Raw genomic sequence first — 57,671 nt, 5'->3', positions numbered from 1 at the left:
AGTGTTCGCAGAAATAATCCAGCAAGCGTTCATGCGCCTCACCGGGCAAACGCAGGGTGTTGTCGTTCAACTGCTGCGCCTGCAAACCCGCCGCCGCCAACGCCGGTTCGACGGCCATGCCCAGTTGTTCGGCGTGGCGCAGGTATTTGAGCAGGGGCGGAACTGAGGTGAAGCCGAGCGATTGCATGATCCCTTCCTTTGATCGACGGCCGCGTGGGCGGATGAATGCCTGAAAGGTAATTTGAAACCCCGACTAAAGTAAATGGCTGATGCTTGCGCGACGTTTGACTCAATTGGCTACACGAACTGGCCGGATGCGACCGTGACACTTTGCGGCCGCTGGCTAGTATGGGGGCCTGAAATATCACTGATCTGACGGCAAAAAAGGACACACGCATGCGACGCTGGAACGGCTGGGGAGATGCAACCACGGTGGTCGAACTGCCGGCCCAGGGCGCGGAGTTTCTTCATGAGCGACTGGGCGAGGGACGCGCGCTGCCCGATGCCACGCTTGAAGCGGCATTGGCCCGTGTACCGGCCTCGCGATTGCCGGCGCACACGTTGTACAGCATTGATGCCCACGACCGTTTGCTGCATGCGCGGGGCCAGAGCCTGCCGGACTGGCTGGCATTGCGCGAAGGTGTGCTGGGCAATTATCCCGATGCAGTGGCGTTTCCCGAGACCGCTGAGCACATTCGCCAATTGCTGGCCCTCGCCCACGAACAGGACTTGTGCCTGATCCCTTATGGCGGCGGTACTTCGGTGGCCGGGCACATCAATCCGCCGGAATCTGCGCGGCCAATGGTGACGGTTTCGCTGGCGCGGATGAATCGCCTGATCGACCTCGACGAGCAGAGCCTGCTGGCGACGTTCGGCCCCGGTGCGAGTGGGCCGCAGGTGGAAAGTCAGTTGCGTGCGCGGGGCTACACGCTGGGGCATTTTCCGCAGTCGTGGGAGTTGTCGACGTTGGGCGGATGGGTTGCCAGTCGTTCCAGCGGTCAGCAGTCGTTGCGCTATGGCCGGATCGAGCAGTTGTTTGCTGGCGGCACTTTGGAAACGTTCGCCGGGCCTTTGGAAATTCCGACGTTTCCTGCTTCGGCTGCCGGACCCGATTTGCGCGAAGTGGTGCTCGGTTGCGAGGGCCGTTTCGGGATCATTTCCGAGGTCAAAGTGCGGGTCAGCGCGCTGCCTGCCGATGAACGTTTCTACGGCGTTTTTCTCCCCGACTGGCCGCAGGCTCTCAGAGCCATTCGCCAATTGGCCCAGGCACGCGTGCCGCTGTCGATGCTGCGTTTATCCAACGCCGTGGAAACCGAAACGCAACTGGCACTGGCCGGTCATCCGCAACAAATCGCCTGGCTGGAAAAGTATCTGAAGCTAAGGGGGGCAGCAGAGGGCAAATGCCTGCTGACCTTCGGCGTCACCGGCAATCGCCGACAAAACGCACTGTCGCTGACACAGGCGCGGCAACATCTGAAGGCGTTCGGCGGCGTGTTCACCGGCACCTTGCTCGGCAAGAAATGGGCGCAGAACCGCTTCCGATTCCCTTACCTGCGCGAGAACCTGTGGAACGCCGGTTACGTCGTCGACACCCTCGAAACCGCCACCGACTGGAGCAACGTCGACAATCTGCTCAACCTCATCGAAAACAGCCTGCGCGAGGCCTTGGCCGCCGAGGGCGAGCGCGTGCATGTGTTCACCCACTTGTCCCACGTCTACGGCGAAGGCTCGAGCATCTACACCACTTACGTGTTTCGCCCGGCGGCTGACTATCCGGCGACGCTCGCGCGCTGGAAAGCGCTCAAACACGCGGCCAGCCAGACCATTGTCGACAACCACGGCACCATCAGCCATCAGCACGGCGTCGGCAAAGATCACGCGCCGTACCTGTTGCGTGAGAAGGGCGCACTGGCGATGGATACCTTGCAGGCGCTGAGCAAACACTTCGATCCGGCCGGGCGCCTCAACCCCGGCACGCTGTTGCCGGAGTGACGGCCATGAGTCATGACTGGAACGCCGCATGGCGCCAGCAGACTCTGCCAACACTGGCGGATGAAACCTGGGATCTGATCGTCATCGGCGGCGGTATCAGCGGCGCCGGCATCCTGCGTGAAGCGGCGCGTCGCGGCTGGCGCTGCCTGTTGCTGGAACAGCGCGACTTTGCCTGGGGCACCTCCAGCCGATCGTCGAAAATCGGTCCATGGCGGTTTGCGTTACATCGCCAAGGGCCAGTGGCGTCTGACCCGCGATTCGGTGCGCGAACGTCAGCGCTTGCTCGACGAAGCGCCGGGGCTGGTCGAGCCGATGAGTTTCATGATGCCGCACTATCGCGGCAGCTTTCCCGGGCCTCGGGTGTTGGGTGGTTTGTTGAGTATTTACGATGCTTTGGCCGGACGGCGCAGCCATCGTTTTCATGATGCACAACAGCTTCGATATCTGGCGCCGGGCGTGAAGGAAAGTGACTTGCTCGGCGGCACCAGTTTTGTCGATGCGCTGACCGACGATGCACGGCTGGTGATGCGCGTGTTGAGCGAGGCGCGAGCGGATGGCGCGGTCGTGGTCAATGGCGTTCGCGTCGAGCATTTGCTGCGAGAAAACGGCCGAGTGTGCGGCGTTCAGATCGAAGACTGCGAGACCGGGGCGACCCTGCAATTACGCTGTGGCGTGATCGCCGTGGCCACCGGCGCCTGGGCTGAACGCTTGCGGCCGACTGAGGCACCACGGCAATTGCGGCCGTTGCGTGGCAGTCATTTATTGCTGCCGGGTTGGCGTTTGCCGGTGGCGCAGGCGTTCACGTTTCTGCATGAGCGGGATCGCCGACCGGTGTTTGTTTTCCCTTGGGAAGGCGCGACTGTGGTCGGCACCACGGATCTCGATCATCGCGAAGATCTTGATCAGAGCGCTAGCATCAGCATTGAGGAACTCGACTATCTGCTGGCGGCCTGCACACAACAATTTCCCGGTGCTGAAGTGACGGCCAATGACGTGCTGTCGACCTGGTCGGGCGTACGTCCGGTCGTCGGCAGTGCGGCGGGCAATCATCAAGACCAACCGTCGAACGAAACCCGTGAACATGTGCTGTGGCAGGAGCCCGGATGCGTGACGCTGGCCGGCGGCAAACTGACCACGTTTCGCCCGCAAGCCATCGAAGTGCTCAAGGCCTGCGCGGACATGCTCGAACGTCCCTTCGTCGATGACGCCGCGCCGGTGTTTGCCGCCGTACCTGCGCTGGCGATTGCAGAATTGAGCAACCAGCAATGGCAACGACTGGCCGGAAGGCATGGCCGAAACCTGCCGAGGCTGGCGCAACTGATCAACGATATCGGCCACGAAACGGTCGGCGCCACGGACACCTTGTGGGCGGAACTGGCCTTCGCTTGCGAAGCGGAAATGGTTCTGCACCTCGACGATCTACTGTTGCGCCGCACGCGTCTCGGCCTTTTGCTGCCTCACGGTGGCGAAGACTATTTCACCGCCATCCGCCAAATCTGCCAGCCACGACTCGGCTGGAGCGACGCATACTGGCAGCAGGAAATTCAGCGTTATCGGGCGTTGTGGCAACGCCATCACGGTCTGCCGGATGCCACGCCTTGATGCCCCTTGAAGAGAGCTCCATGGATAACCACCCGAACAAGCGTTACTTGCTGGCGATCGACAACGGCACCCAGAGCGTGCGCGCGTTGCTCTTCGATTTGCAGGGCAATTTGCTCGGCAAAGGCAAGGTTGAATTGCAGGCGTATTACTCGACGCAACCGGGTTGGGCCGAGCAGGATCCTGAGTATTACTGGGCGAAACTCGGCGAGGCGTGTCAGCAAGTCTGGGCGCAAACCGGCATTGATCGTTCGCAGATTGCTGGCGTTTCCCTGACCACTCAGCGCGGCACGGTGATCAATGTCGATGCCGAGGGCAAACCGCTGCGCCCGGCGATTTTGTGGCTCGATCAGCGCCAGAGTGAAGTCGAGGGCGGGATCAAAGGGCCGTGGGGCTGGTTGTTCAAACTGGTCGGCGCGCAGGGCACGGTGGATTATTTTCGTGCCCAGGCTGAGGCGAACTGGATTGCGCAGCATCAGCCAGAGGTGTGGGCGGCGACGGACAAGTTTCTGTTGCTGTCCGGGTTTCTCACTCATCGACTGTGCGGGCGTTTCGTCGACTCAGTGGGTTGCTGCGTTGGCTACCTGCCGTTTGACTTCAAACGCCTGAAATGGGCCGCGCCGAGTGACTGGAAATGGCAGGCGCTGGCGGTACGTCCCGAGCAATTGCCGACCCTGCACAAACCCGGTGAAACCCTCGGCTACATCACCGCTGAAGCGGCTCGCCACACCGGCATTCCCGAAGGCTTGCCGCTGATTGCGGCGGGTGCCGACAAGGCGTGTGAAGTGGTCGGTGCCGGCGTGGTCGACGCGGGCACGGTGTGCCTGTCCTATGGCACCACGGCGACGATCACCAGCACCCGTTCGCGCTATCTGGAAATCGTCCCGTTGATTCCGCCGTACCCCTCGGCGGTGCCGGATCAGTTCAACTGCGAGGTGATGATTTATCGCGGTTACTGGATGGTCAGTTGGTTCAAGAACGAGTTCGGCTTGCGCGAGATGCAGCAGGCCAAAGAGCAGGGCATCGAGCCGGAGCAGTTGTTCGATGCGCTGGTCGATGCGGTGCCGCCGGGGTCGATGGGCCTGATGCTGCAACCGTACTGGTCGCCGGGGATTCGCGAGCCCGGCGTGGAAGCGAAAGGCGCGATGATCGGCTTCGGCGATGTGCACACCCGCGCGCATATTTACCGGGCGATTCTTGAGGGGCTGGCGTATGCCCTGCGCCAGGGCATGGAGAATATCGAGCGGCGTTCAAAGGTTACGGTGAAGCGCCTGCGCGTGGCCGGTGGCGGTTCGCAGAGTGATGCGGCGATGCAGCTTACGGCGAATATTTTCGGCCTGCCGGCGGAGCGACCGCATGTGTACGAAGCATCTGGCTTGGGGGCGGCGATCTGCTGTGCGGTGGGGCTCGGATTGCACGCAGATTTCCCAACTGCAATCGCCGCGATGACCCGCGTGGGTGCGGTCTTCACCCCACAACCCGAGGCGCAGAAAATCTACGAGCAACTGTACAAAGAGGTTTACCTGCGCATGTACCGACAGCTCAAACCGCTCTACCAAAGCATCCGCAAAATCACCGGCTACCCCGCCTAAAAAACACACCACAATCCCCCTGTAGGAGCTGCCGAAGGCTGCGATCTTTTGATCTTTTTTTCAGGATCAACATCAAAAGATCGCAGCCTTCGGCAGCTCCTACAGGGATCGTGTTGAGATTTGAATTGGCGCCATCGGAGACTTTTTCTGGTGAGATCGGACAGTGTCAGCGGCGGGGGCGGTTGTTAGGCTCATCCCCCACGGCACCTCCAATAAGAACCCGGCAATGAAGCTGACATTCCTCCTGTTGCTGCTTTGTGCAACGGCCCCAAGTGCTTGGGGCTGGTCGAACCATACGGTGGGCAGCTACCTGGCGTTGCAGGATCTGCCGGCGTTGCGTGATGCGCCGCAGGTGGAAGTCGAGCCGTTGGAAACGTTTCTCGCGCAGCAATACCAAGCCGTCAGCGCATTGCTGGAAGAGCAGGAAACCTTCGCCCGCGATCACTTCGCTGAATACCCGCCACGCCCCGATGCGCTGAAATTACCGGCCACGCCGAGTGACAATCTGCGCCACGACTTTTTCACCGCGCTGCGCATCAACCCGCAGATTCATCTGGCGATGGTCATCCAGCCATTGCCCGGCAAAGACCTGCCCGAGCGCGAGCATTTGCAGGCCAATCAAGTCATGGTCGAACAAACCCTGTCACCGTGGAATCGCCAGCGCTTTATCGTCGTCGCCAACCACGAAAAAGTCGCGCCACTGGCCGTGCTCGCCAGCGCCGCCGACGAACCGGATTACGGCCACGACATCAACCTGTTCAGCGACAACCCCGGCGACGCTGGCGCGCGCTACGGCTTCGGCCCGCAACCCTTTGGTGACGAGCGTTTCCAGTACAGCTCGCAAGCGCCGTTCCACATGGGCTTCTTCCACGAAAGCCCGGTGGTCTATGCCGCTGCCGGATTCCTCGAACGCAGTTGGCCGGACTGGCGCGCGTATCAATACATGGGCCTGGCGCGACTGGCATTTGCCAGCGGCCATCCGTATTGGGGTTATCGCTTTCTCGGCTGGGGCCTGCACCACGTTCAGGATCTGACTCAGCCGTATCACGCCAAGCCATTGCCCGGCGTCGACCTCGCCAATCTCCTCCTGCTGGAAGGTAAGGCCATCGCCGGATTCGCGGAGGACAAACAGGCCTCCATCGAACGCGTTGCGACCCGGCATATGGAAGTCGAAAAGTATCAATCGACCTGGCTGCGGCGTTTGCTGCGTGCCGGCAATCCGCATCCGATGCTCGACGCTTACACCGATGTCGCCCAAGACAAAAGCTATCCGCCGTACTCGGTCGACTACCTGCGCGAAGTGGTCAGCGCCGAGTCGGTCGATGATTCCGCCGCCTTCGACGAAGCGATCGGCCAATGGCTGGAAACGGCGCCAGCGACCAGCGATTTCAGCAGCGGCAATCAGCTGCAACGCGAAGATTTCGACCATCCGGCACTCAATCAACAGCTGTTCAAATTGCTCGGCCATTTCGGCGCGCACAGCCGGATTTACGTCAGCGCGGGATTGGCGCCCTAGCCACCGCGACAGGACAAAAAACAATAAAAAACAGGGAAGGAGGAACACATGATCAACACTCGATTGCGCCTGACGGGCGCGGCGCTCCCCGGTGTCGGCCTGGCAGGGCTGCTGCAACTGTGCGCAGTCGATGCGGCGCACGCGGTGGAGTTCAGCTTCATGGACAAACAAGTCACCGGTTCGATCGACACGACGTTGTCGTACGGTCGTATGTGGCGGGTGCAGGGGCGCGACAAATCCAACGATGACGTCAACACCAACGACGGCAATCGCAACTTCGACACCGGGCTGGTTTCCGAGGTGTACAAGATCACTTCCGAGCTTGAAGCCAACTATCAGAACTACGGTTTGTTCATGCGCGGCACGGGGTTTTACGACACGCAGCTGATGGACAAGCGCAACAACTATTACGACAACAACAGCCCCTCGCAACCGAGCCAGAGCTACCCGCAGGACGACCGTTTCACCAGCCAGACCCGCGATATTGCCGGCAGCCGCATCGAGATGCTCGACGCGTATGTGCACGGCAGTTGGGACGTCGCGCAGATGCCGGTGACCGCCCGAGTCGGGCGACAAGTGTTCAACTGGGGCGAGGGGATTTTCTATCGCGGCGGGATCAACACCACCAACCCGGTGGACGCGGCCAAGTACCGTTTGCCCGGCGCCGAAGTGAAGGAAGTGCTGGTGCCGGTGGAGGCGCTGAGCTTCAACGTCGGCCTCACCGATTCGCTGACCATGGAGAGTTTCTACCAGACCAACTGGAAAGAAACCCGCATCGATCCGGTCGGCACTTTCTACTCGCAAACCGACCTGTTCGCCGATGGCGGCAACACCGGTTACAACAACTTCAGCGGCACCGCGCTCGATACGCCGGTGCCGGGGTTTGGCAACGTGATTGGCTTGTACAGCGCGCTGGGTAACAACCCGTTGCTGAGTTCAGCCCTGCAAACCACCGGGCTGTACGCCAACGGTGTGACGCCGGCTTACGGCAACACGTTGAAAGTGGCGTCGATCGGCAAGGACTACAACGCGCGCAACGACGGGCAGTTCGGCTTCGCTTTCCGCTACATCGCCGAGCAGCTCAACAGCACCGAGTTCGGTTTGTACATGGTCAACTACCACGCCAAGGAACCGACCATCGCGGCGGATCTGGGCGGGTACAAGGGCATCGACATGGATGCGCTGACCAATCTGTTGTCCGGCGTTGCAGGCGATCAGGCCGGGGCGCTTGCCGGTGGTCTGGCCACGGCCGATGTGATGGGCAACATTCAGGCGCATCGTCGTTATGCCGAAGACATCCGCATGTACGGTTTCAGCTTCAACACCACGCTGGGCGAGGCCTCGGTGTTTGGCGAAATCGCTTATCGGCCGAACCTGCCGATTGGCGTCGCGGCCACCAACGATTTGATCGGCGACCTGGCCAACGGTGCGGCGGTGGCGGTGACGGGCCGGTCGATCAACGTCGGCGGGCAGATGGTCAATCTCAACAGCGAGATCAATAACGCCGAGCGCGTCGAAGCGTTCAACACCTCGCTGGGCACCATCTACAACTTCGGCCCGACGGCCTCGTTCGACTCGCTGTTCGGCATCTTCGAACTGGCCTCGGAACATCTGCGTGGCAGCAGTTTGCAATACACCGCTTATGACGGCAGCACGCGTTATTACGCGGGGACTGGTAACTATTCCTATGTGTCCGGTGGTGATCGCGACGATCAGGTCAACCGTGATTCCTACAGCTACACGGCGATGCTCAACGGCACGTGGAACGACGTGTACGCCGGGGTCAACGTCTCGCCTTACATCGTTTACAAAGACGACTTTCAGGGCAACAGCTACCAGGCCGGCAACACCATCGAAGGTCGCAAGGCTTACACGCTGGGGGTCAAGGCCAACTACCAGAACAAGCTCGAAGCCGAACTGCAATACACCGAGTTCTACGGCGGCGGACAAAACAACGGCATCCGCGACCGCGACAACGTCGGGTTCAACCTCAAGTATTTCCTTTAAAGACCAGAACACAGGCGCACCCCTTGTAGGAGTGAGCCTGCTCGCGATGGCGGACTTTCAGTCGCAGTAGTTTTTGCCTGATACACCGCTATCGCGAGCAGGCTCACTCCTACAGGGGATCTGCGGTGATTTGCAGACCTCACTCCCATTTCGGAGATTGATTATGTTTCACAACTCACGATTGACTAAGGCTTCGCTCGGGCTTGTTCTAGGTCTGGCGGCCAGCAGCGTTTTCGCAGCCATCACCCCACAACAAGCCGAACAACTGAAAACCACCCTGACCCCCATGGGCGCCGAGCGGGCCGGCAACGCCGCCGGCACCATCCCGGCCTGGACGGGCGGCATCACCAAAGCCCCGGCCGGCTACAAACCGGGTCAGCATCACCCTGATCCGTACGCGGCGGACAAACCGTTGTTCACCATCACCAAAGCCAATCTCGACCAATACAAAGCCCACCTCAGCCCGGGCCAGATCGCGCTGTTCAACAGCTACCCCGACACCTTCCAGATGCCGATCTACCCGTCCCGTCGCTCCGGCTCGGCACCGCAGTGGCTGTACGACAACACCTTGAAAAACGCGACCTCGGCGAAACTGCTCGAAGGCGGCAGCGGCTTCTCCGACGCTTACGGCGGTGTACCGTTTCCAGTGCCGAAAGACGGCGTCGAAGTGCTGTGGAACCACATCACCCGCTATCGCGGCATCTACGTCGTGCGCCGCGCTTCCGAAGCGCCGGTACAGCGCAACGGCAGCTTCGCGTTGGTGACCTCGCAGCAGGAAGCGCTATTCAACTACTACCGCCCGAACGGCCAGTTCGCCGACCTGAAAAACATCCTGTTCTACTACCTCGCCTTCGTAAAAAGTCCGGCGCGACTGGCCGGTGGTGCAGCCCTCGTTCACGAAACCCTCGACCAGCTCAAAGACCCGCGCCAGGCCTGGGTCTACGACGCCGGCCAACGCCGCGTACGTCGCGCGCCAAATCTCGCGTACGACACGCCGATCTCATCCTCCGATGGCCTGCGCACCGCTGACGACACCGACCTGTTCAACGGCTCGCCGGATCGCTACGAGTGGAAGCTCAAGGGCAAACAGGAAATCTACATTCCCTACAACAACTACAAAGTCTCCAGCCCCGACGTGAAGTACGCGCAACTGCTCACCCCGGGCCACCTCAACCCGCAATACACCCGCTACGAACTGCATCGGGTCTGGGTGGTGGAAGGCAACCTGAAACCAGGTTCGCGACACATCTATTCCAAACGCGTGCTGTTCCTCGATGAAGACAGTTGGGGTGCTGCGCTGGTCGATCAATACGACGGGCGAGGGGAGTTGTGGCGCGTGTCGATGGCCTACCTGAAAAACTTCTACGACCTGCCGACCACGTGGAGTGCGCTGGACGTTTTCCATGATTTGCAAGCCCGCCGTTACTACGTGCAGAACCTCGACAACGAAGAAGCCGAGACCGTGGATTTCGCCCAGCCGGTGCCCGAGGATGCGTACTTTATGCCGTCGGCGTTGCGCCAGCGCGGCACGCGATAACCGACTTGGAACCAGGCCATGCCTCGTGCAGGGCATGACCTGGGCCAACTCGATCAAGGCAGAACGCTTAATCAGAACCGCTTGAAGTAGTTCGCGGGGAACATGTTGCCTATGTCATGAGCCAGCCGGGTTTCAATCTCAATCTGGTTGAGATGCCCCACGGGGACTTCAGCGAAATTGAAGAAATTGAAGCCGTCGCTGATGTTGATGTCGCTGGACTGCTGTTGGGAAGTCAGTTGATGCCATATCCAGGTACTTGAAGCCCCGGTTGAATAGGCCTGCACCAACTGGTCGTTAACCAGCGTCGGATTTTGTTGCGGCTGTTGCGCATACAGCGGCGCGAGCGCAGCGACGTCAGCCATGGCAATTTCATACGCCGGATCTTGTGGCATACGCGGTGTGACGTTGAGGCTTGAAGCTACTTGGGGGTAGCGACTCTCCGAAAGCAAGTGCGGCATCGGATAAATCACCCAAGGATCGATGACCAGCGGATCCAGGCCAGGGTCACCCAGTAACGTGAATCTGTGTCCGGGAATTTCCGAGAGGTGAACGGGAAGTAGCTGGCTGTTGCGTGCTGAGGATGAGAGCAGGCTGGAACTGACGACAGCGTATTCATCGCAATTGCCGGTCGCAGCGGCCACTGCGTGTTGTGCCCAGGGCTGCACGGCCGATGGTTGCCCGACGTTGGCGCGCAGGGCATTGGTCATTGTCGAGGACAGCTCCAGACTATTGGAAATGGCGCCGATCTGATTGCCTGGGCCGTTTGAAAGTAATGAGCGTGTCGTCCAGATCGTGTCATAGGCCAGTCTGTAACGCTCAAGATCGCCAGGATCCAGATACGCGCTGGAAGCGCTGTGCGCAACCGAAGCGCGTGTAGCCGCCGGGGCCGGGGCAGTGGGCTGGGTACTGAAAGTGCCGACTTCATACTTGAAGAGGCCGGCGTGATCCTTGTACCGCAGTGGGTTGTTGGCGACGAACGCATACAGATTCAACCCGTCTACCCTCCCGGCCGGATCCGCACTGATCCAGCGTTGGAGCCAGGGCGCGTAGTAACGCGAGCCGTAGTAATACAGCCCGCTGGCATCGCGCTCTTTGCCGGAGTAGCGAACGGTGCGGTAGTTGGCCACGATTTCGCTCCGTGCCGCCCGCCAAGCGGTCGAACCAAAAGGGTAATAACCTTCCTCGCTGATGCGTTGGCCGCCGCCATCGAGTTCCAGTGTGGTGCAGGCGGGATGGTCATTAAAGGTGTATCGCAGAGCACCATTGTTGATGGCGTCGGGGCGGCCTTTTTTCCAGTACAGACACGTGACCTGGCACGCTCCCGCATCGACGGTGATGACATCAAGCGTTGACCTGCTGTCAGTGCGCACTTCCAGTCCCGGCAAATAAAGCGTCTGGCGCAGATGTGTGGTGGCGTGGGCTTTTCGAATTTGACGTTTGCGTACGCGTTGACCATTGGCGTCGTAGAGATAGGTTTCCTGGTCGGCGTCGCCATCGGCCCGTTCGATCACCGCAACACGTTGCAGTTGGTTGCGGTTATTCCACTCCAGCGGTTGGCCCGGTTGCAGGGCGAGTTGGTTGCCATTGGTGTCGAAGCCATTGTCGAGATCGGGTGGGACATCGCCCTTTTTCCTGCGCAGGGCGCGGTTACTGCCGGCGGCGACTTGCAGGGCGCGGGTGTAGTTGTTGCCTTCAGATTGATGCCGCAACGTTATGAGGTTGCCACGCGCGTCGTAGCTGTATCGCTGAATGAAATTGACCAAACGACTGAGGTCGCCGGACGCAGGGAGCCAGGCAGGGAGCGACGCTTGCACGCGCGCGCCTTTTATCTCCCGTCCTGTCGCCTGGATCAGTTGATAAAGGCTGTCGTACTCATAAGTACTGACGGGGAGGATGCGCTGGTTAGTGTGGTGTTGCTCGGCCTTGCTGCTATCCGTAACGCTCACGATATTGCCGACCCGATCGTAGTCGACGTGCATTGATTGCAGGATTCGACCATCGGCCGTGGCCACCTTGCGTTCCTTCACCCAGCCATTGGCGGGCTGGTAAGACGTCTGCTGGGTGATTTTGCCACCGACATTCTGCGAAGTGATCTGCCCCTGCTCGTTGTAGGTCACCTGGTCGAGAATCAGCGTTTGCCCGGTGTCATCGTGCTTTTGCAACGTGATTTTCTTCAGCTGGCCCGCCACATCGAATTCACGACGCTGGATATGCCCGCTGGCGTCTTTTTGCATTCGCAGCTCACCCGTCACAGCGTACTCCCAGGCTGTCGAGAAGCCGGGACCACTTTCCAGCAGGGTTTCCCGCTCTTCAGGGATTTTTGGCCAGCCCCCCGTGAGCGGCTGTTTCAGCAAACGCCGGGTTTCGCCAATCAGGTTGCCATGCAGATCGTACTCCGCCAACGCTCGACTGCCGGCGCTATCGTCATGACGAACCAGACGGCCGCACAGGTTGTAGCGCGCATTGTCGGCCGAGCCGTCGGCGTAGGCCAAGCGCTCCATGACTTGTTGTGGGCCTGCGTTGTGTTGCTCGTGGATCACTACCGGACGCATCAGGCTATCGTGTTCGAACTGCCAGTGACTGCCGCGCGCATCCCACTTTTCCTCAAGTTGCCCAGCCTCCCCGAACAGGCTGACGCACCAGCCGGCATCAGCGCTTCGGGTCAGCAGGATTGCGCCGGACAGGCTGGTGATTTCGCTGAAATCTGTGATGGAGGGACTGGCGTCGACCGTGGGTGAATGGTGCTCGACGGACTGCCGGTAGATGTCGTGCAGGCTTCTGCTGATGCGTGCCTGCGGACGGCTGAAAGGGTCATTGCACAAGTACCTGACCTGGCGGATTTGAACCCCGCGGCTATCGACGACATTCAGGGTCGGCGTATGGCGATGAAGAGCGCTCATGATGCGTCTCCCGGCTCAAGCGAAAGCGTGTTCTCGAAAGGCTTGTCGGCGTGGGTATCGTTTTCGTCCTCGCTCAGGGTGTACCAAGGGTGATAGGCATATCGGCGCTCATCACCGCTGGCATTGATGACCCTGATCAATCGCCCTGCGGGATCGTAGAATTGCTGATCGCAAAAGCCCGATGTACGTTTTATCGCGTCGTGGCTGTAGCGGTAATCGTCACTGAACCATGGCCGGTAGAGGCGGATGACTCGACCCTTGTTGTCGTATTCCACCGGTGCACTGACTCGCCAGCGTGCATCGACTTTCTGTTTGTTTTGCAGAGGCCGGCCAAAGCCGTCCTGACTGGCGATCATGATGCCGATCTGTTGCCCGGCAGCGTCCGGGTAACGATCAGCCTGCAATGCAACACTGTGCACCGGTTCACGCACGGCGTTGCTTGTCTCACGCCGCAAGTAGCGTTGCGCCGGAGTCAGGGTTGCGAGTTGCTGCAAGCGTTTGCGGGTGCTGGCGCGAATGAACCCGCCCGGGAGCAATTCGCCGGACGCGATCGCCTGATTGCGCCATTGCGACTCTTGTTCAGCATCGACAGGTGCCACCGTTCCCATCCAGCTCAGAGGGGCATAGAAGAATGCGCTGGCCGCTTGTTGCAATGCCCGCTGAGGCGACTCGATGGCGGCGACAGTTGACGTGTTCAACGGATGAGCGTCGAGCGGTTTGAAACCTTGTTGCTTGTCGACGGTGTTTTTGTACTGGCTGAGCACGCGCACGTTTCCAAAGCCATCGTAACGCGCTTCTCGGATGATGCCGTTGGGGTCGATCAGTTGGGTGGCGCTCAGGGTTCGATAGTCAATGGCGCGTGTTTGCGTGGTGCATTGATCCGGCAGCGTGATCGAAGTAATCAGGCAATGGTAACGGTCATAGCCGATCGTAGTCCGCCCCTGTTGTCTGCTGGCGCTGAACGTTTTGGGTCTGAAAAAACCGTCCGCGCCCTGGTAAGTGGTGTAATCGCGTCGCACCGACCAGAGGTCTGCGGCAATCGCCCAAGTGTCTTGCAGTGGCGGCGCGATGGTCATATTCCGGTAGCCGCTGGCTTGCAGTTTTTCGCGAATATCAACAGCACGGGGCGCGGTCTGGAGTGTGGCGAAGGCTTTCAGTGCCAAGTCGTTGATCTCGGCAGTTTCGCGATGAGCCACCAGCGCTTCGATACTTGCCTGGCCATCGGCCAATGTTTCATCAGTCTTGCTGTCGCGGTAGCGCAGCACCGACAGAGCGGTCAAAACGCGTAAGGTTTTCCAGCGAGCGGTGGCGCTCAGTTTCAGCATGCTCTCATGGTTGATGCCGGCGGGGTCGAGTCCGTCGGGGAGTGGCGACTTGGGCAATCTCAAGGCATGGGCGCATTGTAGATACGGCAATCCCAGGCGATGGCTCTGCCCTGCATCCAGATGAATGAAGCGTTCTCGGTTTTCCTGCACGTAGTAAAACTGCTGTTGATCGTCATGCGCATCACGCCACCATTGTTGTTGCCACTCATCAGTGAAGGGACTGGCATCAGTGGCCTGTTTGCGTCGGGCATAACGGATCTCCATGGAGTGGGTGGTAAGCCCGTACTGATCCCATTGCAGATTGAGTGTATGGCGGCATTGCGGATCATCGGCGATCCGCTCGTATTCAAGGCGCACCGTTTCGGCAAGTACGGGGTGCACGATGGAACAGGGACTGTGCTTGCCGCGTCCCCGGAGTTCGTTCAGTTGATAACGATACGTCTGCACTGAATAAGGAACTACTGATCGCGCATCGGCATCGCGGGCGTAAGTTTCTTCACGGAGGACGCTGCCCGCTAACGCGATGGCCATCTCACGCTGACGGGATTTCCAGTGGGCTGTCGCCGCCTTGCGTTTGTGGGTGTCGGGAGACCAGCTTTCGCCTGTGTTCTGAATGGCAGGTTTCAAGGCGACCGCGTCTTTGTCACGCCAGTCCGAAACCGGCAACAGTGGATCAATGGTGTCACCGCTGTGGAACCAGGTTTTGCTGAGCATTGGCGGGGTATGAGCGCTGTAGGGGCTGGATCCGCTCTCGAGGCTGTCTGTCTGTTCAAGCAATCCGAAACCGCGGAACTCACGCTCTTTGCTGTCGTAGGCTGCGCGTCGGTAAGTGAAATGGCGGGTCAATCGATTGTCGGTAATTTCGTCGTGCACGGTCTGCTCCTTGACCACGGGTAACGGAAACGGCAATCGACAGAGCGTTTTTTGGTTTTTCTCCAGTAACTGTTTTTTCTCATCCAGCCACTCCTGGGCCGAACTGCGATAGCGGATGCTGTGAATGGCGCCCATGTTGTTGTCGGTTGTACCGAGCAAGTACGGTTTACCGTTCACGAAGTCATAGCGCCAATACCTCGTCGCGCTTCCCGGTATCTCGATCACCAGGCTGGAGCAACCGGTTCCCTGCAGGTCGGCTGCCCTCACCTGACAGAAACGATCCAGGTGCAGGCCATTGGGCCAAGGCAATTTGATCGGTGCCGCCAGTCCGTTGCCAAAGCAGTTCATGAAAATACGGGCACCATCGGCTTGCAGATAGATCAGGTCGGTGGCGCCACTGCCATCCAGGTCAGCCAGCAAAATGCGCGATGCATCGAAAGATTCGTAGGCAAAATCAAGTGGGGCAATGACCCGGCCTGTGCCGAATCGGCCTCGTCCAAGATTCGGCCAGCACTTCATTTCGTTGTGACGAATGCGCACCAGATGTTGCTGGCCGCTGCCCAGCACATCGCTGAAGGCCACCAGTTCGCTGGGGGAGTGGTTGTCACTGGGCAAGTCATCGTCATCAGGCATGCGCAGTATGTCGGTTGCCGTTTTGAACCCTGCCTTGCCCAGGCTGGCATTCAGCCTCACGCTGCGGGGGCCGATGATGGCCAGATCGCCGAGGCCCGTCCCCATCAGATCGACCAACTGTCCGTTGGCCTGGAAAAACTCTGTGGGGAATGCCTCAAAAGGCGTGAATCCCGACCATTTGCCCCCAGCATCCAGGGTGAAAAAGCCGCTGATGCCGGGTTTGAGCATTAGCCAGTCCGGCCGTTCATTGCCGGTGAAATGGCCAAGGATTTGCCGGACAGATTTGTCGGTGTCAGCGACGGGGATGCGTGGCAGTAATTGCGCAGGCAGATAGTCCACGCGATCGCTGCCGTCTTCATGACGTTTGGGGGCTCGGTAATACCATGCTTTTTCAGTCCGCTGAAGAATCCCCGGCAGACCCTCGCCGTACAGGTCGACAAACTGGAACAAGGGCGGATGTTGCAGCGTGTTCAGCACTTCGAAGGGCTGGAACCGGTTTGTCTCGGGTTGCCAGTCAAACGGGGTGTAGGAGAACTCGAGCGGAGGCAGGTAATCGGTATTGCCGTCACTGCCATAGGCCTGATTGAACACGGCGGTCAGCAAACTACAGGACAGGGGCGAGGTCTGGTACTCGAACAAAGTGCGGCGTACCAGTACCGGGCCGCTGGTCATTTTTTCTTCATCGGGGAAATGGTGAAACATCAGCACCTGCCGGCACAGGCGTGTGGTGCGCAGCTCAAAACCATAGCGAAAGTCCGAGAACGGATCTGGACGCTCCTCTACGATGGCTCGCCCGGCGACGTCAGGTTTGTCCTCCAGCGTGGCCGCACGTTCGCCGTAGTCGAAACATAACTCGAAATGGCAGAGTCGATCCGTGGCGGATGGATGGGTGAATGCGTAAAGCTGTGGAGCACCAGTGACGTTGCCATAGCGCACACGGGTCAAGTAACACTGGATGCCTGTAGCGAGGGGCTCGGTGCTGTACTCGTAAACGATGTGTTCGCCGTGGGCATTCATGCTTTCTTCAAGCAACCATTCCGCAACGTGGTCAGGGTGGGCCGGATCAGCGCGGCGTGCCGACGGTGTTTTGCCATAGACGTGCTGGTGGCCATCCGCGCTGCCTACCAGCCAGAACCCGACCGGGTTATCAGCGCTCGCCCAGTGTTCGATGCGGTCGAAGCCGCGCTCGACCCGGGGGCGGTAGCGCACCACGGTATGAACGGGGTTTGTCGTATCGTCAGCGTAGTGTTTCCGGGTGGATTCGATCGCACCGCTGTCCTTGTTCCGGTCGGGCATCCAGACCGTGCCTTCGGGGCCGACGAACAAATCCTCATCGTTGTATGCCGGTACGCCCAGGCTGGTGCGCCGGGATATGGTCGGCACTGGCAGGTACCAACCCAGGCCGAATATCCCATTGCCGTGGCTGGAGCTGTAGCGTAAGGACAGTGCTGGCGCATAACCGCGACCTGCCGAGATCGGCAAGGCGATTTCGCAGGTGGCCGCGCCGCTGGAACCGACCGTGCCGATGTCCGCGCCGAGCGATTGAATCGCACCGCCTCCCTTGGGTAGCGACTGCGGCGTTGCAATGAGTTGAGGGTCTTGGGTCATGGCGTGAGCCCTCCGACCCTGGCGGTGTAGCGCAGGTGAACGATGACATCGGTGAGCGATTCGAGCATGGCTTTTTGCGAGCGGTGATTGGGAAAGGACAACTTCCATTTCGAGACCGCACCGGTGTATTCGAATGGCAAGAAGCGCTCATCCTGAAAGTTCAGCATGAACAGGCCGCTATCATCGACGCCCGTCGACAATGCGATTTGCTGATTCAATCTTGCCTGTTTGAGGACAGTCTTGCCGTCGCCGGGCAAGACCACTTCACTCGCGGTTTGGGTCAGCGTGGCGCGGATATCTTCATAAGGGCCGACGATGGCCGGCAGCGAAACACTGATGCTTTTGATCCGGCGCAGACAGTGTCCGGGATAGTCATGGTCGAAGAGCGATTGGCTCAACTCGAACTCGCAGGATCCATTGTTCACCAGCTCAAATTTGATGCCTTGCATCGCCGGGTTGCCGCCAGCCCCGGGGACGATGTCATCCCAGGGCTTGTTGATGGATTTCGCCCCGCCTGGCAGATCGTCCTCTTTCTGCTTGAGTCGTCGCAGCGACACGGTCTTGCGAATCTCCAGTTCGCGGTCATGGCACAGCAGGTAGGCATCGTTCATCTTCAGCAACCCAAGCTTCATTCGCTCACCCGGGCCCAGACCCCGATAGGTGGTATTCCACGCCAGATGCTCAAAGAAGGGCGGGGTTGAATCGTCGGCCAGCTCATAGCGCCAACACTGTTCCGTCAGTCGGCACAGGGCGAGTGTCGAGTCATACACCTGGTAGTAGAAGCTCGAGAGCTGATTGGTGAACCACTGATAAAGCTGTGAGTTGGTAAAACGCTTGCTGAGAAAGTTGTAGGCGTTGCGGGCTTGGTTCAGTGCTGTCCGGGTTTGTCGTAATAGCAGTTGCGAGGCGGCTTCCTTTTCGGCCTCCAGCGCCAGTTGGGCATCGATCTGGGCAATTTCGAGGGTGACCTGGTCGCGGGCGAATATCCATTCCTGATGGCGGCGACGGTATTGGGCGGCGCGTTCGAGCGCTTCGCCGGTTCCGTGGGCGGCAGTGGCTGCACCCATTGCCGCTGCTGCCACAGCCATAGGGCCGCCTTCCAGACGAAATCCGCCGTCGGCCAGGCCGAAAATATTCGGTACGAGCTTCAATCCATGGCCGACGGCCTGTGCCGCATGCGCGCCAGCCTCGGCAATGCGCCCGGTCAGATGGGCAACGGCGGCGCCGACTTCTTCAGGATTGAGGACTTCATCAACCAGCTTGCTGTAGTAGTCCCGGCGTCCCTCAAGGATGGCTCTACCGGCAAGCAATGCCTCGCGGGACTTGCGGTCGATGGTCAGTGAATGCGTCTGCAGTTCGACGGCCATGTTGGCGATGTCCCAGACATGGTGTTGTTGCAGCTCCAGATAGCTGGCCTGCTCGCTACGTTCGATAAAGGACAGCAGCGTCGCGCCGAACTGGATGACACTTTCCACCGCCGTCATGGCTTGGGCGTGCATTGCGCTGAAGCGGTAGGGTGGAATCACCAGACCGGAGCGCTGGACGTTGCCGGGCTCCGCCGCTTTTGGCGGATTGGTGCTCAATGGATCGCCCGAGTCCGAAGTTGAACCGAACATTGGAGGGTTTAAGGGCCGGCCGACGATATCGAGATTGTGCCGGAGGTTGTGCAAGCGACTTTCCAGTCTGTCCCAGTGCGCGATCAATACGGGATTGAAGGGCAACCGCAGGTGCGGGGTATCGATGGTATGGATCGACGGTGGATGGGCGTAAGGTCGCACGCACACCTCAGGTGCCAGATTTTCCTGTGCCGATATGTCTTTGTTTTCGGTGCTCAGTTTTTTTTCAAAACTGCGCAGATCCGTGTTGATCTCGCTGCTGAAGTCGCCGAGGGTTATCGCGTTCCAGATGTCGGTCTGGCGGATATCCGGGCGCGGCCCGAGCAAATCCGCTGCCCGGACATACCATAGCTTTGCCTGCGATAAACCGTCCGGGGTCAACCGGCGATAGGCGGCATCGGCGCGATTGAGCAAGATGTCGATATGGAGCATGTACAAGGCTTTTCGAAAGTGCACCGGGTGACTCAGTGCGATTTGATGCGGATCCTGCGGGCCCTGAATGGCATGGCTGAGTTGCCCCGGCGCCGGAGTGCTGTAAGTCAGCGGTACTGAATTCCAGTAATCAGGGCTGCCGCCCTCGATTTTTTTACGACCGGGGTTGAACAGGTACTGCAACCAGTTTTCGGCGTGAGCGTATTGCCGCTCCTGATTGAAACGATGGGCGACCAGCCACGGCAAATAGAGAAATAGCTCGAAGAAATAACGACCGTAGGCACCATGGAAATCCATTACCCCGGCATCGCCGCCCGCCTCGAAGGGCGGCTCGGGCAAGTGCTGTGAACTCCAGCTCAGCAACTCATCCATGCTCGCTTCGGCACGTTCGATCAGGTGCCTGGCGAACGTGATATTCATTCGGATGGGCGAGCGTTTTTGCTTTTCAGTGACTGTGCTGCCGGATTCCGTGAACTCGATCTCGGATCCGGCGAAGTCGATGAACTCAGTGGTTCCTGTCTTCCCATCGAAGTGAGTGTTGATGCTGGGGGCGATGCGCTCGTTCTGAAGCGCTTCATGGAGAAATTGCAGTTGCCGTTGCTCACCCGGCGGAAAGTGCTCGGCAAGATTTCTCAGAGGAACGTCTGTGTCAGCCTCTAGCAGACCGCTTGCACGAATGTCGGATCTGGAGATGGCATCCTTGTCGATCTGCGCCGACATCCAGAGTAAATGTTTGGCAGCCTTGTTGACGTACGGCACGTCAGTGACATACAGCACGACCAACAGGCACGCATCATTCTTGTCGTAGACAGCGATAGTCTGTGTGCCCTGCAGTACTTGCTCCACACTCAGCGTGTGCATCTCTGCATGTAGCCCATAGGCTTGCACGCAGCTTGTGGGCGTACTCCAGCTTCCATCGTATTTCTTGAAACACATATTCAGACGGAATAAAGGGTTGGTCTTGGGCTTCGCTGGATCGCTGTTGCCTGAGGCCTTGTCTTGAAAGATGCATTCGGCCCAGATCACATACAGGCGCTTGTTGAACATCACGGGACGGACAGTGTGTTCAATGGCGCTTTCGGAAAAGGGCAGATCGAAGCGGTTCCAGTCCGACCAGGCCTGGGGTTCGGGCGCATCGTATTGGCTGGTCAGTGACTCAGGGACGCTAGGTCTTTTCGTCATGTCCAGTGAGCGCCAGTACCAGGTGTTCGCCGTTCTGGATCTGGCAACAAAGTAATAAGTACTGGCGCTGAAACCGCTGCCGTCGATGTAACCGTTGACGGTTTTCAGGTTTGCCACTTCTTCCAGCCTGCTCAGATAAGCCAGTACCGTGGTTTGTACAGACTCAATGCTTAACTGGTTCTGGTTGAGGTCGTTTTCCAGTTTCTTGAAGCTCTCGGTGCTGTTCTGGCGCAACGTTGGATCAAGATAGGCCGCCGGGAAATAGTGCAGGCGTTCGTTAGTTGCCCAGCCTTGGTATTCATGCATCGCCGTGCGCCAGGTTTCAATCTGGTCGGGTGCAACGATTGCCGTGTGATACCCCTGCTCCATGTTATCCAGAATGCTGTTGATGTATTGCTGCAGGCTGGCGATAGCGCAAGCCACCGGGCTGGTCGGCACGTCCTGGCTGACCAATACGTCCAGCAGCAAGTGGTGGTAGAGGTCATTGGCGGTCTTGAGCTGCGTGTTAATGTCGCCGCTGTTTGAAACGTCCGAATTGATCAAGGACAGATAGAGCCCGAGCAGCGCGTCACGCAGGCTTTCTTCAAGTTGTTTTTCGATCAGTGCTTTCATGTTCGTTCCTTGAGCATGAGATGGGATCAGTTTCCGCTGGCCATTACCGCCACACCGACGGATTTCCAGTGTTCTTCAGGGCTGTCGTTCTGCAGTCTGGTCGCGTCAAGCAAGGCCGCCGCGCCCAGGCCGGTTTTTGCGCAGGTGTCGTGACAGCGCACAAGCCAGTCGATGTCCTCCATGGTGCTGGCCCGTGAGCGGGGTAATCTGGCGGTCAACAGACTGACTTGCGCCGGCGTCCAGTTCAGCAGTCGAGCCAGATGAAGGTTGCTGGCGTCCGCGGATGAGCCGGGCTCGTTGGCCAGCTCCAGATAATTCAGCAGGCTTTCTTCATCATGCTGATGGGTCGTCATGCAATGGACTATCCGGTCGAGCAGGTAGAGGGTCTCGAGTGTCAGCGCCAATGCCGAATTCGAGCGTTGCAGCCAATCGGGATGTTTCTGGAAAACCTGTAATGCCCTGTTGCTCATTTGCAGCTGAACGGCCGCCCGGGCATGGCGCAGAACGGGTTCGAGGGTCGATGCGAGATCGTTCAAGCGTTCCGAGGACAATGCGGCAAGCAGGATTCGGTGGATCGAGGACTTCGCCCAGGTCACTACGCCCTTTGCACACGTCATGGGAAGCCAGCAGGTTTCCTGAAGAAACGTCTCGATCAGATGTTGCTGTCGATCATGGGCTGGCAGGAGCAGGTCTTTGAGTTTTTGTCGGGCGTTTTTCTTTTGTCTCTGGCTTTGCGCGTCGTCGTCGACGTGAATCAACAGCGCGGGTAATTTCTCGAGGGCCGCGTCCATCCTTTCAGAGGCGTCGTCCGTTGCCAGCGGCGCGAAATTTTTCACCAGACCCTTTTCATCGAGCAAGTCGATAGCCAACTCTGCGCGCAAATTCGCACTGTCGGGCAATGACAAGGCTGCCAACTCGGGCGTCGTCACCACGGCTTTTCGGGTCGCAGCCTGCAGACTGGTGAAGTGTTGCAGCAACTTACCCAGCATTTGCTCGCTGCTGCCTGCCGGCGTAAGGAGCTGCTGAAGTCCCGGGATGTCCAAGACGGATTGCTTGATCCAGCGGCTGGTCCAGTCCATTTGCATCAGGACATCAAGCATGTCGAGATCCCGTGGCGGGCTCTCGGCGCTGGTCAGTGTGACCTTTACGTAGGTTTCAAACTCCGCCCGGTTGGCGCCCTGTGCAGTCAGCGTTACGAAAGGGCTTTGCAACTGCAGCAGCTCATCGAGAGTGCCACCGTAGGTGGTCACAGTCCCCGATAAGGGCGTGACGGTATTCGCCGGGACCCATGAGGTATCTTGAAATACAGTTCATGCATCTCCCCGGATAAATTAGGGGGATAGCGGACAGTGATCACGTTGTTGATCGAGTCGGAAAAAAAAGCCGTTCCTATCTCGATGCTGGAGCCTGGAAGCAAGTGCCAGTGCTTCATGTCCGCCGACAACGGGGCGCCGATGCACAGGTTTATCTTGAGCCCTTCAAGATCGGAGCAATCGACCTTGATTTCATGGTCTTTGGTCTGACCTGACACCAGATACGCGGCAATCCTTTCTCCGCCTAACAGATTCGCCAGCGTCGCACTTTCACTGACGGTGAAGCCGAACAGCTGCGCAATGCGAGCCTGTCGGTAAATGGAAGACAACGTGTGCGCGTCGCACTTCAGCGAGCCCAGTTGTTTCTCGGTATTTTTCACAATGTGCAACAGCGCGTTTTCCGACAGGGGAATACCCAGGCTGGCGCTCAAATGCTGCAAAACCGAATGCGAGAGTGGATCTGTCGGGTTTGACGAAAACGCTCGGCCATCAAGTATCAGCGGCTCATCGAACAAGCGCGCCTGATTGAAGATCCGGTCAAAGAGTGCCGGCTCATCACTGGTCGCGGACGTTGATACAAGGTGCAGTAATGCGGCGAATTCCTCAGCCGTGAGTGAATAGTTGCGCTGAAAATATCGATACACACCGAGTGCCCGAATCACATAGCGATCAATTTGCAGGCTGGGTTCCGGTGCGCGCGGCGAGCCCATGGCACTGCAGAGGAGGACATCCAGATCGGCAAAGGGCATCTCCAGCCAGCGTTGCAGGCGAATCATTCGATGCAGGCGCTCTAAACGTTGCGCGGTTGCATGTGTGACGCGCGCAGGTTTCGTGTTTCGGTCGATCGTCATCGCCGGGTAGCGGGCGCTAGTCGCACCGTTGACGTAACGGGCTGTACCGGCACCGAATGAGCTTGCCCCCAGACGATTCTGAGGGGAGTTGTGCAGGGCGTATCGGCCTTGCGCGAGTAATGCCTCCAACTGGTCGGCATTGAGCCCGGTTCGCTCGAGGAAGGTGCTGATGTGACTGAGATCGTCGGTCGTTGCCGGGCCGTAAACAGGTTTCCAGTATTGCGACTGTTGCTCGGCTGTAAACGAATCACTTGCGACGCTCGACAGTGTTCTGGCATCAGGCCAGTCAGTCAGAAGTGCCTGACGCTTGGGTCCCAATCCTGACATCAGGGCCTGTGCCACACGCGGTGAAGATTGCGGCACGCTGCCATAAAGATGGCTTTCATGCTGGCTTAAGGGGAGATGCTGGCTGATGCGATAGTTTAATTCGCCCAGCGCAGTGTTTTTTTCGTTCAGCCCCAGCAGGCATTGGTGATGAAAGAATTCGTAGGGAAGGACGAAAGGGAACTGCCGTTGAGCCAGAAGTTTATAGGTCGATTGAGCTTTGTCGGGGGCCGATAACAACCCTGCGCGAATATTGTTATCCAGCGTCTCGTTGACGATCCTGAGCATCGGTTGAGCAGTGAAGGTGCTTTGATGACTGATCGACAGTAGCGACAGATCCGGGCGTCGTGCAGCCAAAAGAATTCGATCGTTTTTCTCTTCGCTGTTAACTGAGGGACTTGACTCCAGTTGCAGGGCAAACAGGTACAGCGCGCGGAGATAGGCGACCTGCGAATCGATGGCGGCAATCGAATCGACCTTGCAGGCATCGTCCCAGTTTTCCATGAACAGATGGGTATAAGTGGGGGCTTGTTCCTCGGCTTTGCGAATGCTCGACGGATGCCAGTGGTGTTGTGCTTTTCCATCTGAAGTGCGCTGTTCCCGGTAGAGATGCGTGAGCTGCGCCGCGAGGCATCTGACATTGTCGAAAAGCGTTTTTGTATCGATTGAGGACGACAGTTGACTCAGTGATTGTCTGGCTTCAACGCCGGCGCTGACTCTGGCGGCGAATTCGGCCTCGGTCAGTCGGGTGATGTCGAAGATCGAGCCAAACTTCAGATCCTTGTCGAAAAGCTCTTTGAACTCGCTCTCCTGATCTTTCGGACTGTGCGTCTGGATCAACGTCTTGAGCAGTGTTCGATCGGTCATCCCGGTTGTCTCCTTCTCTGTGGAGAATCGACACTACGCGGGACGCTTCGACAGCGCTGTCAGCCATTGCGGCCGTTGGACAGAGGATATTCGCCGCTGCACATCGGAAAGGGATCACGAGGATGTAGGAATTTGAAGGGAGGAGGCGGGACATGCTTCGGGCGCTGTAGATGTCGTTGCACGGCTCCAGCGCCGGAGACGTGCAACGGACAGTTTAGCGGTCGAATCAGACCCGGAAGTGGCTGACCATCTGCTGCAGCTGCCCACCCAACCGCGCCAGCTCAACACTCGACGCCGCCGTTTCATCACTCGCCGCCGCGGTTTGTTCCGAGACGTCGCGCACGTTGATGATGCTGCGGCTGATCTCTTCCGCCACTGCGCTCTGCTGTTCAGCCGCCGCAGCGATCTGCTGGTTCATCGACTGAATATTCGACACCGTGCGGGTGATGCTTTCCAGTGACAGGCCGGCCTTGCGCGTCAGCGCGACGCTGCTGTCGGTCAGTGCGCGGCTGTTGTTCATCACTGCCGAAACCTGCTGGGTGCCGTTCTGCAGACCGGCGACCAGGCCTTCGATTTCTTCGGTGGATTTCTGTGTGCGCTGGGCCAGGCCACGTACTTCGTCGGCAACCACGGCAAACCCGCGACCGGCTTCACCGGCGCGCGCGGCTTCAATCGCAGCGTTGAGGGCGAGCAGGTTGGTCTGTTCGGCGACGGCTTTGATCACGTCCATGACGCTGCCGATCTTGTCGCTTTCCTGTTGCAGCACGCTCATGGCTTCGGTGGAGCGCACCACTTCGCTGGCCAGACGTTCGATCTGCGCGATGGCTTCGTTGACCACTTTGTCGCCTTCGCGGGCTTCGCCGTCAGCGGCGGCAGCGGCTTGCGAGGCTTCCTCGGCGTTGCGCGCAACTTCCTGCACGGTGGCAGTCATTTCGTGCATTGCGGTGGCGACCTGATCGGTCTCGACTTTCTGGCTGTTCACCCCGGCGCTGGTCTGTTCGGTCACGGCCGACAGCTCTTCGGCGGCGCTGGCGATCTGGGTGACGCCGTCGCGGATGCCGCTGATCAAGTCGCGCAGGGTCACGCCCATGCGCGCGATGCCTTGTTGCAGCACACCGAGTTCGTCGCGACGGGTGACGATGACGTTGTGGGTCAGGTCGCCGCTGGCGATGCGGTCGACCACGGCCATGGTTTCGCGCAGCGGACGGGTGATCTGACGGGTGATCAGCACGGCGGCAATCACGCCAACCAGCAACGCCAGCAGGGTGCTGATCAATTGCAGGGTGCGAGCCTGAGCGCTTTCGGCGTCACGACGATCGAGTTGGATCTGATACAGCTGCTCGCTCTGGGTGACGATGGTCGCGCCCTGATCGGTCATTTCCTTGCGCGCCTGCACGGCTTCGCTGTTGGCGTTTTTAAACGCCTGTAATGCGCTGCGGTAATTGACCAGCGCGGTTTCCAGCTGACGCAGGGCATCTGCCTGAGTGTCAGCGAAATGCACGTTCAATTGTTTGAGGCTGGCGATCGCCACGTCGAGTTGGGCGACGGCTTTCTGCTCGGTGTCGGCGTTGGTGGCGGCCATGTAGCTGCGCACTTCGTAGCGGGTGAGGATGAACGCTTCCTTGGCCGTAGTGATGGCCTGGAACTGTTCGAAACGTTGCTCGCTCATGTCCATTTGCTGCACATGTTTGCTGATCGATTCGATCTGACGATACGCGGCCTCGGCATTCACGCTCATGGCGTCGCGCGCACTGTTGGCGGTGCGGTAGGCGTTGCGCATTTTGTTCAGCGAGGTCTGGTATTCAGCGATGGTCGCCGCCTGCGCCTTGAGCAACTTGACGTTTTCCGGGCTCTTGAAGCTGCTGATCAACTTCTGCTGTTGCGCGGCGAAGGCTTCAAGGGTGGTCTGCACGTTTTGCGCGGCGGTTTCATCGCCGTTGGTCAGCATGTATTGCAGGCGCACCACGCGCAGTTTGGTCAGGCCGGAGTTGAGCTGGGTGATGTCGCTCATCCAGTTGCTGCGGTCGATCAGGCCGCCGAGGCCTGGTCCAACCGGTCAGGGCCAGGACGCAGGTCAGGGCCAGCACCAGGCCGAAGCCCAGGCCCAATTTCATGTTCACGCTGATGTTGCCGAACCAGCTATTCATCAAAAATCCTCCAGAAACGTTGGGTTTCTTGGTCGTCGGTTAGGCTGGAAGATTGTTGTTTTTTTGAGCCAGCAAGGGTGTTAGCAGGTCTGTATCGGCCGCAATGCCGAGAGCTGAAAGGATTTTGTCCTACGGAATTTGTAACAAAGGATCCCAAGACTTTTTTCACATGGGTTTCACTGGCTGCCCACGCCCGCCTCTGTACCTTCGCCGCATCGAATGACAAGTGATGCATGCCGGTGAGGCGGCTTTTTGTGGAATTGAGACTGAATCTGTTCGGCGTCAAACGCACGATCGATCTGAGCGGTTTGGCGCGTTTTCGCAACACGTGGGTGGTGTTGGCCGCCTCCGTACTGGTGATTCCGCTGACCTTGTGGTTGCTGGCACCCGCTGCCGTGCCGGATCTGGCCCACGGCAATGTCGCCGGCGCGCAGGCGTTGGCGCAGGGCTGGGCGCAAGGCGACATGATCGTGCTGGTGCGCCACGTCGAACGCTGCGATCACTCCAAGGCACCGTGCCTTAGCGGCAATGACGGCATCACTCAACGTTCGCGCAGTGTCGCGGATGCGGTGGGTTCGCAGTTTGAACAACTGGGCCTGAGTAACGCCGACCTCTACAACAGCCCGATCGAGCGCACCGTGCAGACCGCCGGTTACATGTTCACCAAGACCTCCACCGCCGCCGACTGGTTGATCAGTTGCAAGGGGCGGATGTTGCAGGACGCGCTGGCGCACAAAGTGCCGGGGCGCAATCTGATCCTGGTGACCCACAGCGAATGCATGGCGCAACTGGAGAAAGACCTGAACGTACCGGCCTCCGATCCCGGCTACGGCTCTTCGCTGTTTGTCTCCGCTGCCAATCCGGCGGCCCCACAGATGCTCGGCTTCATTGAAGCCTCCGACTGGCGCACGGTGACCACCCGATGAAACCGCGTTTCTACGCTTACAACTTTGGCATCCCGCTGCTCTGTGCAGCGGTGGTGTTTCTGCTGTTCGACATGACCAAAATCGACATCGCCTTCAGCAACCTGTTGTTCGACCCGCTGACCCAGACTTTCCCACTCGACAAAATCCATCTCTTCGAAAAAATCACGCACAAATGGGCGCGGATCATTCCGAACTGGACAGGCGAGATTGCCTTGATCGGTGCGATGCTCTCGGTGATCTGGCCATTGGTCAATCCGCAGAAGCGGCCACGACTGGGTGCCTTTCTGCAGCGCAGCCGAGTCGCGCCGGTGCTGCGATTTACCGCTGATCATCGTAGGGATTTTTTCTTCGTCGTGGTGGCGTTCGCCGTTTGCACCGGGGTGATCCACTTCCTCAAGGCGCACACCAGCGTTTACTGCCCGATCGAGACCACGCTGTACGGCGGCAAAATGGCTCATGTCGAGTGGTACGAGAATTTTCAGTTGTTCCATGAAGCGGGCGAGGGCCGTTGCTGGCCGGGCGGGCACGCGTCGGGTGGGTTCACCATGCTGGCGCTGTACTTTGTTGCGCGACGCTACCAGTGGCGGTTTTCCAAGGCGATTTTGTGGGGCTCGTTGTTGCTCGGTTTTGTCTACGGCACGACGCGCGTCCTGCAAGGTTGGCACTACATGTCCCACACGTTTTGGGCAGGGATCTTTGTCTGGCTGGCGTGTTTGCTGACAGCGTTGGCGTTTTATGGACGGGCGCGGCTGGAGATGCCGGTGTTGGAGAAGCATGAGCGGACAGTGTCAGTCGCAACGTCGGCAACAGTTGGAATGCCCATCCAGTGAATAACCTGTGGCGAGGGGATTTATCCCCGATGGGGCGCGAAGCGGCCCCTCTCTTGATTCAAAAGAAAGGGCTGCTGCGCAGCCCATCGGGGATAAATCCCCTCACCACAGGGCTTTGTGTTTAGCCCGATCTAGTAGGTGACAAAGTAATAAGCCTGCCGCCCAACCTTCATGGTCTTCAGCACTTTCAGCGGCGCAACAGGCTCAGTATCCCCTGAGATCACCGCCACGTTCGTCGCTGCCGCCCCCAGAAACGCCCGCAACTGCGCCTCCGTATCGAGCCCCTTCAACACACTCTGCGTATAAAACACGCTCGCGCCGCCCACCCGCTCATTCGCCTGAAACAACGCCACCTGATGACCACTGGTCTGTAACGATTGAATGTGTTCCGTCAGCGGCAGGAACGACAGGTGTTTATCCGCATTCGGCAGCGCCCACTGCGCCGCCCCGAGATAACCGGCGATCACCACCGCCAACACGCCGAATCCCAATGCCTGACGCCGACGAGCGATCCAGCCTACAAATCGATTCGCCGATTCGTACGCTTTCAACCGCTCGAACAACACAAATGCGTATTCAGCCGCGATCACCGCGGCCGCCGGCGTCATCGACATCAAGTACACCGTGCGCTTGCTCGACGCCAACGTCAGCATCACAAACTGCGCCACGATCCACAGGCTGAAAAACAGCAAATACCGATTAGCCTTCAACTCTTTACGGAAGTGCCACAGCCCCAGATACACCAGAATATTCCACGGCAAAAACGCTTGCGGCAGCTTGGCGAGGTAGTAATAAAAAGGCTCGTAATGCCCGGCCTCAACGAACGACCCGCTGAAACGTCCGACACTGTTGGTCAGCAAAACCTCTCTCACCGCTTGCGCCCCGCCATGCTGATAAAGCACCACCAGCCAGATCAGCAGCGGAATCAAACCGACGACGGTGAGCAACCCCGGCCGCAACCAATCAGCGATCTTCAAACGCCTGTCGATCAGATTGTCCGCCAGCAGATAAGCAAAAATCACCACGCCGGGCATCGCCAAGCCGAGCACGCCTTTACTCAGCGTCGCGATGGCGATGCCGACGACAAACAGCAGCGAATTGCCCAGCGTCGGCACTCGCTGCGCCTGAAAAAACGCCAACAACGCCGCCGTCACGCCGAGCGCCAGCAGCGCGTCTTCGCCAACGCCACGTACGTTGCTCCAGTAACTGGCCATGGTTGCCAGCAGAATCCCCGCCGTCCACGCGACCCTTTTCGGCCGCTCAAAGCGACGCAACATGCCGTACAGCAACATCACGCTGAGCAGCCCGGCCACCGCCGACGCCAGCCGCACCGCCCACGGCGAAACGCCGAACACGCGCATGGCGCCGGCGTCGAGCCACAAACTCAGTGGGGGTTTTTCCAGAAACGCTTCGCCGAACAGACGCGGCGTCACCCAGTCATTGTCCAGGTGCATTTCCATGGCGATGCCGGCGACGCGGGCCTCGGTGGAGCCTTGCAACTGATGGTTGCCCAGTGCAAAGAAAAACAGCAGGGCGGCAAGCAGAAACAGCGAAGTGACGGCACGCGACATGGCGTTCAGGCTACCGAAAGGGGCGGGAACCCCGAGCATACGTCGGCAATGCTGAACAATTCGTGAAGCTTAAGCGAGTGGTCGCGACCAACGTTTGTCCGGCGTTTCAAAAAGCGGGTTTACCAGCGCCGTCAGCACATGATCCTGCCAGCGCCCGGCAATGTTCAGATACGCCTTGGCGTAGCCCTCACGCTCGAAACCCAAGCGCTCCAGCAACCGCGCACTGCGCTCGTTGCCGGGAATGTAGTTGGCCATGATCCGGTGCAGATTCTGGCCCTCGAACATGTACGCGATGCCAGCCTCCAGCGCTTCCTGCATCAAACCCTGGCCCTGATGGGCTTCATCGATGTGATAACCCAGATAACACGCCTGAAACGCCCCGCGAATAACCCCGCTGAAATTGCACGCGCCGATCATCTGCTGGCCGTCCGGCGACAACAGCGCGAAATGCATCGCCAGCCCGGCCTCGAACGCACTGGACTGAATCTCGAGACGTCGACGGATTTGCGCGGTGGAGAAATATTCAGTGGTACGGATCGGCGACCACGGCGCGAGATGGCGCAGGTTGCGGCGATAAAACTCACTTTCGAGTTCCGCCTGATCCGGGGCAAGAATCGCCAGCGTCAGGCGTTGGCAGGGCAGGGTCAACAGCGGCATCGGACGTTCCGGTCGGCGGGGTTGTCAGACAGCATTGCCCGACACCGCAGAAAATACAAACCGGTTGATGTTCTGTAGGCGCTGCTGAAGGCTGCGATCTTTTGATCCTGCGTTTCAAGATCAAAAGATCGCAGCCTTCGGCAGCTCCTACAGGGGAAACTTGGAATGATGAGGAATTTCAGGCAAAAAAAAGCCCGCAGGAGCGCGGGCGAACCGTAGTTTCTTGAATGAGCGAGCGAACTTTACAGGTTCGGTCGGGCAGGGGCAGTGAAGAAAAATTCATCTCGTTGGCGGCCGCTCTAGCCCGGTTCAAGGCAGGTAATCAGCGGTAAAGTCGGCTTCCGAACGTGCGCGCAATCGACCTTTGCGACAGGCCAATTGAAAGCGTTCGAAGTCGCGTTCATTTTGCGCGGTGTAGCTTTGCGCATACTTCAACAACGCATCGGCCAGCGCATCGCTTTTGCCGATGTAGCCGCTGATTTGCGCGGCTTGTCCGGACGCTTTCGCATGCGCGCGGGCCAGGGCACGACCGCAAACCCGTCCATAAGCGGCGAAGGTTTCAGCGTCGAAGGTTTCCAGTTCGGCGGAGATTTTCATGTCACGCAGTTGCCGCACATAGAAATGCCGACCGTTGGGCCCCGTCGTCCAGCCGAGAAACAGATCGCTGGCCGCCTGCATCAAACGCTGACACTCGACCACGCGCTGACCTTCGTGGCGCACCCGCGATTTGCCTTTGACGTAATCGGCAAGCACCGAGCGCCGCGCCTCCTTGAACTGCAGAAAAAGCGGAAATTCCTGATCGTCGGTCATCAGCGCCACCAGACAACGCGTGCCGACACTGCCGACGCCGACCACTTTGAACGCCATGTCTTGCACATGAAACCGCGACAACAATTCGCGACGATCGGGTTGCAACGTGCCGCGATAATCGCGCATGAACATCTCGTAAAGCGGACGCCAGTCCGACAGTCGCAGCCAGTCATCCTCGGCATCCAGCAACGTGGAGTTGTTGTGCAGATGGAAAATTTCCGGCAAGTCATCGCGAATAATCAGACGCCCGTGTTTATCGCGCTCGCTGATCTTCGGCAGCAGGCCTGCGTGAGTGCGCTGCTCAGCTTTTTCGATAGCCCGTTGCACGTGTTCAAGCGTGGTTTTGCGCGCCTGCGCGAGCAAGTCGGTGTAACTGATCGACTCGTACCAGTTCTCCAGCGAACTCTGTTCGGCGCACTCCAGCAGGGTCGCTTGATACGCGCCGATCATGTCGCGACACACCGACTCTTCGACCGAATCGCCGTGGCGCAAGTCGCGCGCGGCAATCACCAGACTGGCGGCCAGACGTTTCAAATCCCACTCCCACGGCCCGGGATGCGCCTCGTCAAAATCATTAACGCTGAAGAGCAGATTGCGCTCCGGCGTGGCGAAACCACCGAAATTCATCAAATGACAATCACCGCAGATCGGCGAAATCAAACCCATGGTCGCCGTGCTCGACAAGTCATGCGCCTGCAACAACGCATTGCCGCGAAAAAACGTAAACGGCGACACCAGCATGCGCCCGTAACGCAACTCCACCAACGACTCGACACGCCCCTGACTCGACGCCTTGATCAGCGGAATCGGATCACGACTCATCTTGCCCGTCGAAGCCTGAGAGCCGCGCGAGCACTGCTTGCGTGCGTCCTTGCCGGTTTGCATGCGGTCTTTTAAGGAAGTCATGATCACTCGGGTGTCGACGTTGAATGGCAGGTGCGCTGTGAGTGTAGAAGCGCTTTCGCACTTCACCCGCAAGGTTTGCACCGCGCGCGATCTGCGATAACGTCCAACCGACCTCACGTTCCAAAAACGGGGAGCCTTGTGCTTTCACTGTTGATTTCGCTACTGCTGGCCTTCCTCATTGGCCTGGTGTCCCAGCGCATGGGCATGTGCCTGGTCAACGCGGTCGGGCAACTGCTGCGACGCCGACCGACACTGTTTGTGTCGCTGGTTTCCTGTGGCTTGTTTGGATTGTTGCTGGGGCCGTTGTATGGATTGTCCGGATTCAGTCAGCCGCTGTTTATTCCTGAAGTGGGCTATCGGTCACTGGTGCTTGGCGGCTTGTTGTTCGGTGTCGCCTCGGTGCTCAACGACGGATGCAGCGTCGGCACCCTGACCAAACTCGCCAGCGGTCATCTGGCGAAAATATTTACGGTGATCGGCTGGGTGCTGGGCATCGTGCTTTGGCACCACCTCAACATGCTCACTGAACACAAGATTCAGCACATGGCGGAGATATCCAGCCATCAGTATTGGCTGACTATCGGCATCGTCTTACTGGTTTTGGTGTTTTTGTCACAGATGCATGGCGATCGGCGTGTGGTGGTTTCGAGCCTGCTGCTCGGCGCTCTGACCAGCGCGCTCTACACGTTCGAACCGCAGTGGACGCCGAGCGTGTTCATTTATGACTTGTCGCGGATGTTCTGGGCGATGGATGAGGGCGCGTTGACGGTTCAGCGAGTGGCGGTGTTTGGCATGTTGCTGCTGGGGATGCTGGTGTACACGTTGAAGCGACGGACGTTTTGTTATCAGCGGTTGCAGTGGTTGCCGGTTGTTCGGCATTTACTGGCCGGGATGCTGATGGGGATTGGCGCGTCGATGATGCTGGGCGGGAATGACTCGCAGATCTTGTTGGTGTTTCCGACGATGACATGGGTGGGGGCGGTGCCGTTGGCGGCGATTGTGTTGGGGGTGTTGGTGGGGGTTGGGGGGCGCGGTTTTTTTCGGAGATTTCCGAAGAGAAATGCTGAGGATTGAGCGAACCCCTGTGCGCCAGAAAGCCCGGTCATCTGCCGGGCTTCATGCCAATAATTCGGATCAGATCCGTTTGGCTTCTGCTTCGGCTATCAACTGATTTTGTTGCTTGGTGGCTTCGGCCAACACTTCACTGTAAATACGCTTTTTTTGCTCGGATCCGGCATTGCGGATGAAATCGGCGAAGGCGCTTTTTTGGGCGTTGGGTGAGCCGGACTTGGTTGCGTTCATCAATGAGCTCCTGATGTTAAAACCCTACCTCGGCCATCAAATCGGCTCGCGAGTGTCGCTCGGGGATATGGTGGTCGATCTTATCGACGCCAGCTTTATAGAGTCGACCAGAGTTGTCGATATGCTTGAGTAACAGATCGACGGTTACCTGACCTCCAAACTCTAGCTTAAGAGTGTTTACGGAGCTCTGAACCTTCAAGCTGGGCGAACCGAGCGTCTTCCCTAGCCGTGTCAGACATCAGTCGCTAAGCGCAGAAAATCGTTGTGGGCGAGGGAGTGAAGTAGAGCTGCTACGAAGCGCGGCTTTTGCACTGACAGCAGCCATTTCAAGCATCTCAGGGGCAGATGAATAGACAGCATCAACCTGGCGGTCACGTGACCTGCTTTTAAGGCTCATCAAGCCCGCAAAGCTAAGGTCTTTTGAATGCTGCTGGCCGCTTATCATGGAGAGAGTACCCATAAGGTTGAAAATAAACTTTGATTTGAGATGAGCACATACAGGTGGCGCATTTACAGGCGAAGAGCTGTCATTGCAGGGTGTTCGCCGACGAAATGCATAATCATCACACTGTCTAGGCGCAGTGCAAATCCCCATTTTTCGCAATTTCATGATGCGTGCGTGCTTGAATTTCAGCCATAAAAAAAGACGTCCGAGGACGTCTTTTTTTTGAGTTGGTGGAGCCGGGGGGATTTGAACCCCCGTCCGCCAGTACTCCGCTGTCGGTACTACATGCGTAGCCGTTTCTATTAAGTTAACCCTCAGCGACCCGAAGGGCAGGGTGCTTTGGGCGAGTTGTGTAAGTTTTAGCCGCTTCGTCCACAACGTACTGCACGGCGATTCTGTTCTATATGACAATCATTTTGGGTTTACAGACATCCCCTGATGATTGCTGGACCCGAAGGTACCAGAAGGGAAGGCTAAGGCTGCTTACGCAGCGAGAGCGTATTCCCCGTAGGTTTCGTCATTGGCAACTATAAGAAGTTGCAACAGTGGATTTACGACTTCTGTTACCAAGTCGGCATGCACCTAAAGTTTCGCAACCGGCGTCGAATCCTAAACGGCCCCGAACTCATTGCTCAGTACATCTGTTTGAGCAACAAGCCTGCGCAGTGTACGCCAATCGCCCGGGAAGGCCAACCCGAAGGTTGGCTTCCGGGTGTGTCAGTTACGCGTTGGACTGCGGATCTGCATTTTCGCGATCATGCCGTTGGTGATTTCAACGCATTTGCCATCGTCCCCGGCAGCCTGCGCCTTCATGGCGTTTTCTTGAGCGGTCTTGACGTCGTCCACCGAGGTTTCCGGAATGGAAGGCTGGCTGGTGACAAAGTCTTTCATCAGTTGAAGATTCCCGGCACACAGGTCTTTATTCGAATCTGCCGCAAACACCGGCGACGCCAGAAGTGCACCAGCGATGAACAATCCAGCAATTGCAGAATGCTTCATGGGTATCTCCTTGAACGGTTGGTCTCGGTGCTACCGGACAGTCTGGCGGCGTTGCCGAGGTCATAACAGGCTACGTTAGCGTAGGGCCTGTTCAATCGACCGCCGCGCTACGCAGGAATTCGGTTTTTTTTACATCTAGTATGAAAAGGCCATTTCGGCGAGGTCACTTTTTGGTGTCGCCCGACGCGTTCTGGATTTCCAGAATGGTGCGCTGGGTTTCTGCCAGGCAGTCGTCGATCTTGCCTTGGGACTTGAGATCCTGAGCCTTTTGCACGCTGGCCGAGACGCGTGCATTCAGATCAGGCGATGTCTGATATTGCGATTTCGCATTGTTGATCGTCTGCAGATTGGCTTCGCAGAGGCTGGTGGGCTTGTCAGCGGCAAACGAAGTCGACGCCATCACCGAGGCAGTAACGAACAGACCGAGCAGTACAGAGCGTTTCATGTGTATCTCCTTGCGCTGAGGGATCCAGACTTCGCTGACCCTGAGTGCCGGTCACCGAAAGAAGGAACGGCCCCGAGTGTTCGGGGCCTGTTCTGTGGACTGCGGTCTCGCGCAAGGGTTCTGTTTTCTTCAGCAGGCCTTCGCCTGAGTGACTCGATCGACCAGATAAACCAGACCGTGATAGTCGATGCCGCCGTGTTGCGTCAGGCCGATTTCGCAGGTGCGACTGGTGGAAATTCCTTCACTGCAATGCTGCACCGCGTCCTTCAAAGTGCGTAGCGAATGGCTGTTCAGCTCCGGCGTGGTGAAGCCCTTGTCGCCGGCAAAACCGCAGCAATGAATGCCTTCCGGAATCACCACGGTTTTGCTGCATTTGCGCGCCAGATCGATCAACGCCTGGCTTTCGCCCAGGTGCTGAGTGCTGCAGGTCACGTGCACGGCAATCGGTGCGTCTTGTGGGGTGAAGTCCAGTCGATCGAGAAGATGCGTACGGATGAAGCGCACCGGGTCGTACAGATCGAGACGGATTTCTCCCACGTCCTGAACCAGGCGCAACGTGCATGGGCTGGTGTCGCAATAGATTGGGTCGAGACCGCCGCGACTGGCGTGGAGCAAGGCGCTGATCAACTCCTGACGCTTGTGTTCGGCTTGCTCGGCGTAGCCTTTTGAGGCGAAGGGCTGACCGCAGCAGAGGTTGTCCTGATTGTCCGGGAACACCACTTGGTAACCGGCCTTTTCCAGTAGGCCACGGGTTTTGTCGTAGAGCGACATCTGCTCTTTATCTCCCGCCGCCGGGCCCATGACCCGCGAGACACACGCGGCCAGATACACCACACGCGGGCGTTCGTCCGACACACTCGGGCTGAAGCGAATGGCTTTCTCCGGTTGCGGCATCGCATTTGTCCACAACGGCACCTGGCCTTTGGACAAACGCGTCAGCGTTGCCGACAGTTTCGCCAGACGCGGCGCGCCGAGCATCATCCGCGCACCGTTGGCCACATGCAGAGTGAGGCGTGCGCCTTGCAGAGTCTTGGCGAAATTTCCTTCAATCCAGTCAGCCGTTTTCTGATGCGTTGCGTGTCGGCCTCGGAGTTTTTTCACCAGCTCGCCGGTGTTGATGCCTACAGGGCAACGTTGTGCGCACAGACCGGTGGCGGCGCAGGTTTCGATGCCTTGGTATTCGTAGGCTTTTTCCAGTTCGGTGGTGTCGACGCCGGCACGTTTTTTCGCCTGAATATCGCGCCAGATCACGATGCGTTGGCGCGGGCTCAGGGTCAGTCCTTTCGACGGGCAAACCGGTTCGCAGAAGCCGCACTCGATGCACTTATCCACAATCTCATCGGCCGCCGGCAGTGGCTTCAGGTGCTTGAGATGGATCTGCGGATCTTCGCTGAGCACCACGTTCGGGTTGAGAATTCCGTTAGGGTCGAGCAGACGTTTCAGTTGCCACATCAGTTGATAGGCGTCGCTGCCCCATTCCAGTTCCACGAACGGCGCCATGTTGCGACCGGTGCCGTGCTCGGCTTTCAGCGAGCCGCCGAACTCCACGGCGACCAGTTGCGCGACGTCATCCATGAACGCTTGATAGCGTGCGACTTCTTCCGGGTTGTTGAAGCCTTGGGTGAAGACGAAGTGCAGATTGCCTTCCAGCGCGTGTCCGAAAAGGATCGCTTCGTCGTAGGAATGTTTGTCGAACAACTCGATCAAGCGGTTCACACCGATGGCCAATTGTTCGACCGGGAACGTCACGTCTTCGATGATCACCGTGGTGCCGGTTTTACGTACGGCGCCGACGGCAGGGAAGGTGTCTTTGCGAATGGCCCAGAGCTTGGCGTTCTCGGCAGGGTCTTCGGTGAAGTCGACCTGCTTCTCCACCGGGAAACCACTGAGTGACGCCATGATCTGCCCCAGTTGTTCCTGTAGGAGTGCAGAGGTCGCCGCGCGGGATTCGATCAGTAGCGCGCAGGCATTGTTCGACAGTTGTTGTACGAAAGCGGGCATGCCGGGTTTGTCTTGCACCGAGCGCAGACTGCGGCGATCCAGCAACTCTACGGCGGACACCGGTTGGCTTTTCAGCACGGTAACCGCGTTGCAGCAGGTCTCCACATCGGGGAAGACGATCAGCGCCGAGGCCTTGTTCGGGTGATCGATTACCGTGTCGTACGTCACCGCGCTGATGAAGCCGAGCGTGCCTTCGGAGCCGACGAGCAAGTGGCTCAAGATATCCACAGGCTCATCGAAATCCACCAGGGCGTTGAGTGACAGGCCGGTGGTATTTTTCAGACGGTATTTGTGGCGGATTCGTGCAGCCAGTTCAGCGTTGGCGCGGGTCTCGCGGCCCAACGTCGCCAAGCGTTCGAGCAGTTCGCCGTGGCTGGCGTGGAATGCCGCGACACTCGCAGCATCTTCAGTATCGAGCCGTGTGCCATCGGCCAGCACTAACCGAATCCCGGCCAGCGTGTGATAGGTATTTTGCGCGGTGCCGCAGCACATGCCGCTGGCGTTGTTGGCGACGATGCCGCCGATTTTACAGGCATTGATCGACGCCGGATCCGGGCCGATCTTGCGTCCGAACGGCGCCAGCCACGCATTGGCTTGCGCACCAATCACGCCCGGTTGCAGGCGGATTTGCGTACCTTGGCCACGAATCTCGCGCGCGTTCCAGTTATCCCCAAGCACAATCAACACGGAATCGCTGATTGCTTGCCCGGACAGACTGGTACCCGCCGCGCGGAAGGTCACCGGGACATGGTCACGTTGAGCCAACTTCAGCAGCGCCACGACTTCGTCTTCAGATTCAACGCGGATCACCAACTGCGGAATCAGCCGATAAAAACTTGCATCGGTGCCGAAGGCCAGCGTCGATAACGGATCATCAAAACGGCGCTCGGCCGGAATCAGTTGCTGCGCATCACGCAGGAAATTCACTGGAAGTGTCATTGATCCTCCAGGATCAGCACCACAAGGTCTTTCGGGCCGTGGGCGCCGTAGGCCAGCACTTGTTCAATGTCAGCGGTTTTCGACGGGCCGGACACAAGTAGCGCGTTGGTCGGCATGCCTTGCGCCCACTCGAATTCCTGTTGCACCTGATAGAAGTTGTCGCGAATTTCACTGGCCTTGAGCAGGGCGAAATGCACCGGCGGTACCAGACTCATCAGCCGTGGTTCTTCGCGGGTTGGCCACAGGATCAGACTGCCAGTGGCGGCGATCGCACCGAGGGTGCCGGTGAGGCTGGCCGGGGTGTCGTTGAACAGCTCGGCTTTCCATTCTTCCATGGGCCGGTCGTAGGATTTCAGCGTCGGCAGGTCAGGATTGTTCGCCCAGTGTTGTGTGATTTTCTGCCCGTGGGCGGTAGTCGGTGCAATCAACAGGCTCGGTAACTGACGATCGCGCAGCAATTGCGCAAGCAGCGCTGGCCACTCTTCGCCCGAGGTCATGTGGATTTCGGTGTGTACCGCTTCCATCAGTTTGCGCAGTTGCGGGATGCGTTGTTCGGCGCTGTAGGTGTAGGGCTGCGTCACCAAATCGACGTCGAAGTCGTCGGCAATCGGCGTGGCGCCGGTCAGACTTTTCCGCAGTTTGCCGAGGATATTTTGCTTGGCGCTCATCAGCGATCTCCCTGTTTGGCCAGATGCTCGCGGGCCATGTCGTGCAGTGAGCGGGCGGCGGGTTTTGGCGCGCTGTGATTTTGCGTCCACGGGCCGACGTTGCTTGGCGTCAGCGCCCGCAGGCGCGTGGCGAAGAATCCGAACAATCGATACAAGGTTGGCGAGCTATTGAGCCTGGCCCAGGCGTTCCAGATAAAACGTTCCTTGCGCGAATACTTGCTGCCCTGACCGCGCATCACTTGATAGGGGCTGTCCGGGGCTTTGACGTTTTCTTCGCGCAAGCGCCGCAGGATCGCCGGGATAGGAATTTTTACCGGACATACTTCACCGCAGGCACCGCACAGCGATGACGCGCTCGGGTGATCCGGAACCTTGGCCAGGCCAACCATGTGCGGGGTGATGATTTTGCCAATCGGCCCCGGATACACCTCGCCATAAGTGTGACCACCGACGCGGGTGTATACCGGGCAATGGTTCATGCAGGCGCCACAGCGGATGCAGTTCAGGGTCTGACGCAATTCACTGTCGGCGAAAGCCTGGCTGCGACCGTTGTCGAGCAGCACAAGATGCACTTCCTGCGGGCCGTCGAGTTCGTGTTCTTTGCGCGGGCCGGAGATCATGTTGACGTAAGTGGTGATCGGAATGCCCAGCGCCGAGCGTGTCAGCAGCGACAGTAACGGCACCACGTCGCGCAAGTTTTCCACAACCTTTTCGATGCCGGTGACGGCGATGTGCACCGGCGGCACGGTGGTGGTCATGCGGCCGTTGCCTTCGTTTTCCACCAGCAGCAGGGTGCCGGTTTCGGCGACGGCGAAGTTGACACCGGAGACGCCGATGTCCGCTTCGAAGAATTTCTGCCGCAGGACTCTGCGACCGATCTGAATGAGTTGGTCAACGTCCTTGGTGTATTCCACGCCAAGTTTGTCGTGGAACAAGGACGCGACCTGACCGGCATTCTTGTGGATCGCCGGCATAATGATGTGTGAAGGCTTCTCGTGGTCGAGCTGGACGATGTATTCCCCCATGTCGGACTCCAGGCATTCAATGCCTTGAGCCTCGAGGAAATGGTTCATCTCCATTTCTTCGCTGACCATCGATTTGCCCTTGATCACTTGCCGCGCCTCGTGAGCACGGATGATCGATAAGACGATGCCATTGGCCTCGTCCACCGTTTCCGCCCAGTGCACTGTCACACCGTTGCGGGTCAGGTTTGTTTCCAGTTGCTCGAGCAGGTCGGGCAACTTGGAGAGCGCGCGGGCTCTGATCGAGTTGCCCAGAGCACGCAAGTGTTCTCTTTCGTGGGCATCGCTGAAAGCGGCTGCCCGTTTGGTCATCAATGAATCCATCGCAGTGCGGAAGTTGTTCCGCAGTTGCTGATCACCCAAGGCGTTGTGGGCCCGGGTGCGGAAATCTTCTTCTACGGCGACCGTAGGAATAATCGCGGAAGTGCTCATTGCGCACCCCCGGTTCGTTGCCACAGAAAGCTGGCGAGATGTTGCCCGCGTAGCGTTTCTTTTTGTTTCTCCAATGCGCCGTTGATGTTCATCAAACAGCCACAGTCGGCGCTCAACACCTGATGCGCGCCGGAATCCTTCAGCGATCGGGTCTTGTCAGCCACCATCGCGCCGGAAATGTCTGGCATACGGACGCTGAATGTTCCGCCGAAGCCACAGCATTCGCTTTCGTGGTCGTGGTTGACCCGTTCCACGTTGCTCAACTGCGCCAACAACTCGCGGCCGTGCAGGTGGGTGTTCATTTCGCGGCGTGCCGAACACGAAGTGTGCAGGGCGACTTTGACCGGTTCGCCGCTGTCCTTGAGCTGCACCTTGCAGACGAACAGCAGAAACTCGGCCAGTTCATAGGTGCGGGCCGCGAGGGCCTGAACCTGTTTCAACGTGTCCGGCTCGTCCTTGAACAAGTCGGCGTAATGCTCGCGCAGCATGCCCGCGCAGGAACCCGACGGCACCACCACCGGATAATCGCTGGCAAACAGCGCCAGTTGCGAGCGCGCTACCGTCCGCGCCTGCTCGGTGTAACCCGAGGTGTAGGCCGGTTGACCGCAGCAACTCTGCCCTTGCGGGTACTCGACCCGAATCCCTTCGCGCTCCAGCAAGTGGATCGCGTCCATCCCGGCTTCGGGGTAGAACAGATCAACCACGCACGTCCCGAACAGATAAACCCGCGACGGTTTCTCGCTGGGGTATTGCCGAGGTTCGGGCAGTGGCGGTGCCACGCGGGTCGCGTTCGGCACAGCGTTGTAAAAAAGCTCGCTCATCAGGCGTGTCTCCGGGTGATCCCGGTTATCCGTCCGCTGAGGCTGCTGAATATAGAGAGTGTTGCTTTCAGCAGCCTTACAGACCGGGTGGTGAATTGCTGACGCCGGCATCACGAACCGGCGTCGGTTTTTTCCATGGTTCTTGTAGGTTTAGTGCACCAGCATGCCGGTGAACCAGTAGGCCTGAGCCAGGGTGATCAGACCGACAATCGTTGCAAAGAATAGGCTGTGCTTGAGGGTGAAGCGGAACAGATCCGATTCCTTGCCGACCAAACCGGTCGCGGCGCAGGCCACGGCGATCGATTGTGGCGAGATCATTTTGCCGGTCACGCCGCCGCTGGTATTGGCCGCTACCAGCAGGACATCGTTGACGCCGATCTGGTGTGCAGTGGTTGCTTGCAGCGAACTGAACAGCGCGTTGGACGATGTATCGGAACCGGTGAGGAACACGCCGAGCCAGCCGAGGAACGGCGAGAAGAACGGGAACGCCGCGCCGGTACCTGCCAGCACGAGGGCCATGGTCGAGGACATGCCGGAATAGTTAGTGACAAAGGCGAACGCCAACACCATGCCGATCGACAGAATGGGCCAGCGCAGTTCGAAGAAGGTCTCTTTCAAAGTGGTCAGACCAGTTTTGAAATTGATCTTCAGCACCAGCATCGAGATCAGCGCCGAGAAGAAAATCGCCGTGCCGGTCGCGGAAATCGGGTCGAGCTTGAACACCGCTGGAATCGCGGTCGGAGCGGCCACGATCGGTGCGGTCTTGATTACCAGTTGATCAAGGTGCGGAATCGCAAAGTTGAACACCCAGCTGTACATCGAACCGCCAGCGGCGAACATCGCTTTGAAAGGCTTCAGCGTCCAGATCGTTACCAGCACGGTGAGGATCAGGAACGGCGACCACGCTTTGAAAATTTCCCCGAGACTGTAAGGCGAAGCCACGGTGGTGCGCTTCTGGCCGAAACCACCGACGCTGGCGGTAATCGCTGCGCTGGAGGTAGCGCCTGCGATTTGTGCGCCGGCGGTGCGTTTCGGTTGCCAGACTTTGAGGAACAGGGTCAGGGAGATCAGGCTGGCCAGTGCCGAAGTGATGTCTGGCAGTTCCGGGCCAATGAAGTTGGAGGTGAAGTATTGGGTGATGGCGAAGCTCAGGCCCGCGACCAATGCAGCCGGCCAGGTTTCACGAACGCCGCGCAGGCCGTCCATCATGAACACCAGCCAGAACGGCACGAACAGCGACAGCAGCGGCAGTTGGCGACCGGTCATGGCGCCGATCTTGAACGCGTCAATCCCGGTCACTTGACCGGCAACGATGATCGGGATCCCCAAGGCGCCGAACGCAACCGGTGCGGTGTTGGCGATCAGGCACAGGCCAGCGGCGTACAGCGGGTTGAAGCCCAACCCGACAAGTAGCGCGGCGGTAATCGCCACGGGCGCGCCGAAACCGGCGGCACCTTCCAGGAACGCACCGAAGCAGAAACCGATCAGCAGCACTTGCAGGCGCTGGTCGTCAGTAATCGATAACACCGAACTGCGAATGACCTCGAACTGACCACTTTTCACCGTCAGTTTGTAGAGGAATACCGCCGCGACAATGATCCAGGCAATCGGCCACAAACCGTAGGCGAAACCATAACCGGCGGCGGCGAAAGCCATGTCGACCGGCATTTGAAACGCGAAGATCGCCACGGCAATCGACAGGGCGAGGGTGATGCTTCCGGCCACGTGGCCCTTGAGACGGAACACCGCCAGCGCGAGGAAAAAGAACACGATGGGGATGACGGCCGCGAGTGCGGACACGCCGAGACTGCCGAGCGGGCTGTAGAGCTGTTGCCAGGTTTGCATATGGGGTGGCCCCTAATTGTTGTTGGTCAGGCACTGTCAGCGTTCTTGGTTAATTGGTAAGACCAATTTACAATCGCTGTTGGCTAGGGTAAAAGCCTTGGTATCGGTGTGTCAATTTGTCGCCCTAAAACTTTTGTCGAACGTGCAGCGCAGATCGCGTCTGATCCGCTTCGACGAAGTGGCGTCTGGTAGGTGTCGGCAAGGCGCCGATAGGCCAGAATAGAGAGCCCGGCGAGCGGTCGGGATCGTGGAGAAGTGAGTTATGGGGTTTGATCAGATACGTCAGCGCCGTTTGTCTGACGATATTGTCGAGCGACTCGAGGGGATGATCCTTGAGGGCACGCTGAAGTCCGGTGAACGGCTTCCGGCGGAGCGCACGCTGGCCGAGCAATTCGGCGTATCGCGTCCGTCATTGCGTGAGGCGATTCAGAAGCTCGCGGCCAAAGGCTTGCTGGTCAGCCGTCAGGGCGGCGGTAACTATGTGGTGGAAAGTCTGGGCTCAACGTTCAGCGATCCGCTGCTGCATCTGCTCGAAAACAATCCTGAAGCGCAGCGCGACTTGCTCGAGTTTCGCCACACCCTGGAGGCATCGTGTGCCTATTACGCAGCATTGCGCGCGACGGACGTCGATCGTGAACGGCTGACGGCGGCGTTCGATGAGTTGCAGGATTGCTACTCGCGCCACGATGAGGTCAGTCGGGTGGAAGAAGGCGCGGCGGATGCGAAATTCCATCTGGCGATTGCTGAAGCCAGTCATAACGCGGTGTTGCTGCACACCATTCGTGGCTTGTTCGATTTGCTCAAGCGCAACGTGGTGACCAACATTGGCGGCATGTACAAGCAGCGCACGGAAACCCGCGACATGCTGATCACCCAGCATCGGGAATTGTATCTGGCGATTATTGAAGGTCGCGCGGAGCAGGCGCGGGAAGTCTCCAGTCGACACATTTTGTATGTGCAGGAAGTGCTGGAAGAGGTGCGGCAGGAGGTTCAGCGCATGGCTCGGGCGGAGCGGCGCAAGGGCATGTGATCAGTTGTTTGTGTGTTGATGCTGCCATAGCTTTCGCGAGCAAGCCCGCTCCCACATTTGAAATGCATTCCAAATGTGGGAGCGGGCTTGCTCGCGAATACGCTTTAAAGGCAGAAGAAATTAATCTTCCTTGCCCTTGTTGCGCACAGCACGCTGCAGCTCACGACCGGCGTCGCGCTCGCGTTCGGTGTCACGCTTGTCGTATTCCTTCTTGCCCTTGCCCAGAGCAATCTCGCACTTGACCATGTGCTTGCTCCAGTACCAGGACAGGCAGACGCAGGCGTAACCCTTTTGCTGCACCATCGCGGCGAGCTTTTCCAGCTCGCGGCGGTTGAGCAGCAATTTGCGTGTGCGCACCGGGTCAGCGATGACGTGGGTACTTGCGGTCATCAGAGGCGTGATGTGGCTACCGAGCAGCCACGCTTCGCCATCCTTGAGCAGGACATAGCTGTCAACCAGCTGTAGCTTGCTTGCCCGCAGACTTTTTACTTCCCAGCCGGCCAGGACCAGACCAGCCTCGAACTTATGCTCGATGAAGTAATCGTGTCGCGCCTTTTTGTTCTGCGCGATGGTCCTGTTGGGTGTTTCTTCTGTTTAGCCATAGGGGCGGCATTATATGGAGATAAACGGCCGTCGGCTACGGTGATGCTGCGTGCTTGAGCAGGTTGAGTGAATCCCGGACAATGCGGCCTCTTTTTCTAACGCTTGGGCGTGATAAACGATGTCGACAGACAAGGTTTCTGTCCACGGCAGTTGGGCTAGCCGCTGGGTATTCATACTCGCCGCGACCGGTTCGGCCGTGGGACTGGGTAGTATCTGGAAATTCCCCTACATGGTCGGGGTCTACGGCGGCGGTGCGTTTGTACTGATGTTTCTGGCGTGTATCGCCCTGATCGGCATCCCGGTCATGCTCGCTGAAACCCTGATTGGCCGGCGCGCGCGGCAGAGTCCGGCGAACGCCTTGAAGGTATTGGCGCTGGAAGCCGGGCACTCGGCCAAATGGTCGTGGGGCGCGTTTGCCGGGATGATCACGGCATTGCTGATCCTGTCTTTCTATAGTGTGGTCGGCGGCTGGTCGCTGGATTACATCGTCGACATGGGTCGCGGTGACTTCCAGGGCGCGACGGCCGATCAAGTCGGTGCGTATTTCGGCAATGTCATCGCCGATCCATGGCGCCTGACACTTTGGCACACGATTTTTATGCTGTTGTCCGCCTTCGTCATCGCCAAAGGCGTGGTTGCCGGGCTGGAACGCAGCCTGCGCATCATGATGCCGTTGCTGTTTGTGATGGTGCTGGTGTTGCTCGGTTACAGCATGACCACCGGGCATTTCATGGAAGGCGTGCATTTCATGTTCGACTTCCATCCGGAAAAAGTCCTCGACGGTCTGTTGCCTGCGATGGGCCACGCGTTCTTCTCGCTGAGCGTTGGCGTCGGCTCGATCATGATCTACGGCGCGTACATGCCGAAGAACGCGTCGCTGTCCGGCACGGTGGTCGGCGTGGCGCTGCTTGATACCTTTGTCTCGCTGGTCGCTGGTCTGGCGTTGTTTCCGATCGTCTTCGCCGCCGGCCTGAACCCGAGCGAAGGCCCGGGCCTGATGTTCGTCAGCCTGCCATTTGCCTTTGGTAACGTAGCCTTCGGCCAATTGATGGGCGTGGTGTTCTTCGTGCTGGTCGCCGTTGCGGCCTGGAGTTCGGCGATTTCTTTGCTCGAGCCGATGGTGGCGTATCTGGTTGAGCGCACCAAAGTCAGCCGCGCCTGGGTGACGTTTTGGTTGGCGTTTACCTGCTGGTTCGTCGGTTTGGGCACGGTGTTTTCCTTCAATATTTGGAAGGAAGCCAAATTTTTCGTGAACGAAGACGGTCTGTTCCACCTCTACCAATGGGGTGCGAAGAGCGGTCTGGACTTCTTCGGTGTGATCGATTTCTTCACCTCGCGGATCATGTTGCCGCTCGGTGGCCTGTGTTTTGTATTGTTCGCCGGATGGGTGATGGGGCGTGAAGCGGTGCGTGACGAGTTGTCGATCCGCAACCCGAAACTGTTTTCCCTGTCTCTGTTCTTGATGCGCTACGTGGCGCCAATCGGCATTGTTGTAGTGTTTGCCGCTCAGCTCTGGAAGTAACGCTTACATGACGACTCATATTCAACGCTCAGCCCTGCTGCCGTACCCGGCGCAATTCCTCTACGACCTGGTCAACGACGTAGCGCGTTACCCGGAGTTTCTGCCGTGGTGCTCGGCGGCCGAGGTGCTGGAAAGCTCGCCTGAGCACATGCGCGCCAGTGTTGGCGTGGCGAAGGGCGGGCTGAGTCAGCATTTCGTCACGCGCAATACGCTGGTACCGGGCCAGTCGATCGAGATGAATCTTGAGGAAGGCCCGTTCAATCAGTTGCACGGCGTCTGGGTATTCAAGGCGTTGAACGAAAAGGCCTGCAAGATCAGCCTGGATTTATCGTTCGATTACGCCGGGCCGCTGGTGCGTGCGACGTTGGGGCCGCTGTTCAATCAGGCTGCCAACACATTGGTGGATGCGTTCTGCCAGCGCGCCAAGCAGATGCATGGTTAAGCCGGTGATCGAGATAGAAGTGGTGTATGCCGCGGTTGATCGCCAGGTTCTGGACACGGTCAGCGTGGCAGAGGGCACGACAGTACGTGCTGCAGTGCTCGCTTCGGGTATTGCTGGCGCGTTTCCTGAGCTGAATCTGGAGGAATGTTCGCTAGGGATTTTCGGCAAGGTAGTGCCGGATCCAGACTCGCGGGTGATTCAGGCAGGCGAGCGCATTGAGATTTACCGCTCTCTGCTCGCTGATCCGAAAGAAGTTCGACGCTTGCGTGCGGCCAAAGCAGCTGAGGCTAAAGCGCGAAATCTTTAAATAAGCCAAACGCCAGACAATAAAAAACCCGGAATTTCCGGGTTTTTTATTGCGTCGCAAATTATTGCGGCGTGGTGTCCAGCGGCTCTGGTGTCGGAACCGGAACGGTTTCCACACCATCGACGTCCTTCTGGATCTGATCCAGCAAGGAACCTGGCTTGACCGGTTTTTCCGGTGCTGGCTTCTCGGTGTTTTCAGCAGGAGCGGTCACGTTAGTGCCACTGTCCTTACCGAGAATGGCTTCGTCACGGCTGACGCCCGGCATAAAGTCACCGGACAAGCTGACTAGCTGGTCGTTAGAATTGAAGATAACGCTGACGCGTTCCTGTTGGCGTTCACCGCCACCCGGTTGCAGGCTATACAGGTAATCCCAGCGATCGGCATGGAACGTGTCGGTCAGCAGGGGGTTACCCATAATAAACCGTACTTGCGGCCGGGTCATTCCCGGGCGTAACTGGTCTATCATATCCTGCGTGACGACATTGCCCTGCTGGATGTCGATTTTGTAAACCCCGGGGAATGAACAACCGGCGAGTGCGAGCAGTCCCACAAAGGTGAAACTGGTTAGCAAGAGCTTGGTGTTTTGCATCGGTGGGCGACTTCCACTATCTTGGCTGGGACAACGTAAACGCCGATCATACCCGCATTAAGAGAAGCTGCGAAGCAGCATCGCGAGAAAGCTGACCATGGTTGAAAATAGCGAACTACGCAAAGCCGGCCTCAAAGTGACCCTGCCACGGGTCAAGATCCTGCAAATGCTCGACTCTACCGAGCAGCGTCACATGAGTGCCGAGGACGTCTACAAGGCGTTGATGGAAGCTGGCGAGGACGTAGGTCTGGCCACGGTTTACCGTGTTCTGACCCAGTTCGAAGCAGCTGGCCTGGTGGTCCGTCACAACTTCGACGGCGGCCACGCGGTATTCGAACTGGCTGACGGTGGCCACCACGACCATATGGTCAACGTGGAAACCGGTGAAGTGATCGAATTCTTCGACGAAGAAATCGAAAAACTTCAGAAGTCGATCGTCGAGAAGCATGGCTTTGAGATGGTTGATCACAACCTGGTGCTGTACGTCCGCAAGAAAAAGTAAGCATGTCGCGCGAATTCAGGTTCGCGAAACGAGCGAAGGCGACCCAAGGGTCGCCTTCGTGCTTTCTATTGTTTCAAAATCTTAAACTTTCGCGGTAACCACCATTTTTTTCGCGTGAGCCAACGATTCCTTGGTCAGATCGATGCCGCCAAGCATCCGCGCGACTTCTTCTATACGTTCGTTCTTGCTCAGCTTGGACACAGCTGTGTGGGTTGCCTCATCGCCACGCACCTTGTGCACAAACAGGTGCTGATGACCCTGCGCGGCCACCTGCGGCAAATGCGTCACCGTCAGTACCTGTCCGCGTTCACCCAGGCGACGTAGTAACTGGCCGACAATTTCCGCCGTCGGGCCACCAATGCCCACGTCCACTTCGTCGAATACCAGCGTTGGCACCCGGGATGTCTGCGCAGTGATCACCTGAATCGCCAGGCTGATCCGCGACAGCTCACCACCGGACGCCACTTTCGCCAGCGCTTTGAGCGGTTGCCCGGGGTTGGCGCTGACCAACAATTCGACCTGTTCCAAGCCGTTCGGCAGCAGTTCGTCACTGCTGTTGGCGCGCAGCTCGATGGTGAATCGGCCGCCGGGCATGCCCAGACGCTGAATCTCTTGTTCCACTGCACTGGCAAGGCTGCCGGCGGCCTGATGGCGCAAATCGCTCAGCTCGCGGGCCTTCTCTTGATAATGACGGGCGTAGGACGCCAGCTCCTCACCCAGACGCTCGATGGATTCATCGTTGGCATTCAGGGTTTCGATTTCATCCAGCAGCTTCTGCTGCATTTCCGCGACTTCGGTCGGCTGGATCCGGTGTTTGCGCGCCAGCGTATAAATAGCATCGAGGCGTTCTTCCAGATATTGCAGACGTGCCGGATCGGCATCGAAGTTGTCGAGGAATCGATTGAGTTCACCGACAGCCTCTTCAACCTGAATCTGCGCGCTGGTCAGCAAGCTGCTGGCTTCGCCCAGAGCACCGACCGAATTATTCACGCTCGACAGGCGATTGAGACTGGCGGTCAGCGCGTTCAGGACATTGCCCGAATCACTTTCGCTGCATTGCTCGACCACTTGCCGGCAAATGCCCAGCAAGGTTTCAGCGTTGGTCAGGTTTTTGTGTTCCTGCTCCAGTTGCTCCAGTTCGTTATCGCCGAGACCGAGGTTTTCCAGTTCTTCGAGCTGATAGCTGAGCAGTTGATGGCGCGCGCGTTGTTCGTCGCCGGAATTGGAAAGGCGCTCCAGTTCCTGACGGGTCTGGCGCCAGCGCTGGGCAGCCAGTTGAACCTGACGGGCCAGATCGGTCGCGCCGGCGTATTCGTCGAGCAAACGGCGATGGGTATCGGTTTTCAGCAGCGACTGGTGTTCATGCTGGCTGTGGATATCGATCAGCAATTCGCCAAGGGACTTGAGGTCGCCGAGCGGGCAGGGCGTGCCGTTGATGTAGCCACGCGAACGGCCTTCGCTGGTGATGACCCGACGGAGGATGCACGGGCCGTCGATGTCCAGATCGCGCTCGGCCAGCCAGGCGCTGGCCTCGGGGATGTCGACCAGATCGAACGTCGCGAGGATGTCGGCCTTGTCGGCGCCCGGGCGAACCACGCCGCTGTCGGCACGATCGCCCAGGGTCAGGCCGAGGGCGTCGAGCATGATCGACTTGCCGGCGCCGGTTTCCCCTGTGATCACGCTCATCCCGCGATCAAGTTCGAGATCGAGATGTTCAACGATGGCGTAGTTATGTACGGACAGGTGCACCAGCATAAAGGCCGCTCCCAGGCTTTAGGTCTGGTTATTTATACAGTGTTTTGTTTCGGCCTGACAATGCCCTCGCTTAGCTCGATTTGCTTGAACCGCAAAACTTCTTAGCGCATCAGGGAATGAGAATGCGGCACTTTTTTGTAGGGTTAATGCTTGAAGGCCCTTGAAGCCTGATTTTGCGGCCCCATATATCGGGACAGAAGCGCGGGTCAGGCTCGCGGAAGAAATTGAAAGGAGAATTCTATGGCTGACGAACAGACAGTAGATACGCAAAACCCAGATGCCCCTCAGGCGCCGGAAGGTTCGAGTGATGACCTGGCGACCCGTGTGCAAGTGCTCGAAGAGCAATTGGCCGCAGCGCAAGATCAATCTCTGCGCGTAGCTGCCGATCTGCAGAACGTCCGCCGCCGTGCCGAACTGGACGTCGAGAAGGCGCACAAATTCGCCCTGGAGAAATTCGCCAGTGACCTGCTGCCGATCGTTGACAGTCTGGAGCGCGGTCTCGAGTTGTCGAACCCGGACGACGAAAGCATCCGTCCGATGCGCGAAGGCATCGAGCTGACGCTGAAAATGTTCCACGACACCCTCAAGCGTTATCAGCTTGAAGCGATCGATCCGCATGGCGAACCGTTCAACGCTGTTTACCATCAGGCGATGGCTGCACAAGAAAGCGCCGACGTAGAACCGAACAGCGTTCTGAAGGTGTTTCAGAAAGGCTACCAGCTCAACGGTCGCCTGTTGCGCCCGGCCATGGTTGTGGTCAGCAAGGCGCCTGCGCCAATTTCGCCTTCGATTGACGAGAAGGCTTGAAATTAGCCGCAAGGCCCCCATTTAGAAGTCAAGCGTTTAAGTGCTACCGCAGTCAGCCACCACTGCTGCGGCATCCAAATCCAAAGTTTCGGGAGAGTTAACATGGGCAAAATTATCGGTATCGACCTGGGGACCACCAACTCCTGCGTCTCCGTGCTGGAAAACGGCAAAGCAAAAGTTATTGAAAACGCTGAAGGCGCGCGTACTACGCCGTCGATCATCGCTTACGCCAACGATGGCGAAATCCTGGTAGGTCAGTCGGCCAAGCGTCAGGCTGTGACCAACCCGCACAACACTCTGTACGCAGTTAAGCGTCTGATCGGTCGTCGTTTCGACGAAGAAGTTGTGCAGAAAGACATTCAGATGGTTCCGTACAAGATCGCCAAGGCTGACAACGGCGACGCTTGGGTTGAAGTGAACGGCCAGAAAATGGCGCCGCCACAAATCTCGGCTGAAATTCTGAAGAAGATGAAGAAGACCGCCGAAGACTACCTCGGCGAGCCAGTGACTGAAGCGGTCATTACCGTTCCGGCCTACTTCAACGACAGCCAGCGTCAGGCGACCAAAGACGCCGGCCGCATCGCGGGTCTGGACGTAAAACGTATCATCAACGAACCAACCGCAGCCGCTCTGGCTTACGGTATGGACAAGGCCAAGGGCGATCACACCGTGATCGTTTATGACCTGGGTGGCGGTACTTTCGACGTCTCCGTGATCGAAATCGCTGAAGTTGACGGCGAGCACCAGTTCGAAGTGTTGGCCACCAACGGTGACACGTTCCTGGGCGGTGAAGACTTTGACATTCGTCTGATCGACTACCTCGTCGACGAATTCAAGAAAGAAAGCGGCATGAACCTCAAAGGTGACCCGCTGGCGATGCAGCGCCTGAAAGAAGCCGCTGAGAAAGCCAAGATCGAACTGTCCTCGAGCCAGTCGACCGACGTTAACCTGCCGTACATCACTGCAGATGCGACCGGTCGCTAAGCACCTGAACGTGAAAATCTCGCGTGCCAAGCTTGAAGCACTGGTTGAAGACCTGGTTCAGCGCACCATCGAACCTTGCCGCATCGCCATGAAAGACGCTGGTCTGGACGTTGGCGCGATCAACGACGTGATTCTGGTCGGTGGTCAGACCCGTATGCCGCTGGTACAGAAGCTGGTAACCGATTTCTTCGGTAAAGAAGCACGTAAAGACGTGAACCCGGACGAAGCTGTTGCCATGGGTGCTGCGATTCAGGGCGCTGTTCTGGCCGGTGACGTGAAAGACGTTCTGCTGCTCGACGTCAGCCCGCTGACCCTGGGTATCGAAACCATGGGTGGCGTGATGACCGCGCTGATCGAGAAAAACACCACGATTCCTACCAAGAAATCGCAAGTGTTCTCGACTGCCGACGACAACCAGGGCGCTGTGACCATTCACGTGCTGCAGGGTGAGCGTAAGCAAGCCACTCAGAACAAGTCCTTGGGCAAGTTCGACCTGGCGGACATTCCACCTGCACCACGTGGCGTGCCACAGATCGAAGTAACCTTCGACATCGACGCCAACGGCATCCTGCACGTCGGCGCGAAAGACAAGGCTACCGGCAAGACTCAGTCGATCGTGATCAAGGCCAACTCCGGTCTGTCCGATGACGAAATTCAGCAAATGATTCGTGATGCTGAAGTCAACGCGGAAGAAGACCGCAAGTTCGAAGAACTGGCCGCTGCCCGTAACCAGGGTGATGCACTGGTTCACTCGACTCGCAAAATGGTTGCTGACGCGGGCGACAAAGTCACCGCCGAAGAGAAGACTGCGATCGAAGCGGCTGTGGTTGCTCTGGAAGCCGCTGTCAAAGGCGACGACAAGGCTGCTATCGAAGCGAAGGTTGAAGAGCTGTCGAAAGTCTCCGCTCCGGTTGCTCAGAAGATGTACGCCGAACAGGCTCAGCCAGCTGATGGCGCAGCCCCGCAAGGCGAATCGGCTGAGAAGGCTGACGACGTTGTCGATGCAGAGTTCGAAGAAGTCAAAGACCACAAGTAAGTTGTTGGTCGGCCGGTTGACTGCCTTCGGGCAGTGACTGGTAGGATGTCGCCGCGCGGGAGCTAGCTCCCGCGTTGGCGTATCTGGAATACGCGAATTTTTACAGCATGCGACAACGTTCGGATGCTGGCGGTATGGCCGGGAATGCTCCTGCTTTTCGCGCCGCAAGTACCGCAGAATCAAAGACCAGGATCGTTGAATTGACGTGAGTTGGGTCCGGGCCTGTATTGGGGCTCAACGAGTTTGGCGATCCTCAGGAGGGGTTTGCCGGACGTCCTCAAGAGTGCAGAAGACTTATGGCAAAGCGTGACTATTACGAAGTGTTGGGTGTTGAGCGTGGCTCAAGCGATGCAGACCTGAAGAAGGCCTACCGTCGTCTGGCGATGAAGCATCACCCGGACCGTAATCCCGATGACAAAGCGTCGGAAGAACTGTTCAAAGAGGCCAACGAGGCCTACGAAGTACTGTCCGATTCCAGCAAGCGTGCGGCTTACGACCAGTACGGTCATGCCGGCGTCGACCCAAGCATGGGTGGCGGCGGTGCTGGTTTTGGCGGTCAGAACTTCTCTGACATCTTTGGCGATGTCTTCAGTGATTTCTTCGGTGGCGGTCGCGGCGGTGGTCGTGGCGGCGCTCAGCGTGGCAGTGATCTGCGCTACACCCTGGAGCTGAATCTGGAAGAAGCGGTGCGCGGCACGTCGGTGAATATCCGCGTTCCGACATTGGTCAACTGCAAGCCGTGTGATGGTTCGGGCGCCAAGAAAGGCTCCTCACCATCGACGTGCCCGACCTGCGGCGGCATCGGTCAGGTGCGCATGCAGCAAGGCTTCTTCTCGGTGCAGCAAACCTGCCCGCGCTGCCATGGTCAAGGCAAGATCATTTCCGATCCGTGCGATTCCTGCCACGGTGACGGTCGCGTTGAAGAGTACAAAACCCTCTCGGTCAAAGTACCGGCCGGCGTCGACACCGGCGACCGCATTCGTCTGTCCGGCGAAGGCGAAGCGGGTACGCAGGGCGGCCCGACGGGCGACCTGTACGTGGTCATCAACGTCCGCGAGCACGACATTTTCCAGCGCGACGGCAAGCATCTGTTCTGTGAAGTGCCGATCAGCTTTGTCGACGCAGCATTGGGCGGCGAGCTGGAAATCCCGACCCTCGACGGTCGCGTCAAACTGAAAATCCCTGAAGGCACCCAGACCGGCAAGCAGTTCCGTGTGCGTGGCAAAGGTGTAGCGCCGGTGCGTGGCGGCGGTGCAGGCGATCTGATGTGCCGCGTTGCGGTCGAAACGCCGGTGAATCTGAACCGTCGTCAGCGCGAACTGTTGGAAGAATTCCGCAGCTCGCTGGCCGACGACAACAGCCATTCACCGAAAACCACCGGTTGGTTTGACGGTGTGAAGCGCTTCTTCGGCGATCTGTAAGGAGTCGGCATGCGACGTATAGCTGTGATGGGCGCTGCTGGGCGCATGGGTAAGATTCTGGTCGAAGCCGTGCAACAGCGCGCGCCGCTGACCGGTTTGACCGCTGCCGTGGTGCGTCCGGGCAGCACGTTGATCGGCGTTGATGCCGGTGAGCTGGCTTCGCTGGGTCGTATTGGCGTGCCGTTGTCCGCTCACATCGAAGCCGTGGCTGAAGAGTTCGATGTATTGATCGACTTCACCCTGCCCGAAGTGATGCTGAAAAACCTGGCGTTCTGCCGCAAGGCAGGCAAAGCCATGGTCATCGGTACGACCGGGCTGGACGCGGCGCAGAAGCAATTGCTGGCCGATGCCGGGAAAGACATCCCGATCGTGTTTGCCGCCAACTTCAGCGTCGGGGTCAACCTGTCGCTGAAATTGCTCGAGATGACCGCGCGGGTGCTGGGCGATGAGGCTGACATCGAGATCATCGAAGCTCATCACCGGCACAAGATCGACGCGCCTTCGGGTACCGCGCTGCGCATGGGCGAAGTGATTGCCGATGCGCTGGATCGTGATCTGCAGAAGGTCGCTGTCTATGGGCGTGAAGGCCACACCGGCGCTCGTGAGCGTGAAACCATCGGTTTTGCCACGGTTCGCGGCGGTGATGTGGTCGGCGATCACACCGTGCTGTTTGCCTGTGAGGGCGAGCGTCTGGAAATCACCCACAAGGCTTCCAGCCGCATGACCTTCGCCAAGGGCGCGGTGCGTGCTGCGCTGTGGCTCGACGGTCGTGAGCCGGGCCTGTATGACATGCAGGATGTGCTCGATCTGAAGTAATTCGATCGTGAAAAAAACAAGGCGCGTAAAGCGCCTTTGTTTTGTCTGAAGTTTCAATTTTTGAAAGGAATGCAACGGATGCAACCATTGGATCTGGCCGATGTGGCCAAGTACGTCGAAGACAATATCGGCACGTTTCACCAGAAGCGCCTCGACAGCCTGTCGCGGTTGAAGCTCAAGAGTGTGCTCAAGCGCAAGAATCCCTACATGTTCAAAGCCAAGGACATGCAGACGGCGGAGCAGATCGTTCGCGGGATTGTTGATGCGCACGTGTCTTCTAACGAGGAAACCCTGTTCGGCGATTGGCTGGAAGGGCTGGCGATCTTCATCAATGGCAAGACCTATGGAGGATGGAAGTCAGCGGTCGCCGGTGTTGATCTGGAGTTTGATAAAGACGGGCGCCGTCATCTGGTCGCGATCAAGTCCGGGCCGAGCTGGGGCAACAGCTCGCAGATCACCCAAATGCGCACCAACTTCAAAACGGCGCAGCGGACATTGCGTACCAGCCAGTCCGGCCTGAACATCGTTGCCGTCAACGGTTGCTGCTACGGGCGTGATAACAATCCGGACAAGGGCGACTACAGCAAACTCTGCGGGCAGCGTTTCTGGGAGTTTATCTCGGGCGACCCGGATCTGTTTGTCGAGCTGATCGGGCCGCTGGGCTTTAAGGCGCACGAGCGTAATGCCCAATTCCAGGACTCGTACACGCAACTGGTCAACCAGTTCACGGAAGAATTCACCCGCGAGTTTTGCAACGCTGAGGGTGCGATCCAGTGGGATCGTCTGGTACGCCTCAACTCTTCAAGCGATGAGTGAGGCGTGAGGCTTGAGGGAGCAGACGCTCCCTCGGCGGTGAATCAGGCCAGTTCCAGGTCGAATTGGAGCTTCTTCTTCTGCTGCTCGAACACTTGCAGCCAGTCGCTGTGTGACGTGGCCTGGTAGCGCGAGAAGCGGAAGTCCTGCGGCGGCGCCTGATCGGTGCCGCTGAGCAGGTCGCGAATCAACTTGCCGACCGCATGGCCGAGGCTGACCGGTACGGCGTTGCCGACCTGTTTGTATTGCTCGATCAGCGGGCCGGCCAGTTGCCAGTCGTCCGGAAACTCCTGAATGCGTTTGTATTCCTGAATCGACAGCGGGCGATCCTCTTCCGGGTGCGCGAGGTCGGTGGCCGGCATGGCTGGGTGGGTGACCAGCGTCGGCGAGGGTTTTTCCCAATGCAGACGGCGCAGGAAACCGGTTTTGCCGCCGCCGGAGAAATACGACTTGCCGAGAGCTTCTTGCTGCAAGTCCGGAGTCAGGCTGCGCCAGTTCTGTCCGGCGGTGAGCATGCGGTAGTACTTGAGGCGTTTTTCCGGGAAGTTCAGGTGCGTGTGCTGATCCAGACCGACCAGTGCGCCGCGCAGCTTGTTCCACACCGGCAGGCCGTGGGAGCCGTCTTCGGAGTGGGTTGGCGTCAAGAACGGCGCTTCTTTGCCGTCGCGGGAGCAGACAATGATGACCCTCTCGCGAATTTGCGGCGTGCCGAAGTTTGCCGAGTTGTACAGGTTGAACGTGCAGGTGTAGCCGGCACGTCGCAGCACGCTGATGACGAAGTTGAGCGCGCCGCCCTTCATTTCGTCGAGGGACAGATCGGGGAATTCGCTGCCGCGCTGATTGTGCGGGCGATGATCCATCGGGCACGACAACAGCCCGCGCACGTTCTCGATCACGATGAAGCGTGGGCGAATTTCCAGCGCCAGATCGATGTACTTGAGGAAGGCGTTGCCGCGATCATCGTTGAACGCCTTGCGCTTGCCGGCGGTGCTGAAGGCCTGGCAGGGCGGGCCGCCGACGATCAGGTCGACGTCTTCGGCGCGCACCTGTGCGGCTTCCAGCACTTGCTCGGCGGTGCAGTCATTGATGTCACCGAGCAGCGCGGTGTTGGGGCGATTCAGGGTGATGGTCTGGCGGCAATGCTTGTTCGATTCGCAGGCCAGGCGGATATCGAAACCAGCCTTTTCCAGGCCGAGATCGAGGCCCATGGCGCCGGAGAAAAAACTCAGAGCGATAGGTATGCGCTCGCTCGACGACGTCTGCACGGCGTAAGCAGGGTGATCTTGTGCAATCATATGTGCGGTTCGGAGCCCGTAATTTTTTAAGCTGGCGTGGTCGATGATCCAGGTATTACCGATCTTTTCGGACTGGAGATCGCCGTTGCGGCAAAGGGTTCTGACCCGTTGCGTACTGACATTCAGCAGCGTGGCGGCGTCAGCGATGCTGATGTGGGTACTCATTCAGGGTTTCTTGCTCGAAACTTGAGATGGGTACCTATT

The 57,671-nt window shown here is 58.5% G+C and carries 38 protein-coding genes, 1 other RNA gene and 4 pseudogenes (1 of these 43 cut by a window edge); 19 read left to right on the top strand and 24 right to left on the bottom strand.

Annotated features, from left to right (window positions below; genetic code table 11):
• Window positions 1–187, bottom strand: partial view of an AraC family transcriptional regulator GliR gene (gene gliR, locus ACZZ0D_RS20460; RefSeq protein ID WP_463554133.1) — the beginning only. 830 nt of this gene lie to the left of the window's left edge; the window shows 187 of its 1,017 coding nt (coding positions 1–187); the start codon lies at window positions 185–187; its stop codon lies beyond the left edge, outside the window.
• 209 nt (window positions 188–396) lie between these two features.
• On the opposite strand from gliR, the gene ACZZ0D_RS20455 reads away from it, so the two are divergent.
• From ACZZ0D_RS20455 to ACZZ0D_RS20430, 6 genes and pseudogenes are all read left to right on the top strand, one after another.
• Complete coding sequence (locus ACZZ0D_RS20455; RefSeq protein ID WP_463554132.1) at window positions 397–1,992, top strand: FAD-binding oxidoreductase; 1,596 nt, start codon at window positions 397–399, stop codon at window positions 1,990–1,992.
• 5 nt (window positions 1,993–1,997) lie between these two features.
• A pseudogene (locus tag ACZZ0D_RS20450) lies at window positions 1,998–3,594 on the top strand (glycerol-3-phosphate dehydrogenase/oxidase).
• A 20-nt stretch (window positions 3,595–3,614) separates the two neighbouring features.
• Window positions 3,615–5,183, top strand: a complete 1,569-nt coding sequence (locus ACZZ0D_RS20445; RefSeq protein ID WP_463554131.1) for an FGGY-family carbohydrate kinase — start codon at window positions 3,615–3,617, stop codon at window positions 5,181–5,183.
• Window positions 5,184–5,409: 226 nt separating this feature from the next.
• Window positions 5,410–6,699, top strand: a complete 1,290-nt coding sequence (locus ACZZ0D_RS20440) for a phospholipase (RefSeq protein ID WP_463554130.1) — start codon at window positions 5,410–5,412, stop codon at window positions 6,697–6,699.
• A gap of 48 nt (window positions 6,700–6,747) precedes the next feature.
• On the top strand, window positions 6,748–8,706 hold the full coding sequence (locus ACZZ0D_RS20435) for a DUF1302 domain-containing protein (RefSeq protein ID WP_463554129.1): 1,959 nt from the start codon (window positions 6,748–6,750) through the stop codon (window positions 8,704–8,706).
• A 163-nt stretch (window positions 8,707–8,869) separates the two neighbouring features.
• Window positions 8,870–10,243: a DUF1329 domain-containing protein gene (locus ACZZ0D_RS20430; protein ID WP_463554128.1), complete on the top strand. Its 1,374-nt coding sequence runs from the start codon at window positions 8,870–8,872 to the stop codon at window positions 10,241–10,243.
• Between the two features lie 71 nt (window positions 10,244–10,314).
• Here the strand turns inward: ACZZ0D_RS20430 and ACZZ0D_RS20425 are convergent, their stop codons facing one another.
• The 7 genes and pseudogenes from ACZZ0D_RS20425 to ACZZ0D_RS20395 form a co-directional block, all read right to left on the bottom strand.
• Window positions 10,315–13,143: an RHS repeat-associated core domain-containing protein gene (locus ACZZ0D_RS20425; protein WP_463554127.1), complete on the bottom strand. Its 2,829-nt coding sequence runs from the start codon at window positions 13,141–13,143 to the stop codon at window positions 10,315–10,317.
• Entirely contained in the window at window positions 13,140–17,582 is a 4,443-nt protein-coding gene (locus ACZZ0D_RS20420) for a SpvB/TcaC N-terminal domain-containing protein (protein ID WP_463554126.1), read from the bottom strand. Before ACZZ0D_RS20420 ends, ACZZ0D_RS20425 begins: the two co-directional genes overlap by 4 nt.
• A complete protein-coding gene (locus ACZZ0D_RS20415) occupies window positions 17,579–21,424 on the bottom strand; it encodes a Tc toxin subunit A-related protein (RefSeq protein WP_463554125.1) in 3,846 nt (1,281 codons plus the stop codon). The genes ACZZ0D_RS20420 and ACZZ0D_RS20415 overlap by 4 nt, the downstream gene beginning before the upstream one ends.
• Before the next feature lie 26 nt (window positions 21,425–21,450).
• Window positions 21,451–22,674, bottom strand: a complete 1,224-nt coding sequence (locus tag ACZZ0D_RS20410) for a hypothetical protein (RefSeq protein WP_463554124.1) — start codon at window positions 22,672–22,674, stop codon at window positions 21,451–21,453.
• Window positions 22,671–24,779, bottom strand: a complete 2,109-nt coding sequence (locus ACZZ0D_RS20405; protein ID WP_463554123.1) for a Tc toxin subunit A — start codon at window positions 24,777–24,779, stop codon at window positions 22,671–22,673. Before ACZZ0D_RS20405 ends, ACZZ0D_RS20410 begins: the two co-directional genes overlap by 4 nt.
• Before the next feature lie 226 nt (window positions 24,780–25,005).
• Entirely contained in the window at window positions 25,006–25,710 is a 705-nt protein-coding gene (locus tag ACZZ0D_RS20400; RefSeq protein ID WP_463554825.1) for a methyl-accepting chemotaxis protein, read from the bottom strand.
• 201 nt (window positions 25,711–25,911) lie between these two features.
• A pseudogene (locus ACZZ0D_RS20395) lies at window positions 25,912–26,790 on the bottom strand (methyl-accepting chemotaxis protein); the annotation flags it as partial.
• Window positions 26,791–27,180: 390 nt separating this feature from the next.
• Here ACZZ0D_RS20395 and pmrG point away from each other — a divergent pair.
• Together pmrG and ACZZ0D_RS20385 are read left to right on the top strand one after the other, a co-directional pair.
• Complete coding sequence (gene pmrG / locus ACZZ0D_RS20390; RefSeq protein ID WP_463554122.1) at window positions 27,181–27,852, top strand: lipopolysaccharide core heptose(II)-phosphate phosphatase PmrG; 672 nt, start codon at window positions 27,181–27,183, stop codon at window positions 27,850–27,852.
• A complete protein-coding gene (locus ACZZ0D_RS20385) occupies window positions 27,849–28,682 on the top strand; it encodes a phosphatase PAP2 family protein (RefSeq protein WP_463554121.1) in 834 nt (277 codons plus the stop codon). The genes pmrG and ACZZ0D_RS20385 overlap by 4 nt, the downstream gene beginning before the upstream one ends.
• A 131-nt stretch (window positions 28,683–28,813) precedes the next feature.
• Here ACZZ0D_RS20385 and ACZZ0D_RS20380 read toward each other — a convergent pair whose 3' ends face one another.
• From ACZZ0D_RS20380 to ACZZ0D_RS20370, 3 genes are all read right to left on the bottom strand, one after another.
• Complete coding sequence (locus ACZZ0D_RS20380; RefSeq protein ID WP_463554120.1) at window positions 28,814–30,253, bottom strand: ArnT family glycosyltransferase; 1,440 nt, start codon at window positions 30,251–30,253, stop codon at window positions 28,814–28,816.
• Between the two features lie 69 nt (window positions 30,254–30,322).
• Window positions 30,323–30,910, bottom strand: coding sequence for a ribosomal protein S5-alanine N-acetyltransferase (rimJ, locus tag ACZZ0D_RS20375; RefSeq protein WP_463554119.1), 588 nt, complete (start codon window positions 30,908–30,910; stop codon window positions 30,323–30,325).
• Window positions 30,911–31,219: 309 nt separating this feature from the next.
• The gene (locus tag ACZZ0D_RS20370) at window positions 31,220–32,626 is read right to left on the bottom strand and encodes a DUF2252 domain-containing protein (RefSeq protein WP_463554118.1); all 1,407 of its coding nucleotides are present in this window, start codon (window positions 32,624–32,626) and stop codon (window positions 31,220–31,222) included.
• Window positions 32,627–32,764: 138 nt separating this feature from the next.
• Between ACZZ0D_RS20370 and ACZZ0D_RS20365 the strand changes: the two genes are divergently transcribed.
• Window positions 32,765–33,700, top strand: coding sequence for a YeeE/YedE thiosulfate transporter family protein (locus tag ACZZ0D_RS20365; RefSeq protein WP_463554117.1), 936 nt, complete (start codon window positions 32,765–32,767; stop codon window positions 33,698–33,700).
• Between the two features lie 60 nt (window positions 33,701–33,760).
• On the opposite strand, the gene ACZZ0D_RS20360 is transcribed toward ACZZ0D_RS20365, so the two are convergent.
• The 9 genes from ACZZ0D_RS20360 to ACZZ0D_RS20320 all read right to left on the bottom strand — a co-directional run bounded on the left by ACZZ0D_RS20360 (window position 33,761) and on the right by ACZZ0D_RS20320 (window position 43,545).
• Window positions 33,761–33,928: a hypothetical protein gene (locus ACZZ0D_RS20360; protein ID WP_463554116.1), complete on the bottom strand. Its 168-nt coding sequence runs from the start codon at window positions 33,926–33,928 to the stop codon at window positions 33,761–33,763.
• Between the two features lie 673 nt (window positions 33,929–34,601).
• Window positions 34,602–34,994: a transfer-messenger RNA gene (gene ssrA / locus ACZZ0D_RS20355) on the bottom strand.
• A gap of 96 nt (window positions 34,995–35,090) precedes the next feature.
• Window positions 35,091–35,372 carry a hypothetical protein gene (locus tag ACZZ0D_RS20350; RefSeq protein WP_463554115.1) on the bottom strand — a complete coding sequence of 94 codons (282 nt, stop codon included), beginning with the start codon at window positions 35,370–35,372 and terminating at the stop codon, window positions 35,091–35,093.
• Between the two features lie 163 nt (window positions 35,373–35,535).
• On the bottom strand, window positions 35,536–35,817 hold the full coding sequence (locus ACZZ0D_RS20345) for a hypothetical protein (RefSeq protein WP_463554114.1): 282 nt from the start codon (window positions 35,815–35,817) through the stop codon (window positions 35,536–35,538).
• A gap of 129 nt (window positions 35,818–35,946) precedes the next feature.
• Window positions 35,947–38,757, bottom strand: a complete 2,811-nt coding sequence (locus tag ACZZ0D_RS20340) for an FAD-binding and (Fe-S)-binding domain-containing protein (protein ID WP_463554113.1) — start codon at window positions 38,755–38,757, stop codon at window positions 35,947–35,949.
• Window positions 38,754–39,425, bottom strand: coding sequence for a LutC/YkgG family protein (locus ACZZ0D_RS20335; protein ID WP_463554112.1), 672 nt, complete (start codon window positions 39,423–39,425; stop codon window positions 38,754–38,756). Before ACZZ0D_RS20335 ends, ACZZ0D_RS20340 begins: the two co-directional genes overlap by 4 nt.
• Window positions 39,425–40,879 carry a LutB/LldF family L-lactate oxidation iron-sulfur protein gene (locus tag ACZZ0D_RS20330; protein WP_463554111.1) on the bottom strand — a complete coding sequence of 485 codons (1,455 nt, stop codon included), beginning with the start codon at window positions 40,877–40,879 and terminating at the stop codon, window positions 39,425–39,427. Before ACZZ0D_RS20330 ends, ACZZ0D_RS20335 begins: the two co-directional genes overlap by 1 nt.
• Window positions 40,876–41,700: a (Fe-S)-binding protein gene (locus tag ACZZ0D_RS20325; protein WP_463554110.1), complete on the bottom strand. Its 825-nt coding sequence runs from the start codon at window positions 41,698–41,700 to the stop codon at window positions 40,876–40,878. Before ACZZ0D_RS20325 ends, ACZZ0D_RS20330 begins: the two co-directional genes overlap by 4 nt.
• A 150-nt stretch (window positions 41,701–41,850) precedes the next feature.
• Window positions 41,851–43,545: a lactate permease LctP family transporter gene (locus tag ACZZ0D_RS20320; RefSeq protein ID WP_463554109.1), complete on the bottom strand. Its 1,695-nt coding sequence runs from the start codon at window positions 43,543–43,545 to the stop codon at window positions 41,851–41,853.
• Between the two features lie 262 nt (window positions 43,546–43,807).
• Here ACZZ0D_RS20320 and ACZZ0D_RS20315 point away from each other — a divergent pair, with 262 nt between their 5' ends.
• Window positions 43,808–44,575 (top strand): FCD domain-containing protein, encoded by a 768-nt coding sequence (locus tag ACZZ0D_RS20315; protein ID WP_212544105.1) that lies wholly within the window; start codon window positions 43,808–43,810, stop codon window positions 44,573–44,575.
• A gap of 120 nt (window positions 44,576–44,695) precedes the next feature.
• Here the strand turns inward: ACZZ0D_RS20315 and smpB are convergent.
• Window positions 44,696–45,177: pseudogene (gene smpB, locus ACZZ0D_RS20310) on the bottom strand (SsrA-binding protein SmpB).
• Window positions 45,178–45,296: 119 nt separating this feature from the next.
• Here smpB and ACZZ0D_RS20305 point away from each other — a divergent pair.
• Genes ACZZ0D_RS20305 through ACZZ0D_RS20295 form a run of 3 tightly spaced genes read left to right on the top strand, consistent with a single transcriptional unit; the run spans window position 45,297 to window position 47,449 of the window.
• Complete coding sequence (locus ACZZ0D_RS20305; RefSeq protein WP_463554108.1) at window positions 45,297–46,700, top strand: sodium-dependent transporter; 1,404 nt, start codon at window positions 45,297–45,299, stop codon at window positions 46,698–46,700.
• A gap of 7 nt (window positions 46,701–46,707) precedes the next feature.
• Complete coding sequence (locus ACZZ0D_RS20300) at window positions 46,708–47,142, top strand: type II toxin-antitoxin system RatA family toxin (protein ID WP_007915213.1); 435 nt, start codon at window positions 46,708–46,710, stop codon at window positions 47,140–47,142.
• Entirely contained in the window at window positions 47,135–47,449 is a 315-nt protein-coding gene (locus ACZZ0D_RS20295; protein WP_463554107.1) for an RnfH family protein, read from the top strand. The genes ACZZ0D_RS20300 and ACZZ0D_RS20295 overlap by 8 nt, the downstream gene beginning before the upstream one ends.
• 61 nt (window positions 47,450–47,510) lie before the next feature.
• Here ACZZ0D_RS20295 and ACZZ0D_RS20290 read toward each other — a convergent pair whose 3' ends face one another.
• Window positions 47,511–48,038 carry an outer membrane protein assembly factor BamE gene (locus tag ACZZ0D_RS20290; protein ID WP_053117016.1) on the bottom strand — a complete coding sequence of 176 codons (528 nt, stop codon included), beginning with the start codon at window positions 48,036–48,038 and terminating at the stop codon, window positions 47,511–47,513.
• 97 nt (window positions 48,039–48,135) lie between these two features.
• On the opposite strand from ACZZ0D_RS20290, the gene fur reads away from it, so the two are divergent.
• Window positions 48,136–48,540: a ferric iron uptake transcriptional regulator gene (gene fur, locus ACZZ0D_RS20285; protein WP_008088309.1), complete on the top strand. Its 405-nt coding sequence runs from the start codon at window positions 48,136–48,138 to the stop codon at window positions 48,538–48,540.
• Window positions 48,541–48,621: 81 nt separating this feature from the next.
• Here the strand turns inward: fur and recN are convergent, their stop codons facing one another.
• A complete protein-coding gene (recN, locus tag ACZZ0D_RS20280; protein WP_463554106.1) occupies window positions 48,622–50,295 on the bottom strand; it encodes a DNA repair protein RecN in 1,674 nt (557 codons plus the stop codon).
• A 240-nt stretch (window positions 50,296–50,535) separates the two neighbouring features.
• Between recN and grpE the strand changes: the two genes are divergently transcribed.
• From grpE to ACZZ0D_RS20255, 5 genes and pseudogenes are all read left to right on the top strand, one after another.
• Entirely contained in the window at window positions 50,536–51,102 is a 567-nt protein-coding gene (grpE, locus tag ACZZ0D_RS20275) for a nucleotide exchange factor GrpE (RefSeq protein ID WP_053117018.1), read from the top strand.
• A 102-nt stretch (window positions 51,103–51,204) separates the two neighbouring features.
• A pseudogene (dnaK, locus tag ACZZ0D_RS20270) lies at window positions 51,205–53,122 on the top strand (molecular chaperone DnaK).
• 296 nt (window positions 53,123–53,418) lie between these two features.
• Window positions 53,419–54,543: a molecular chaperone DnaJ gene (gene dnaJ, locus ACZZ0D_RS20265; RefSeq protein WP_053117020.1), complete on the top strand. Its 1,125-nt coding sequence runs from the start codon at window positions 53,419–53,421 to the stop codon at window positions 54,541–54,543.
• A 9-nt stretch (window positions 54,544–54,552) separates the two neighbouring features.
• A complete protein-coding gene (gene dapB / locus ACZZ0D_RS20260) occupies window positions 54,553–55,359 on the top strand; it encodes a 4-hydroxy-tetrahydrodipicolinate reductase (RefSeq protein WP_053117021.1) in 807 nt (268 codons plus the stop codon).
• A gap of 78 nt (window positions 55,360–55,437) precedes the next feature.
• Window positions 55,438–56,175 (top strand): PmeII family type II restriction endonuclease, encoded by a 738-nt coding sequence (locus ACZZ0D_RS20255; protein ID WP_463554105.1) that lies wholly within the window; start codon window positions 55,438–55,440, stop codon window positions 56,173–56,175.
• Window positions 56,176–56,216: 41 nt separating this feature from the next.
• Here the strand turns inward: ACZZ0D_RS20255 and ACZZ0D_RS20250 are convergent, their stop codons facing one another.
• A complete protein-coding gene (locus ACZZ0D_RS20250; RefSeq protein ID WP_463554104.1) occupies window positions 56,217–57,632 on the bottom strand; it encodes a DNA cytosine methyltransferase in 1,416 nt (471 codons plus the stop codon).
• Window positions 57,633–57,671: the final 39 nt, after the last annotated feature.

The sequence above is a fragment of the Pseudomonas sp. AC193 genome, from assembly GCF_979258075.1.
The sequence above is the reverse complement of the archived record's forward strand: the minus strand, read 5'-3'. Positions and strand labels throughout refer to the sequence as shown.

Coding starts and splice junctions, on each gene's coding strand:
- ACZZ0D_RS20440 (WP_463554130.1), top strand. CDS start 5,410: ATGAAGCTGACATTCCTCCTGTTGCTGCTTTGTGCAACGGCCCCAAGT.
- grpE (WP_053117018.1), top strand. CDS start 50,536: ATGGCTGACGAACAGACAGTAGATACGCAAAACCCAGATGCCCCTCAG.
- ACZZ0D_RS20425 (WP_463554127.1), bottom strand. CDS start 13,143: ATGAGCGCTCTTCATCGCCATACGCCGACCCTGAATGTCGTCGATAGC.
- ACZZ0D_RS20435 (WP_463554129.1), top strand. CDS start 6,748: ATGATCAACACTCGATTGCGCCTGACGGGCGCGGCGCTCCCCGGTGTC.
- ACZZ0D_RS20300 (WP_007915213.1), top strand. CDS start 46,708: ATGACGACTCATATTCAACGCTCAGCCCTGCTGCCGTACCCGGCGCAA.
- ACZZ0D_RS20340 (WP_463554113.1), bottom strand. CDS start 38,757: ATGACACTTCCAGTGAATTTCCTGCGTGATGCGCAGCAACTGATTCCG.
- recN (WP_463554106.1), bottom strand. CDS start 50,295: ATGCTGGTGCACCTGTCCGTACATAACTACGCCATCGTTGAACATCTC.
- ACZZ0D_RS20420 (WP_463554126.1), bottom strand. CDS start 17,582: ATGACCCAAGACCCTCAACTCATTGCAACGCCGCAGTCGCTACCCAAG.
- ACZZ0D_RS20255 (WP_463554105.1), top strand. CDS start 55,438: ATGCAACCATTGGATCTGGCCGATGTGGCCAAGTACGTCGAAGACAAT.
- ACZZ0D_RS20320 (WP_463554109.1), bottom strand. CDS start 43,545: ATGCAAACCTGGCAACAGCTCTACAGCCCGCTCGGCAGTCTCGGCGTG.
- ACZZ0D_RS20325 (WP_463554110.1), bottom strand. CDS start 41,700: ATGAGCGAGCTTTTTTACAACGCTGTGCCGAACGCGACCCGCGTGGCA.
- ACZZ0D_RS20455 (WP_463554132.1), top strand. CDS start 397: ATGCGACGCTGGAACGGCTGGGGAGATGCAACCACGGTGGTCGAACTG.
- dnaJ (WP_053117020.1), top strand. CDS start 53,419: ATGGCAAAGCGTGACTATTACGAAGTGTTGGGTGTTGAGCGTGGCTCA.
- ACZZ0D_RS20405 (WP_463554123.1), bottom strand. CDS start 24,779: ATGACCGATCGAACACTGCTCAAGACGTTGATCCAGACGCACAGTCCG.
- ACZZ0D_RS20430 (WP_463554128.1), top strand. CDS start 8,870: ATGTTTCACAACTCACGATTGACTAAGGCTTCGCTCGGGCTTGTTCTA.
- ACZZ0D_RS20380 (WP_463554120.1), bottom strand. CDS start 30,253: ATGTCGCGTGCCGTCACTTCGCTGTTTCTGCTTGCCGCCCTGCTGTTT.
- ACZZ0D_RS20360 (WP_463554116.1), bottom strand. CDS start 33,928: ATGAACGCAACCAAGTCCGGCTCACCCAACGCCCAAAAAAGCGCCTTC.
- ACZZ0D_RS20370 (WP_463554118.1), bottom strand. CDS start 32,626: ATGACTTCCTTAAAAGACCGCATGCAAACCGGCAAGGACGCACGCAAG.
- fur (WP_008088309.1), top strand. CDS start 48,136: ATGGTTGAAAATAGCGAACTACGCAAAGCCGGCCTCAAAGTGACCCTG.
- ACZZ0D_RS20250 (WP_463554104.1), bottom strand. CDS start 57,632: ATGAGTACCCACATCAGCATCGCTGACGCCGCCACGCTGCTGAATGTC.
- ACZZ0D_RS20305 (WP_463554108.1), top strand. CDS start 45,297: ATGTCGACAGACAAGGTTTCTGTCCACGGCAGTTGGGCTAGCCGCTGG.
- ACZZ0D_RS20445 (WP_463554131.1), top strand. CDS start 3,615: ATGGATAACCACCCGAACAAGCGTTACTTGCTGGCGATCGACAACGGC.
- ACZZ0D_RS20400 (WP_463554825.1), bottom strand. CDS start 25,710: ATGACTGCCACCGTGCAGGAAGTTGCGCGCAACGCCGAGGAAGCCTCG.
- ACZZ0D_RS20335 (WP_463554112.1), bottom strand. CDS start 39,425: ATGAGCGCCAAGCAAAATATCCTCGGCAAACTGCGGAAAAGTCTGACC.
- ACZZ0D_RS20330 (WP_463554111.1), bottom strand. CDS start 40,879: ATGAGCACTTCCGCGATTATTCCTACGGTCGCCGTAGAAGAAGATTTC.
- ACZZ0D_RS20350 (WP_463554115.1), bottom strand. CDS start 35,372: ATGAAGCATTCTGCAATTGCTGGATTGTTCATCGCTGGTGCACTTCTG.
- ACZZ0D_RS20415 (WP_463554125.1), bottom strand. CDS start 21,424: ATGAAAGCACTGATCGAAAAACAACTTGAAGAAAGCCTGCGTGACGCG.
- ACZZ0D_RS20385 (WP_463554121.1), top strand. CDS start 27,849: ATGAAACCGCGTTTCTACGCTTACAACTTTGGCATCCCGCTGCTCTGT.
- ACZZ0D_RS20290 (WP_053117016.1), bottom strand. CDS start 48,038: ATGCAAAACACCAAGCTCTTGCTAACCAGTTTCACCTTTGTGGGACTG.
- dapB (WP_053117021.1), top strand. CDS start 54,553: ATGCGACGTATAGCTGTGATGGGCGCTGCTGGGCGCATGGGTAAGATT.
- ACZZ0D_RS20295 (WP_463554107.1), top strand. CDS start 47,135: ATGGTTAAGCCGGTGATCGAGATAGAAGTGGTGTATGCCGCGGTTGAT.
- ACZZ0D_RS20315 (WP_212544105.1), top strand. CDS start 43,808: ATGGGGTTTGATCAGATACGTCAGCGCCGTTTGTCTGACGATATTGTC.
- ACZZ0D_RS20345 (WP_463554114.1), bottom strand. CDS start 35,817: ATGAAACGCTCTGTACTGCTCGGTCTGTTCGTTACTGCCTCGGTGATG.
- rimJ (WP_463554119.1), bottom strand. CDS start 30,910: ATGCCGCTGTTGACCCTGCCCTGCCAACGCCTGACGCTGGCGATTCTT.